This window comes from Novosphingobium subterraneum (genome assembly GCF_000807925.1).
GTDB lineage: Bacteria > Pseudomonadota > Alphaproteobacteria > Sphingomonadales > Sphingomonadaceae > Novosphingobium > Novosphingobium subterraneum.
In genome coordinates this window covers 1-57,671 of sequence record NZ_JRVC01000024.1, presented here as the reverse complement: position 1 = coordinate 57,671, position 57,671 = coordinate 1, and the positions used below count along the sequence as shown (strand labels likewise).

50 protein-coding genes and 3 pseudogenes (1 of these 53 running past the window's edge) are annotated in these 57,671 nt (G+C 60.7%); 29 read left to right on the top strand and 24 right to left on the bottom strand.

All coding sequences use genetic code 11. From position 1 onward, the window contains the following. The 11 genes and pseudogenes from puuE to NJ75_RS19615 form a co-directional block, all read right to left on the bottom strand. Positions 1–876, bottom strand: partial view of an allantoinase PuuE gene (puuE, locus tag NJ75_RS19660; protein WP_039337589.1) — the 5' portion only. Its footprint begins 27 nt before the window's first position; the window shows 876 of its 903 coding nt (coding positions 1–876); its start codon is at positions 874–876; its stop codon lies beyond the left edge, outside the window. After that, a complete protein-coding gene (locus tag NJ75_RS19655; RefSeq protein WP_039337588.1) occupies positions 873–2,114 on the bottom strand; it encodes a pyridoxal-phosphate-dependent aminotransferase family protein in 1,242 nt (413 codons plus the stop codon). The genes puuE and NJ75_RS19655 overlap by 4 nt, the downstream gene beginning before the upstream one ends. After that, positions 2,101–3,351, bottom strand: a complete 1,251-nt coding sequence (locus NJ75_RS19650) for an allantoate amidohydrolase (protein WP_039337587.1) — start codon at positions 3,349–3,351, stop codon at positions 2,101–2,103. The genes NJ75_RS19655 and NJ75_RS19650 overlap by 14 nt, the downstream gene beginning before the upstream one ends. Beyond that, positions 3,345–4,955 (bottom strand): gamma-glutamyltransferase family protein, encoded by a 1,611-nt coding sequence (locus NJ75_RS19645; RefSeq protein ID WP_211257960.1) that lies wholly within the window; start codon positions 4,953–4,955, stop codon positions 3,345–3,347. Before NJ75_RS19645 ends, NJ75_RS19650 begins: the two co-directional genes overlap by 7 nt. Before the next feature lie 164 nt (positions 4,956–5,119). After that, entirely contained in the window at positions 5,120–5,755 is a 636-nt protein-coding gene (locus NJ75_RS25205; RefSeq protein ID WP_236727205.1) for a hypothetical protein, read from the bottom strand. An 84-nt stretch (positions 5,756–5,839) separates the two neighbouring features. Beyond that, positions 5,840–6,187, bottom strand: a pseudogene (locus tag NJ75_RS25200) (Rieske 2Fe-2S domain-containing protein); the annotation flags it as partial. 2 nt (positions 6,188–6,189) lie between these two features. Continuing rightward, the gene (locus NJ75_RS19635; protein WP_039337584.1) at positions 6,190–6,576 is read right to left on the bottom strand and encodes a VOC family protein; all 387 of its coding nucleotides are present in this window, start codon (positions 6,574–6,576) and stop codon (positions 6,190–6,192) included. A gap of 12 nt (positions 6,577–6,588) precedes the next feature. After that, the gene (locus NJ75_RS19630) at positions 6,589–7,575 is read right to left on the bottom strand and encodes an isopenicillin N synthase family dioxygenase (RefSeq protein WP_236727201.1); all 987 of its coding nucleotides are present in this window, start codon (positions 7,573–7,575) and stop codon (positions 6,589–6,591) included. A gap of 14 nt (positions 7,576–7,589) precedes the next feature. Further along, on the bottom strand, positions 7,590–8,618 hold the full coding sequence (locus NJ75_RS19625) for an isopenicillin N synthase family dioxygenase (RefSeq protein ID WP_052242671.1): 1,029 nt from the start codon (positions 8,616–8,618) through the stop codon (positions 7,590–7,592). Between the two features lie 28 nt (positions 8,619–8,646). Further along, positions 8,647–10,008, bottom strand: coding sequence for a nucleobase:cation symporter-2 family protein (locus NJ75_RS19620; protein ID WP_052242670.1), 1,362 nt, complete (start codon positions 10,006–10,008; stop codon positions 8,647–8,649). Continuing rightward, positions 9,998–12,280 (bottom strand): TonB-dependent receptor, encoded by a 2,283-nt coding sequence (locus NJ75_RS19615; protein WP_082013484.1) that lies wholly within the window; start codon positions 12,278–12,280, stop codon positions 9,998–10,000. Before NJ75_RS19615 ends, NJ75_RS19620 begins: the two co-directional genes overlap by 11 nt. Before the next feature lie 158 nt (positions 12,281–12,438). Between NJ75_RS19615 and NJ75_RS19610 the strand changes: the two genes are divergently transcribed. Then, positions 12,439–13,350: a LysR family transcriptional regulator gene (locus NJ75_RS19610; RefSeq protein WP_039337583.1), complete on the top strand. Its 912-nt coding sequence runs from the start codon at positions 12,439–12,441 to the stop codon at positions 13,348–13,350. Positions 13,351–13,379: 29 nt separating this feature from the next. Further along, positions 13,380–14,282, top strand: a complete 903-nt coding sequence (locus NJ75_RS19605) for a LysR family transcriptional regulator (RefSeq protein ID WP_052242668.1) — start codon at positions 13,380–13,382, stop codon at positions 14,280–14,282. On the opposite strand, the gene NJ75_RS19600 is transcribed toward NJ75_RS19605, so the two are convergent. The 3 genes from NJ75_RS19600 to NJ75_RS19590 form a co-directional block, all read right to left on the bottom strand. Next, entirely contained in the window at positions 14,275–14,844 is a 570-nt protein-coding gene (locus tag NJ75_RS19600; protein ID WP_052242667.1) for a phosphoribosyltransferase, read from the bottom strand. The two genes, NJ75_RS19605 and NJ75_RS19600, sit on opposite strands and share 8 nt — an antisense overlap. A gap of 95 nt (positions 14,845–14,939) precedes the next feature. Continuing rightward, the gene (locus NJ75_RS19595) at positions 14,940–15,182 is read right to left on the bottom strand and encodes an AlpA family transcriptional regulator (RefSeq protein ID WP_039337581.1); all 243 of its coding nucleotides are present in this window, start codon (positions 15,180–15,182) and stop codon (positions 14,940–14,942) included. A gap of 45 nt (positions 15,183–15,227) precedes the next feature. Then, the gene (locus NJ75_RS19590) at positions 15,228–15,689 is read right to left on the bottom strand and encodes a hypothetical protein (RefSeq protein WP_039337579.1); all 462 of its coding nucleotides are present in this window, start codon (positions 15,687–15,689) and stop codon (positions 15,228–15,230) included. A gap of 350 nt (positions 15,690–16,039) precedes the next feature. Between NJ75_RS19590 and NJ75_RS19585 the strand changes: the two genes are divergently transcribed. Genes NJ75_RS19585 through NJ75_RS19500 form a run of 18 tightly spaced genes read left to right on the top strand, consistent with a single transcriptional unit; the run spans position 16,040 to position 34,132 of the window. Further along, entirely contained in the window at positions 16,040–16,369 is a 330-nt protein-coding gene (locus NJ75_RS19585; protein ID WP_011445803.1) for a hypothetical protein, read from the top strand. A 26-nt stretch (positions 16,370–16,395) separates the two neighbouring features. Next, a complete protein-coding gene (gene traL, locus NJ75_RS19580; protein WP_020819170.1) occupies positions 16,396–16,683 on the top strand; it encodes a type IV conjugative transfer system protein TraL in 288 nt (95 codons plus the stop codon). Between the two features lie 11 nt (positions 16,684–16,694). Then, positions 16,695–17,267 carry a type IV conjugative transfer system protein TraE gene (locus NJ75_RS19575; protein ID WP_039337575.1) on the top strand — a complete coding sequence of 191 codons (573 nt, stop codon included), beginning with the start codon at positions 16,695–16,697 and terminating at the stop codon, positions 17,265–17,267. Next, entirely contained in the window at positions 17,267–18,022 is a 756-nt protein-coding gene (locus NJ75_RS19570; protein WP_039337573.1) for a type-F conjugative transfer system secretin TraK, read from the top strand. The genes NJ75_RS19575 and NJ75_RS19570 overlap by 1 nt, the downstream gene beginning before the upstream one ends. Next, entirely contained in the window at positions 18,015–19,355 is a 1,341-nt protein-coding gene (locus tag NJ75_RS19565) for a TraB/TrbI/VirB10 family type IV secretion system protein (protein ID WP_039337571.1), read from the top strand. Before NJ75_RS19570 ends, NJ75_RS19565 begins: the two co-directional genes overlap by 8 nt. Continuing rightward, complete coding sequence (locus tag NJ75_RS19560; RefSeq protein ID WP_039337569.1) at positions 19,352–20,266, top strand: DsbC family protein; 915 nt, start codon at positions 19,352–19,354, stop codon at positions 20,264–20,266. Before NJ75_RS19565 ends, NJ75_RS19560 begins: the two co-directional genes overlap by 4 nt. A gap of 4 nt (positions 20,267–20,270) precedes the next feature. Then, positions 20,271–21,080, top strand: coding sequence for a conjugal transfer protein TraV (locus NJ75_RS19555; protein WP_039337568.1), 810 nt, complete (start codon positions 20,271–20,273; stop codon positions 21,078–21,080). After that, positions 21,080–23,623 carry a type IV secretion system protein TraC gene (traC, locus tag NJ75_RS19550; protein ID WP_039337567.1) on the top strand — a complete coding sequence of 848 codons (2,544 nt, stop codon included), beginning with the start codon at positions 21,080–21,082 and terminating at the stop codon, positions 23,621–23,623. The genes NJ75_RS19555 and traC overlap by 1 nt, the downstream gene beginning before the upstream one ends. 29 nt (positions 23,624–23,652) lie before the next feature. Further along, entirely contained in the window at positions 23,653–24,045 is a 393-nt protein-coding gene (locus NJ75_RS19545; RefSeq protein ID WP_039337565.1) for a hypothetical protein, read from the top strand. Next, positions 24,042–24,449 carry a type-F conjugative transfer system protein TrbI gene (locus NJ75_RS19540; protein WP_039337564.1) on the top strand — a complete coding sequence of 136 codons (408 nt, stop codon included), beginning with the start codon at positions 24,042–24,044 and terminating at the stop codon, positions 24,447–24,449. Before NJ75_RS19545 ends, NJ75_RS19540 begins: the two co-directional genes overlap by 4 nt. Further along, complete coding sequence (locus tag NJ75_RS19535; protein WP_039337562.1) at positions 24,436–24,972, top strand: S26 family signal peptidase; 537 nt, start codon at positions 24,436–24,438, stop codon at positions 24,970–24,972. Before NJ75_RS19540 ends, NJ75_RS19535 begins: the two co-directional genes overlap by 14 nt. After that, entirely contained in the window at positions 24,969–25,616 is a 648-nt protein-coding gene (traW, locus tag NJ75_RS19530) for a type-F conjugative transfer system protein TraW (RefSeq protein ID WP_082013482.1), read from the top strand. Before NJ75_RS19535 ends, traW begins: the two co-directional genes overlap by 4 nt. After that, positions 25,613–26,641: a conjugal transfer pilus assembly protein TraU gene (gene traU, locus NJ75_RS19525; protein WP_052242666.1), complete on the top strand. Its 1,029-nt coding sequence runs from the start codon at positions 25,613–25,615 to the stop codon at positions 26,639–26,641. The genes traW and traU overlap by 4 nt, the downstream gene beginning before the upstream one ends. Then, on the top strand, positions 26,638–27,402 hold the full coding sequence (gene trbC, locus NJ75_RS19520; protein ID WP_039337561.1) for a type-F conjugative transfer system pilin assembly protein TrbC: 765 nt from the start codon (positions 26,638–26,640) through the stop codon (positions 27,400–27,402). The genes traU and trbC overlap by 4 nt, the downstream gene beginning before the upstream one ends. Beyond that, positions 27,399–29,126 (top strand): conjugal transfer protein TraN, encoded by a 1,728-nt coding sequence (locus NJ75_RS19515; protein WP_039337560.1) that lies wholly within the window; start codon positions 27,399–27,401, stop codon positions 29,124–29,126. Before trbC ends, NJ75_RS19515 begins: the two co-directional genes overlap by 4 nt. Beyond that, on the top strand, positions 29,107–29,958 hold the full coding sequence (locus NJ75_RS19510; protein ID WP_039337559.1) for a conjugal transfer protein TraF: 852 nt from the start codon (positions 29,107–29,109) through the stop codon (positions 29,956–29,958). Before NJ75_RS19515 ends, NJ75_RS19510 begins: the two co-directional genes overlap by 20 nt. 1 nt (position 29,959) lies before the next feature. After that, a complete protein-coding gene (locus NJ75_RS19505; protein ID WP_039337558.1) occupies positions 29,960–31,396 on the top strand; it encodes a conjugal transfer protein TraH in 1,437 nt (478 codons plus the stop codon). 33 nt (positions 31,397–31,429) lie between these two features. Continuing rightward, positions 31,430–34,132, top strand: coding sequence for a conjugal transfer protein TraG N-terminal domain-containing protein (locus tag NJ75_RS19500; RefSeq protein ID WP_039337556.1), 2,703 nt, complete (start codon positions 31,430–31,432; stop codon positions 34,130–34,132). A 9-nt stretch (positions 34,133–34,141) separates the two neighbouring features. Here the strand turns inward: NJ75_RS19500 and NJ75_RS19495 are convergent, their stop codons facing one another. Then, the gene (locus NJ75_RS19495) at positions 34,142–34,360 is read right to left on the bottom strand and encodes a hypothetical protein (RefSeq protein ID WP_039337553.1); all 219 of its coding nucleotides are present in this window, start codon (positions 34,358–34,360) and stop codon (positions 34,142–34,144) included. 336 nt (positions 34,361–34,696) lie between these two features. Here NJ75_RS19495 and NJ75_RS19490 point away from each other — a divergent pair, with 336 nt between their 5' ends. From NJ75_RS19490 to NJ75_RS19480, 3 genes are all read left to right on the top strand, one after another. After that, positions 34,697–35,644: a nucleotidyltransferase and HEPN domain-containing protein gene (locus tag NJ75_RS19490; RefSeq protein WP_039337552.1), complete on the top strand. Its 948-nt coding sequence runs from the start codon at positions 34,697–34,699 to the stop codon at positions 35,642–35,644. 503 nt (positions 35,645–36,147) lie between these two features. Further along, complete coding sequence (locus NJ75_RS19485) at positions 36,148–38,808, top strand: TonB-dependent receptor (protein ID WP_052242665.1); 2,661 nt, start codon at positions 36,148–36,150, stop codon at positions 38,806–38,808. A gap of 23 nt (positions 38,809–38,831) precedes the next feature. Continuing rightward, positions 38,832–39,905: a tyrosine-protein phosphatase gene (locus NJ75_RS19480; RefSeq protein ID WP_156135874.1), complete on the top strand. Its 1,074-nt coding sequence runs from the start codon at positions 38,832–38,834 to the stop codon at positions 39,903–39,905. A gap of 465 nt (positions 39,906–40,370) precedes the next feature. Here the strand turns inward: NJ75_RS19480 and NJ75_RS19475 are convergent, their stop codons facing one another. Next, the gene (locus tag NJ75_RS19475; protein WP_039337550.1) at positions 40,371–41,063 is read right to left on the bottom strand and encodes a response regulator transcription factor; all 693 of its coding nucleotides are present in this window, start codon (positions 41,061–41,063) and stop codon (positions 40,371–40,373) included. Beyond that, positions 41,060–42,568, bottom strand: coding sequence for a sensor histidine kinase (locus NJ75_RS19470; RefSeq protein WP_039337548.1), 1,509 nt, complete (start codon positions 42,566–42,568; stop codon positions 41,060–41,062). Before NJ75_RS19470 ends, NJ75_RS19475 begins: the two co-directional genes overlap by 4 nt. Before the next feature lie 116 nt (positions 42,569–42,684). Here NJ75_RS19470 and pal point away from each other — a divergent pair, with 116 nt between their 5' ends. Both pal and NJ75_RS19460 read left to right on the top strand, forming a co-directional pair. After that, positions 42,685–43,209 (top strand): peptidoglycan-associated lipoprotein Pal, encoded by a 525-nt coding sequence (gene pal, locus NJ75_RS19465; RefSeq protein WP_039337546.1) that lies wholly within the window; start codon positions 42,685–42,687, stop codon positions 43,207–43,209. Positions 43,210–43,225: 16 nt separating this feature from the next. Further along, entirely contained in the window at positions 43,226–43,513 is a 288-nt protein-coding gene (locus NJ75_RS19460) for a hypothetical protein (protein WP_039337545.1), read from the top strand. Between the two features lie 110 nt (positions 43,514–43,623). On the opposite strand, the gene NJ75_RS19455 is transcribed toward NJ75_RS19460, so the two are convergent. From NJ75_RS19455 to NJ75_RS19445, 3 genes are read right to left on the bottom strand one after another with little or no spacing between them, the layout of a single operon-like run. Then, complete coding sequence (locus NJ75_RS19455) at positions 43,624–45,213, bottom strand: MBL fold metallo-hydrolase RNA specificity domain-containing protein (RefSeq protein WP_039337543.1); 1,590 nt, start codon at positions 45,211–45,213, stop codon at positions 43,624–43,626. Further along, complete coding sequence (locus tag NJ75_RS19450; RefSeq protein WP_039337541.1) at positions 45,210–46,133, bottom strand: ribose-phosphate diphosphokinase; 924 nt, start codon at positions 46,131–46,133, stop codon at positions 45,210–45,212. Before NJ75_RS19450 ends, NJ75_RS19455 begins: the two co-directional genes overlap by 4 nt. Next, positions 46,130–47,614, bottom strand: coding sequence for a thymidine phosphorylase family protein (locus NJ75_RS19445; RefSeq protein WP_039337539.1), 1,485 nt, complete (start codon positions 47,612–47,614; stop codon positions 46,130–46,132). Before NJ75_RS19445 ends, NJ75_RS19450 begins: the two co-directional genes overlap by 4 nt. 395 nt (positions 47,615–48,009) lie before the next feature. Here NJ75_RS19445 and NJ75_RS19440 point away from each other — a divergent pair, with 395 nt between their 5' ends. The 3 genes from NJ75_RS19440 to NJ75_RS19430 are packed head-to-tail and all read left to right on the top strand — an operon-like array spanning position 48,010 to position 52,576. Beyond that, on the top strand, positions 48,010–48,729 hold the full coding sequence (locus tag NJ75_RS19440; protein ID WP_236727204.1) for a universal stress protein: 720 nt from the start codon (positions 48,010–48,012) through the stop codon (positions 48,727–48,729). Between the two features lie 15 nt (positions 48,730–48,744). Next, positions 48,745–51,486 carry a cation-transporting P-type ATPase gene (locus NJ75_RS19435; protein ID WP_156135872.1) on the top strand — a complete coding sequence of 914 codons (2,742 nt, stop codon included), beginning with the start codon at positions 48,745–48,747 and terminating at the stop codon, positions 51,484–51,486. A gap of 25 nt (positions 51,487–51,511) precedes the next feature. Beyond that, complete coding sequence (locus NJ75_RS19430) at positions 51,512–52,576, top strand: NAD(P)-dependent alcohol dehydrogenase (protein ID WP_236727200.1); 1,065 nt, start codon at positions 51,512–51,514, stop codon at positions 52,574–52,576. Between the two features lie 81 nt (positions 52,577–52,657). Here the strand turns inward: NJ75_RS19430 and NJ75_RS19425 are convergent, their stop codons facing one another. The 4 genes and pseudogenes from NJ75_RS19425 to NJ75_RS19410 form a co-directional block, all read right to left on the bottom strand. Continuing rightward, entirely contained in the window at positions 52,658–53,497 is an 840-nt protein-coding gene (locus NJ75_RS19425; protein ID WP_236727199.1) for a universal stress protein, read from the bottom strand. A gap of 49 nt (positions 53,498–53,546) precedes the next feature. After that, positions 53,547–55,277, bottom strand: coding sequence for a cation:proton antiporter domain-containing protein (locus NJ75_RS19420; protein ID WP_039337528.1), 1,731 nt, complete (start codon positions 55,275–55,277; stop codon positions 53,547–53,549). A 441-nt stretch (positions 55,278–55,718) separates the two neighbouring features. Beyond that, on the bottom strand, positions 55,719–56,594 hold the full coding sequence (locus NJ75_RS19415) for an IS110 family RNA-guided transposase (RefSeq protein ID WP_330217062.1): 876 nt from the start codon (positions 56,592–56,594) through the stop codon (positions 55,719–55,721). A gap of 222 nt (positions 56,595–56,816) precedes the next feature. Further along, positions 56,817–57,241, bottom strand: a pseudogene (locus NJ75_RS19410) (IS5 family transposase); the annotation flags it as partial. A gap of 77 nt (positions 57,242–57,318) precedes the next feature. Between NJ75_RS19410 and NJ75_RS23910 the strand changes: the two are divergent. Next, positions 57,319–57,570 (top strand): annotated as a pseudogene (locus NJ75_RS23910) (IS110 family transposase); the annotation flags it as partial. Positions 57,571–57,671: the final 101 nt, after the last annotated feature.

Sequence of the window (57,671 nt, the reverse complement as noted above, 5' to 3'; positions counted from 1 at the left end):
CCGGTCGATCCAATGCCGCGCGACGTCGATCCGGCGTGCGATCCAGGCATCGCCGCTGGCCATCACGTGATCAACGAAGCGCGCGACGGCGCGCGCGCGCGCGGGGCGACCGGCGATGCGGCCGTGGAGCCCGATGGACATCATCCGCCCACCTTCCGCGCGCAGCTGCTCGAACGTGTCGCGTAAGTAGCGGAAGAACTGTTCCCCTTCGGTGAAGCCGTTAAGCGCGACCATTTTCATGTCGTTGGCGTCGAGCGAATAGGGCACGATCAGCTGCGGCTTGCCGTGGCGCGTATCCCAGTAAGGCACGTCATCTGCGTAGCTGTCGGCATCGTAGAGGAAGCCGCCTTCCTCTACGACGAGGCGGGCGGTCTGCGGCGATGTGCGCCCCTGATACCAGCCGAGCGGACGGCTTCCCGTGACCTGGCTGTGCACTTCGATAGCGCTGGCGATATGTTCGCGCTCGATGTCTTCGGGCACGTACTGGTAGTCGATCCAGCGATAGCCGTGGCTGGCGATCTCCCAATCGGCTGCAAGCATCGCGTCGACCGCGGCGGGGTTCATCTCCAATGCTGCAGCCACACCGAATACCGTCACCGGCACGCGGCGTTCGGCGAACAGGCGATGCAGGCGCCAGAAGCCGGCGCGGCTGCCATATTCGTAGAGACTCTCCATCGCCATCGCGCGCGCCGGGTGAGAGCCTGCACCGACCATGTCTGACAGGAACGCTTCGGAGCCTTTGTCACCGTTAAGCACGGAGTTTTCCGCGCCTTCTTCGTAGTTGATCACGAACTGCACGGCCACCCGCGCGTCGCCGGGCCATGCTGCCTCGGGCGGCGTCGGGCCATAGCCGACGAGATCACGCAGGGCCGTCATTCCGCCTCCCACGTCGCCAGCGCCGCAGGGACCGCTTCACCGAGCGGCAGCATGAAGCCTTGCGCTTTCAAGCAGGCTTCGAGCGCGCCCAATGTCAGCAGCACCTTGTGCTTCATTGCGTTGTAGCCCATCGCGCCTAGCCGCCAGATCTTGCCCTGCAGCGGTCCAAAGGCGGTGCCGATCTCGATCTCGAAGTGTTCACGCATTGTCGTGCGCACCGCTTCGCCATCGATCCCTTCTGGGATGTACACGCCGGTGACGTTGGTCATGCGGTGTGCATCATCGCCGAACACGCGAAGACCCATTGCACGCAAGCCTGCGGTCATCGCCGCGCCTGCCTTGCGGTGCCGGGCGAAACGCGCATCCAGCCCCTCGCCTAACGCCACCCGCGCGCATTCTCGCGCGGCATATAGCATCGATGTCGCCTCGGTATGATGGTTCAGTCGCTTGTCGGACCAGTAGTCAATGATCATCGCCAGATCGAAGTAGTTCGACGCGATCCGTGGGCCTGCCCCGTCGACGATGTCCGCGCGGCGGATGCCCTGTTCGACGTGCCGCCTTGCGAAAATGCGCTCTGCCGCACGGTCTGAAATCGTGATCGGTGCCGATCCCGACGGGCCGCCGAGGCACTTCTGCAGGCCACCCGTCACCACATCGACGCCCCAGCGATCCGCCGCGATTTCCATACCGCCGAGCGTAGCCGTTGCATCGACATATACAGTGGCCCCCGCCGCCTGGCACAGCGAGCCTAGCCCTTCGAGCGGCTGAGCCATGGTGGTGGAGGTATCGCCATGCACCGTCGCCACCACCTTGGGGCCAACCCGTTCGATCGCATCGGCAATCGCCTCGAGCGGCACGACTTGGCCCCACGGCGCGCTTATCGTCTCGATCTTGGCGCCGAGGCGCGTGAGGATTTCGGTAAGGAGCAGGCCGAAGCGTCCGAAATTGACCACGAGCACGGTGTCGCCAGGCTCGACGAGGCTGACCAGCGATGCCTCGATCGCTGCGCGGGCGGTGCCGTCGATCAGCATGGTCCACTGGTTCTGCGTCCCGAACACCGGGCGGTAGAGCGCCATGACCTGGTTCATGAACTCGGTCATTTCGGGATCGAACTGGCCGAGCAGGTCAGCCGACATGGCGCGCAGAACGCGCGGGTGAGCGTTCACTGGGCCCGGCCCCATGAGCAGGCGCTGCGGCGGGTCAATCTCGCCAAAAAGAAGGGCATCAAGCTCTGTCATGGTTCGCTCCCAAGCGTTCGACAAAGCCGAGCATCGCCACCAACGCTGCTTCGGCATCCGCAGGGTCGACATGTTCGGCAGGGTTGTGACTGACGCCGCCTCTGCAGCGTATGAACAACATTACAGTGGGGCAGATGGCAGCCATCACCATTGCGTCGTGGCCGGCACCGGATACGAGCCGGAATGGCGCGCATCCTGCTGCCGCGCTGGCCTCGTCCATCAATCTCATCAAATGAGGATCACACGGGCTCGCGGGGAGATCATGGACCAGTTCAATCTCGATTTCGAGATTGCGGCCAGCAGCAAGGTCGCTGAGTTGCCCCAGGATCAACCGGGCGGCTTCATCTCTGCGATCTTGATCGCCGCTGCGAATGTCCAGGGAAAACGAGACTTCACCGCAGATCACATTGGGCGCGCCCGGGCGCGCTTCGATCCGACCGACTGTCGCCACCAGCGCGGATGCGGCTGCGGAGGCAGTCTGTTCGACCGCAAGGATCATCGCCGCGGCGCCGGCCAAGGCATCTTTGCGCAGGCCCATCGCGGTGGTCCCGGCATGGCCCGCAGTACCCCGAACCTTGACGGCATAACGTAACTGAGCTGCGATACCAGTTACCGTGCCGATTGCGATGTCATTTGCTTCGAGGACCGGGCCTTGTTCAATGTGGGCCTCCAGGTAGGCAAGCACAGTCCCGGGCCGTTTGGCAGCGTCCAAATAGGCCGACAGTTCTACGCCGGCATCTAGCAACCGGACTCCTTCGGCATCAGCAACGTCGAGTTGGGCTGGCTGGAGCGTACCTGCAACTGCCCGGCTGGTCAGCATGGCAGCGGGGAATCGGGAGCCCTCTTCGTCACCGAATGCGTAGACCTCGATCGGAAACGGCATCCTGCGACCCGCGGCAGAAAGCGCCGCGACAACCTCGACACCAAGCATGATGCCCAATGGTCCATCAAAACAACCTGCGTCACGCACGCTGTCGAGGTGGCTACCGATTATCAAGCATGGCGCTTCGGGATCGCTTCCCTCATATCGGCCCACGAGATTGGCAGCAGGGTCGACATGAACTGTCATGCCCGCCTCTTCCATCCATTCACGCACCCGCGTTTGTGACGCCCAGTAGGCTGGCGTGAGGTATCCGCGGTACAGCGCATCCTCGAGGTCCGAATAAGGCGCACGTCCGAGAAGGATGCAGCGACCAACGGCACGCGCCCCGCCTCCGCCAGTAGATGGGTTCAACATGCTGCAGCCATTCCATCGCATCGGGGGTCACTCGCCCCTTCAAGGTTTCCATGTGCCTCGCGCATGATCGCACCGGCATGGCCCATCATCGAATTCGCCGAAGCGACGACCTCAACGTCGTGTCCAGCCGCAGCGAGGTCCTGGTAGAGTTCGGGCGGAAATCCTTCTTCAAGCTTGAGTGTGGTGCTGTTCTCACCCCAGGTTCGTCCCAGCAACCAGCGCGGCCGCGCCACGGCTTCACCCAGCGGCACGTTGTAACGCGCCACACGCGACCAAATGGCTGCTTGTGTCTGCGGCTGGCCTTCGCCGCCCATGGTTCCGTACACCATGGTGCGGCCGTCATCGAAACGGCACACTGCAGGGTTCAGCGTGTGAAAGGGCTTCCGGCCAGGCTTGAGAGCATTCCAACCCGACGCGGCCAACCGAAAGCTGGCGCCTCGATTTTGCCAAGTTATTCCCGTTCGCGGCAGTACCAAGCCGGAGCCGAACTCAAAATAGGTCGATTGGATGCACGAGACCATGCAGCCATCCCTATCGGCGACCCCAAACCAGACCGTGTCGCCTTCTTGCGACGGATAAGGCCACGGTAGCGCGCGGTTGGGGTCGATACGTGACGCCATTGCGTCAAGTCGGTCAGAACTGGACAGAAGCTCCTGAGGACTTGCGTCCATCCATTCAGGATCACCGCAATGCTCATCGCGCCATAGAAACGCCTGTTTTGTCGCTTCGACCAGTCCGTGGACATGTGCGAAGCTTTCTGCGGACCCGGTCCCAAGGCGATCAGAGAGAGCCAGTATCAGAAGTGAGGCGATGCCCTGCGTAGGCGGACGGTGGTTGTACAGGGTGGCTCCGGCAACTCGTGTCGAGAGTGGAGCACACTGTTCGGCATGGTGCGAAGCGAGGTCAGTTGCGCTTACGGGGCTGCCCAAAGCTGCCAGGTCATGGGCGATATCATCGGCAAGCGCTCCCCGATAGAAGCTGTCCAGACCTTCAGCGGATAACCGGCGCAACGTGTTGGCCAGGGCTGGTTGCCTCAGGATTTCACCTTCCTGCAGCGGCCGACCCTGCGGCTCATAGATTTCCGCATAACTGCCGGGCTGGATGCGCAGCTCATCGCTTTTGGTTCGAGCATTTGCGGCGCCGCCCGAGGTGATCCTAACCCCGGACTCTGCATGGTGGATTGCCGCAGAAAGCAGATTTGAGAGCGGCATATTGCCAGCAGCGCAAGTAAGCGCAGCGCCCCAACCCGAGATGGCCCCCGCGACAGTGTTTGCAGCAAGTGGCCCCCGCCAAGGAACCTGCTCAAGTCCCCGATATAAATCGAGTGTCGCTTGCTGCGCGGATCGACCGCAAGCATCGATCGCGACCACCCTCCCGTCAGGATGCGCGATCAGCCAAAAGCCGTCTCCCCCAATCGAATTCATGTGCGGGTATACAACTGCAATTGTTGCCGCGACAGCGACAGCTGCCTCGATTGCGTTGCCCCCATCCCGCAGCACCGCCCTTCCCGCCTCAGCAGCGAGAAAATGAGGAGCCACAACCATGCCGTCGCGCGAAGTCGCGACCAAGCTCCGTTCGGCGAAGGTACATTGCGTTCGATACATGGAGGTCGCCTTTCCCGCTTAATTTGCCGCACAGTAGCGAGCGCAAAAAGAACCGATTGACGGACACCCTGATGCCAATTTGAGGACAGCAGACCCTAGGCAAAAAGGAGGCGGCACCGATCTGGTGCCGCCAAAGGGTGGAATTTCGATCTTGTGCGTTGCTCTCAGCCTGTAAGACCAAGTTCTCGAAGCGCTCTACGGTATGCAACAGACGACCGATCCGCCGCAAAATGCGCCTCCTGCTCGGTGTCGAGAGGAAGGTCCTCTGGACATTGAGCCTCAACTATTGCCTGGTCCTCCGCGAAGATCTGCGCGTTGAAGGCGTAAACATCCTCCAGGGACCCCGTCGTGTCGAAATTCCGTACGAGCGGCACATACAGGACAGTTTCGCGTGCTGAAGCGGGGCTCGCAACATTCATGATCCGCAACTTGCCATCTTCTGGAAAATGGACCGTGAGAATGGCCATGAAAGGCGGGTATACGTCGAACACGCGTCGCCATGTGAATCCTTCAGGCTCTCGGTGACGAAGTGCCTTGGGCAAATTGCTGACGTTGCTTATGTACTCACTTTGGAAACCGTACTCCGTGGTACGCGTGCTGTAGAGAGGAACAACGCTGTTGTCGCGATCAGCGAAAGCTTTGTCGTGCACCCATGCAAAGTGGGCGACATCGATGAAACCTTCTATCTGTCTTCCTGGCGCAGCTTGCATCGGAACCGGAGGGCAGGTTATCTGCTGAAAACCTGCGTCGTCCCACTCGGGGAATGCCGTAATCTTCGGCAAGCCATCGACCGAGTCCAAGCAAGTCCAGACAAGGCCGTATCGCTCTACGGAAGGAAGGACCGACGCACGAAACCGATCCGAGGGCACCACACTGGGTTGTGCTGGGATCCGAGTGCACTTGCCATCCGATGCAAATCTCAACCCGTGATAGGGACAGACGATTTCATCGTGCTCTACCCAGCCCATGCTCAGTGGAACCCCGCGATGAGGGCACAGGTCACGCGCTACAACGATCCGGTCACTCGTGCGGTAGACAACCAGTTTAACGTCCAGCAGCTTCGTCTGGACCGGTTGCTCACCCAAGTCTTCCGATCTCGCGACCGGGAACCAGTGAGCCGCAAGAATTTCCCAGTCGCCCTCGGGATAACTACATTCCCTCGGTCGCGAGAGCCGAGCCCAATAGGGCGTGTCGCTGCTTGCGCGAGGCGCCAAAGCGGTAACCTGTCCCATCGTCATTCTCCGCGAAAGTTGATGCGGAAAGCATTGCCATCAGGGTCGCGAAGCACGGACTGGAACCAACCATAGTAGGTCGCAAACGGCTCCTTTATGGAGGTGGCCCCGAGTTCGAGTGCTTTTTCGGTCAACGCACGAACCTCGTCCTGGCTCTCGACGTCGAAGGTTTGCAGCACGCGATCGCCCGGCACCGTCTGAGCGTTCAGGCCCAGCAGAGGGTATGCGCCGGGACCGCTGAACCCCAATGACGTTCCACCCGCGACAAAACCGCGAAAGATGGGCGAGCGGCTTTCCTCGATCTCGTCTAGGCTGAACAGATGACTGTAGAAGTCCGCCAGCCGATCGATGTCATCGGTAAAAATGTTGGTGTAGCTAAGGGTTGCCATATGCGAGCTCCGTCAGGCGGCCAGGCCATAAGTTTTACGATACATGTCGGCGATGTGACCGCCGACGGTTGTCGGCGGAAAATCAGGTTTGCCGTTCTCAGGCATCAGGCTAGGCACGCACTTGACTTCGTAAAAGTAATTGGGATCGAAGAAGGTAGGGACCGAATACCGATCAACGCCGCTATGATTATTCAGAACGCGGTGCATATTGGAACGGTACAATCCATTGGTCAGCACTCGAACCATTTCGCCTAGATTGACGACGAATGTTCCGGGAATAGGCGGAGCAGCAATCCAATCGCCGTCCGCATTTTCAACCTCGAGGCCTCCTACACTATCCTGGAGGAGAATGGTGATCATACCCCAGTCGGTGTGGGCACCCGCCCCTATCTGGTTGAAGGCGGCGTTTTCGGGTTGAGGCGCATATTTCAGCAGCCGTCCGTTGAACAGCGGCTCCACGAGGCCTTCGTCGAAGTAATCTTCCGGCATGTCGAGAGAAAGAGCGAGCAGGCGGTGTATGTGGCGACCTACGCGGAACATCTCTTCGATGTATGCTTCATATGTTGCACGGAAACCCTCCGGCTTGTCCGGCCACTGATTGGAACCACAATTTGGTACCCCAGCGACAACATAGGGGTGGTCTGACGCCAGGTCGTTTCCGATCAGAAACCCTTCCTTGAGATCGGGCGGAGAGCCATCATCAAGTGTTTGCAATCCCGGGGCTTCGTACCCACGAGTGCAGTTGGATTTTGCGACGTCGACTTTGTGCTTCTCGGCGAGCGGAAGATCGAAAAAGGCTTTTGCAAGAGCCAGCTGGCCGTCCAGCATCTCCTGCGGCACGCCATGGTTTTCGATGTAGAAAAAACCTGTGTCCACGGCCGCCTTGTGCAATTCCCAGGCTACGCCCTTGCGAGCCTGCAGGTCGCCGGAAAAGCTCGGCCCTAGATCAATCAACGGGATGGATTCGGCCGCTTTCGGAGGAGTATAAATAATCATCATGCCTTCTCCCGATTTCAGGCTGCCTCGATTTGGGTGAACTTTGGCGTATCGTTCATCTGGTTCATCTTCATGTCCAGGTGATCAATCGAAGTTGTCGGAGCATATTTAGGCGCACTGCGAGTTGCGCAGGTCGGAATACATTCGATGGGCGCGTCATAATTCGGCTGGTGGAAAAAGACCAAGCTTTGACGCCGACTGCCTACTCCCAGCTCGCGGGAAGGATTTACAACGCGGTGCATGGTCGAGACCCACTCGTCATTGGTCCACTGCGCCATGAGGTCGCCGAGATTGACGATGTACGCTCCGGGGACGATTGGCACCGGCACCCATCGACCGTCCTTGGTTTGCACCTCAAGGCCACCGGGCTTGTCCTCAGTCTTCAGGAGCGTCAGGCCTCCGTAATCAGTATGCGCACCTGCCCGGAGCTGGCCCAGCTCGAGTTCTTCGGGTTGATCGGGATAATTGGTTACAACCATGTTGGTTATGTGCTTGTCGTACTTGTCGACAAACCAATCCGGCGAGAGTTCAAGGGCGCGTGCGCAAAGCTCCATGAGGAGGTTCCCAAGGCGCTCCATTTCCTTGTAATAGGCCATCAAAGCCGGCTTAAACTCAGGAACATCCGCCTCAGGCCAGATATTTTCTTTGAATATCCGATGCGCTGTTTCCGTCTGATAGTACGGATCGCCGGAATTTATTTCGAAGCGGCCGAAGTTGAAGTACTCTCGGTGATCCGGCTTGGCCTGTTTGTCGCCGATGGTGGCTGCGAGATTTCCCGTTTCCATGCCAAAGTAGCCCCGATAGATCTCGGGATCACCGGACCGATAAGCAGCTTTGCGCTCTGGTGGCAGATCAAAAAACCGGCGCGACGCAGCAGAAGCCGCCTCGATGACCGCCTCGGAAACGCCATGACCTGAGATGACCAGGAACCCGATGCTGCGAGCGGCGGCGCCAACCTTGTCGGCAACTGCCTGCTTTCCCGATTCTGAGCCGCTCACCGCAGCAGAGATGTCGATCACCGGGACGGGATTACCATCAAACTTCATTTCAACTCTCCGTGGACTGGCCGATCAATCATGCCAGAATGGTTTCAGGGGTTGCTGGCGGTGCCACAGCTGCAGCACCTGGAATTTCCTGGCGTCTAAGGAAAAAACTGAGGGCGACCGCAGTGAGGATACCCAGCAGCACGCCACTGTGTGTGAATGGAGCCAGAGCGTCTGGAACATGCGCGAAAAAACGTTGCGACATGCTCGGTATGAGGCCGATGGCGAGACTGGTTGCGACAATCAACATCTGATCGCGCGATTTGTCGAGACCAGCGGCGGCCAACGATCGGATGCCGGAGACCGCAACCATGCCAAAGAGAATAAGCGCCGCTCCTCCCAAGACACTGGGCGGGATGGCCGCGACCAAGGTCGAGAGCTTCGGCAGAAGCGCCAGCGCCATCATGATGACGGCCGCACCGACGCATACAAATCGGCTGCGGACGCCAGTGAGGCTGACCAGAGCTATGTTCTGTGCGTATGAAGTGTAAGGAAAGCTGTTGAATAGGCCGCCGACAACCGCACCGATGCAATCCGCGCGCAGCCCGGATGCAAGACGTTTATCGTTCATTGGCCGGTCGACAATCTCGCCGAGCATGGTCAGCATACCGCTCGATTCCACCATCGTAACCATCAGCACGATGATCATCGAAATCACCGCGACAGGGTCGAACACGGGCACACCAAAGTGAAAAGGAGTGACAAGGCGGACGACTGGCTCGCTGGCGATGTTTTCAAGATTGACCATGCCAGCCAGCCACCCCACCAGGTACCCTGCGGACATCCCAATCAGAATGGCACAGTTAGCGCCAAAACCTCGCAGAAGGCGCGAGCAGACCAGAATGGTGACAACGGTCAACGCCGCAATCGCCAGGTTACGCGGAGCGCCATAATCAGACGCTTCCGCACCCCCGGCAGCCCAGTCCACCGCGACACTCATCAAAGATAGGCCAATAAGCAGCATGGCTGTGCCGGTGACGGCAGGCGTGAACAAGTTGCGAAACCTGCCAACCATGCCGGCAAGCGGCATGACCAGCAGACCAGCCATAATCGAAGCGCCAAAAACTCCCGGCAAGCCGAGGCCGGGTTGTTGTGCAATTGCAATGGCCGGCATGACACCGACGAACGTCACTCCCATGACGACGGGAACCCTTGCGCCGAAGGACCCTATCCCGAGGCTCTGGATGAGCGTGACGATACCACATGCGAACAAATCTGCGCTCACGAGGTAGGCCGCGTCCTGCTGACTGAGCCGCAAAGCAGACGCAATCAGCAGGGGAACGGTGACGGCTCCGGCATACATGGTCAGCACATGCTGCATAGATAGGGCCGCCAACTGGCCGGGCGCCGGAATGACGTCGACCGGGTCCAGTTGGCAGACCTCAGAATGCATACTTCACCGATCCGATGACCTGACGCGGCGGCACGTACATGTCACTGGTTGTAAAGCTCCCGAAGGGGTTTGAGTACCGCGACGCGATGGCGGCTTTGTCAAACAAGTTCGTGACGGTAAGGCCGAGCGTCCAGCGCGTATCGGAAGGTTGATACGTGAAGTTGGCGTTCACGAGTGTGTAAGCTGGAACTACGTCACGAGCGCCGTCGTTGAATATGCGATACTGAAACTTCCCACGGTAGAGAAGTTCGACGTGCGACTTTAGGGTGCTCGCGCCCCCAAGCTCGAGCGTGTGGGTCAACCCTATGCCGCCTTGCCACGACGGAATCTTCGGGGGCTTATTCCCGTTGGTGTTGCGGACCTGCTGAGCGCGCAGGTTGATCGTGTAAGCGTCGAACGGACCGTATCCCAATGCGGCTGCACTGAGCGTCGCCTGATGTGCACGTGACGGATCGAGGGCAATATAGTCGCCGACAAGCTCGCCGTTAAGATAGGTCACATTGCCATCGAGCTTCAATGATGGGGTAATTTCGACTGCGCCTTCGACCTCGGCACCCCAGATGCGCGCCTTGGGCACGTTGGAAACCCCGCCCTGGAAGGGAATGGGATCTTCCTGCTGGTATTGCAGATTGCTGTAGTCGTAGATGAAGCCTGCTGCGTTCAACGTCACCCGGCCATTCACAAAGCGGTTCTTGGACCCCAATTCGTATGCCCAGACATGCTCGGGCTTATAGGTCAGTGGCACAAGCAGCGGCGTACTATTGTTGCTGACTCCCCCCGGCTTGTATCCACGCGAGATACTCACGTAGAGAAGGTTATCCGGCGCCACCTGGTAATCGATTTCGCCCTTCCCGGTCAGCGCGTTTTCTGAAGTTCGCGCGACGACAGTCGGCCCAAAGATGTTGAAGAGCGTCGAGTTACTGCTCTTGAACAAATCATGGTTGTACCTCAGCCCCAGAGTCGCGCTGACAGAGTCGGTAATCGTGTACTTAGCTTGCGCGAAACCAGCGTAGCTGTAGCGCTTCTGACGCGAGTTGAGCGCATAATCCAGGTTGTAAGGATAATTCGCAAAGGTCAGAGGCAGCGTAAGATTGTAGGTGGGGTTCGCGTCAGTGCCTTTGAACTCCAGGATGTCTTGCCCCAGCTTCTGATAAAGGAAGTAGGCACCTGCGATGAAGCTGATGGGACCGTTCCCGTTTGAGGTAAGATTTAGCTCCTGACTGAACGCATCAACGGAGTTGTCCCAGTAGGGCTGTACGTCGTATAGACCGATGGTCGCCAAGTTGGACCGATCGACATCGATCTGGTTGTGGTTGCGCGTGCTCTGATATGAAGTCAAAGATTTGAGAGTCACCGGACCGAAGTCATACGACAAATCAGCGTATGCCAGAAAGTATTCCATCTTATATTTGTTAGGATAATCCTGATTCAGGATCCGCGGGTCAGGACTAAGATCAAAGACATTTTTCTGAGCAGCGCCGTTCTCATCTGCATTAAAATATTGTGCTGACAGGGTTGCTGAGAAACGATCGGTTGGCTGCCAGAGAACCGCCACCTTTGCCGAGTACCGATCCGCGTCATCGAGACCGGTTGGCACCCCCAGCCCGATCTGCTTTGCAAAACCATCGTGCTTGTAACGCTGGAAGGTCGCGCGAACAGCAAGGGTGTCCGAAACCGGCAGATTGACCGTACCGGTGGCGCGCACAAGATTGTAATTGCCGAGTTCAACCTGCCCATAACCTTCAAGCCGTCCAAGTTTGGGCTTGGCCGTGATCGCATTTATGATGCCACCAGTCGCATTCTGGCCGAACACGGTGCCTTGCGGACCACGCAACACCTCTACGCGCTGAAGGTCGAGAAAATCCTGCTGGAGAGCATAAGGGCTGGCAACGTAGACCCCGTCGATATGGAAAGCCGTACCGGGTTGGGCGCTCAGATTGTCAGTAGCTTCGTAACCCACGCCGCGGATCGAGACGACCCGGACAAAGCTGCCACTATTGGCGACAGTCAGCCCCGGGACAAAACCGTTCAAATCGATCAACTGGTTGATGTTCGATTGCTTCAGAGCATCAGCCGTGATGGCAGTCAAAGCCAGCGGAGCTTTTTGGAGGGTCGTTTGCTGCTTCTCGCCAGTAACAACAATATCCGTCGATGACTCGCTTTCATTATCTGCAGCGGTGCCGTCTTCCGCGCGGGCGCTGACTGATATGCAAAGAATCATCGAGGCGGCGATGCCGCTCAAAAGCTTGGCTTTAACCTGTCCATTACGCATGTTTCATCCCCGATTTGGCACGAGTGGGCTCGCACCAGATTGTTGCCCTCCTCTCATGTTTTTGATCGTTGGCAGCTATGTGCCATTGCAGCGCAACCTTATCCATAGCATAATACCGCGGTCTCCGTTCGCAAAAACAGGACGCTTTGGAGGACGCTATGTTGCTCGGTCGTGCTGCGATTTATTTTGATGAAGTTGCGCGGCGTGGCGCGCTGCGCAGGGCTGCCGATGTTTTGCATATCGCTCCATCGGCCGTAGACCGACAGATCATCCAGTTAGAGGAGGAACTAGGAACCCAGCTGTTCGAGCGAACTCCATCCGGGATGAGAATGACCGCCGCCGGCGAATTGCTTGTTGATTGCGTTCGGCGATGGCGTCGGGACCTGCAACGGGTCCGCTCCGAGATAGACAATCTTGTCGGGCTGCGCCGGGGGAGCGTGTCGATTGGCCTGGTCGAGGGCGCTACCGAGTTCGTCGCAGCAGCTGCGGTATCGTTCAAGCAGCGTTACCCGGCCATCCAGTTCAAAATGCACGTTTATGGAGCTCAAGGCGTGGTCGATCAGGTGCTGGCCGGAGAAATTGACGTCGGATTGACTTTCAACCCGCCCGACAATCCTACCATCCGTCTCGACAGAACGATGATCTATCGTTTGGGGATCATAGTTCCAACCGACCATATTCTTGCGTCCCGAAACGAGATTTCGCTAGGCGAATGCTCCGAATTTGACCTGGTGATTCCAAGTGAGACACTGTCATTGCGCCGCGTCCTTGATAACGCATGGTCTAAAAACGCAGGCGGTCCCATTCACCCGGCACTCGAGGTCAACAGCATCGGCTTGATAAAATCTTTGGTTATCCACGGTGCTGGAGTTGGCTTCACAACTGCCTTCGACGCATTAAGCGAGATTGCGAAAGGACAGCTTGTCTTCATTCCTGTAACGGGCGGCAAAATTGACCTTTCAACGTTGTCTATCGTCAGCGCATCGGGCCGCAACCTGTCGGTTCCAGCCTCGCTACTGATACAACACTTAGCCCAGACCATGGAACTTGAGGGTGTGCCGACGATATGACAGCCCGGGCCCATCGCCTTCATGCGCCGATGATCGTTTACTTCGACGCGATCCGCCGGGCTGGTTCTGTCAGGGAAGCCGCGCGGCGCCTGAACGTAGCATCCTCGGCCGTGAACCGACAATTGTTGAAGCTTGAAGCCGAACTGGGAACACCTCTGTTCGAACGCCTTCCCGCAGGACTGAAACTAACGCACGCCGGCGCGGCATTCGCACGCCATGCCTTAGAGGTGCTTCAGGACGCCGAGCGCGTTCGCTCTGAACTCGAAGCGCTACAGGGCCTTCGCACCGGTCACATAGAAATCGGGGCGGTTGAGGCACTGGTGTCGGAACTCTTACCGGACTTGCTCGCCGAGTTCCGCTTGCACTACCCACGCATTACCGTTGGGGTCAATGTGATGGGTTCTTCAGCCATACCTGGGGCGCTGACCGGGGGAGAGGTAGACCTTGGGATAGCTTTCGGACTCGACCGCTCTACTGAACTTCAACAGCTCGGCGTGGCAACGTTCGCACTAGGGGTCGTCATGCGTCCGGACCACCCCCTCGCGCAACAAGCGGAGTTGTCGTTGTCCGCATGCCTCGCTTTTCCGCTTATCCTGCCGAAATCAGATCTCTCCATTTTCCGCATTCTAAATGGACTGGTGGGCAACATGCCCCAAGGCATCGTGCAGACCAACTCCGTTGAACTTGCCAAACAGTTGACCCTTCGAGGCTTTGGGCTGTCGTTTCAGACAAGAGTTGGGATCGAACGCGAGATCATTGCAGGGGACCTGATCCACATTCCAATTCGCCGACCAAAGCCAATCACCACGGATTTGGGGTTTTACGTCCGCACTGCGAAGAGCGCCCCGGTCGGCGTGCACGCGTTGGTGGATCTGTTCGCAGTGCAGCGTAACGGGACAACAGAGCCTCTTCTTTCAAGTCACACTACATAGGGAAAGGGACGGAATCGCCCGGCGCGCTCGCTAGACCAAGACGATCTGGATCCTCACGAGCATCGCGTTCTTGAGCCTCTCTGCTAGCAACTGCACCCCATGGAAAGATGAACCATCGTTTGTCGAGCCTTCGATCGAGAGACATCGCCACATATTCCGTAACCTCCCGGGATGAGACATTTCCTATTAGCACCGCGAAACGAAAATTCTCGCGAACCGCGCCATTATCTATCAAGATTTTACGAAACCGGGCGATCGTCTTTCCGCTGTCGTTTATATCGTCGACGAAAAGGTATCTCTCGCCAGCGGCGCAACAGCCTGCCAGATAGACCAAGAGATCATCCGAAAAGACATTTACTTTAGAGCTATGATCGATCGAAAGAAGTGGAATATTCAATTTATGTGATAAATAAGTTGCAGGAACCAGCCCTCCCCTGCCTATTCCTACGATATAGTCCGGAAGCCAACCGTCTTTGTGGACCCCGGCAGCGATAACCTCCACATACTCCAAGAATTCGCCGTAGGGCATCGCAGAGAACTGAATTTCTGATTCGGACGTCATGGGATTCCTTCAGGATCGGAGCCCGGCAGATTAAGTACATTGGTCCAGCCCTGCAACCGCGCGACGCCAGAGAAATGGTTCGATGGCGTACCGGGTCAACCTTTGCCATTGGCGGCCACTTGGGCTATCCAAGCGTTGATTTCCACCTCGACCCAGACGGCGCATTTGGGGCCGAGTGATCGTGACCTTGGGAAACGCCCTTCGCTCATCCGCTGATAGATGGCTGAACGGCGCAGCCCGACGCGGGCCATCACTTCAGGCAGTCGAAGAAGTCGGGCCGGCGACACAGTTTCCGCCGGCGGCAGGTAGGGCGTTTCATCTTGTGCGGAATGCGACATTGCTCATCTCAATCCTAAAGTTCGGTCCCCTCCGAACTCCCAGGCTTACCGTGACAGCGACATGGCGATGTCGCGATTGGCGAAATCATCGATGTGTTTGGCAAGCATTCGCGCCACAAGCTGCGAGGTGCCATTGGCCCACCGAGGCCGCAGATCTTCAATCCGTCGTCCCAGGGTCCGCTGCAGATGGACGGGCAGGCTGGTGAAGAACTCTTCGAGAAATTCGCCCATCTCGCCATGCATCCACTCGCAAGCGAGATCTTCCTGCCCGGCGAGCGCGAGAATCATTGTGGCGCGAGGGGGAGCTCCGCAGGCGGCAAGCACACGAGCTGCTTCGTCGAGCCCGATAGGCCGCTCGCCACGCGCTACGCGAAGCAGGGTCTCCCGGTGCATCCCGCATTCACTGGCAATCCTGTGGCGGGGTTTGCCGCCGGCATCGATCGCATGGGCGAGCACGCGAGCCAGACTTTGATTAGCCGGTCTGGCAACGGTGGTTGGATGGTGCATGGCTGTCTCCTTGCATCTGCACTGATGCGATTCGCAGGCATATCGCGAAGCATCCCATGTAGGAAAATGAAAAGAACATACATGGAACATCTCGTTTACAGGCGAGTCAGCTCCTCTATCCGAGTCGTCGCCAAATCCCGGCTGCCGTGACGGCGTTCACCGACACAAAAAGACTGGTTTTACGTCTCTATCGTCGATTTTATGCGTTGAGCTGGAAAAGATGCGTCCACATCCTTCCACCTCCAGACGGTATTGCCGCTGAACACTTTCCTACGAACATTTCCTAGATGCATGTGGAACACACAGCGAACGCAAGAACGCTGTGACCACCCCTCCAAGCGGAGCTTCACATGCAGTCTCTCACCCTCCCCCGGCGCGCCAGCGTCAAGGGTCTCGGCAAGACCCTCAACATTGCCATCCCGGTCGCAATCGCGGCGCTTGCGGCGAGCGCCGCCTATGCCGGCGCTGACACGACCTTCACCCCAGCCCTCACGAAGTTCACGGACTTTCTGGAAGGCTCGGGCGGCAAGATCATCACGGTTCTCAGCCTCGCTGGCGGCCTGATCGGTCTGGCATCCGGGCGTTTTTCGCTCGGCCAGGTCGCCGTTCCGGTGGGTGTCGGCATCGGTGTCGGCACGGGTGTTCCGATCGTCACCTCGGTTGTGACCGCGGTCATCTGAGCGCGGCAAGGGAAGGCGGCGTCGCCATGGCAGACCCATACATCATTCCTCGACGGCTCGATGACCCGGAGCTTATCGGCTTCTGGACCATCGACGAGTTCGCGGGAATGCTGGCCCCCTTCACCTGGGGGATCCTCACCCAGCATATCTTTATCGGCATCATAGTCGCCTTCGGCGCCTGGTTCGCATTGCGAAAGGCAAAAGCAGGACGCGCCAGCTCCTGGGTAGCCCACGCCGCATACTGGTATCTGCCTGCAGGATTTCTGGGCCTCAAGGCAACGCCGCCTTCCCACTGCCGACTACTCGCCGGTTGAGGGGCACTTCCATGTATTCCGACATATCCCACGAACGGCAGCAATCGCTGCTGCGCCAGCGGAACCTCTTTGCGCTCACCAGCGCCGGCCTTGGCCTTGCACTGGTCATCGCAGGGAGCCTTGCCGCCACCCGCGACCGCGAAGTGGTGCTGGTTCCGACTGTTCCCAAAGCGCTCACCGTGAGCAGTGCCGGGGTCGAGGCCGATTATCTCGAGCTCGTCACCCGCGATGCGGCCCTTGTTCTTCTCAATCGCAGTCCGGAAGGCCTCGATTACTGGATGAACGAAATCCTGAAGCTGGCAGATCCCGCAAGCTATGGCCGCCTCAAGGCCGAGCTCGTCCGGATCGTCGAAGAGCAGCGGGGCTCGGATGTCACCCAGGCATTCGTTATCCGGTCGATGACGGTCGATCCCAAGGGTCTGACATCGGATGTGACCGGCACGCTCAAGACCTTCGTCGGCGCGCAGGTGATTGCCAGCGACGAGCGCCGTTTCCGCTTCAGCTGGACTTACCGCGGCCTGCGCCTGGCGCTCGCCGGGTTTGCCCAGCTCCCCCCGCAGGACAAATCGAAGGAGGCCCAGTGATGGCTTACCGAAAAGGGACCCATACACGGGGTCTATTTCTGAGCGCGGCCGCTCTGCTCACCGCAGCATCCCCCGCTCATGCCGCCGACCAGTTCAAGCAAACGGCTGACGGCGCCGGAATCGAGTGCAGCGTTTCAGCGCGCGAGCTGACCCGCTTCGCATTGGTCGACGACCAGTTCGCCAGCGTCTCCAAGATCTCGACCGGCACGCCCTACAACGACTTTGCAGTGACCAGCGAGCCGGTGCGCGGCGACATCTATGTCTCGGTGCCGGAAACTTACGCGGCGCGGTCGATCAGCTTCTTCACCACCACCAAGAAGGGCTTCGTCTACAAGGTGGCGTGCCGGGTTGAGCAAATTCCGGCGACCCAGGTCTTCATCACCAACCCCGTCATCGCGAAGAACCGGGCGGCGGATTGGGAAAGCCAGACCCCGATCGAGACCAGCGCCGTCAGGCTCATCCAGGCGATGGCCAATGACCGGACGGTCGACGGTTTCGAGGTCCGCCAATCGACTGCCATACCCGCACGGGTCGGCGATCTCGAAGTCCAGCTCATCGCTGATTATCGCGGCGCCAGCCTCACTGGGAAGGTCGTCCGCATCCACAATCGCGGAACGAAACCCGTGACGCTCGCCGAACGCGATCTCGCACCGCGCGACACGCTCGCCGTCTCGATCGCCGATCCGAAGCTTGAGCCCGGGGCCAGCACAACCGCCTTTGTTGTCGGCGCAAGCGGGGAGACCGGCAATGACTGATGCACCCCATACGCCAAGCACTGCCCCTTTGCAGGCCGAGAGCGCGGCATCGTCCGAACTTTCCGGGCTCAACGCCCGCACCGCGCGCCGTCAGAAGCTGCTGCTGGGGTCGCTGGGAGCACTCGCCCTCATCGGCGGAAGCTGGTTCATCCTTGGCGGCGACGACAAGGCCAAGACCGGCGATCCCAATGCGGCGCAGACGATCGACACGGCAGGCCTGGTCAACCGCGACCTGTCCCAGCGCGAGTTCGTCGCGACCTACGGCAACAGGCTCGATGCGGTCACCCGCGAGCAGAAGGCGCTGAAGGATGGGAGCGTCCCGCGGACGGAGATCGAGGCGCAGCTGGCAGCTCTCAAAGCCGAGAACCAGGCCATGCGTGTCGATGGACAAGCTGCGATCGATGCTATCTCGGCAGAGAACGCCGAGCTCAAGACCCGGCTTGCCGCGCAGCCTGCATCACCGGCACCGGCTGTACCGCCACCGGCTTATGGGCCGCAGGCAGGCGCCTATGACGCAAGGGCCCGGTCACCTCAGACCAGTACCGGCGCCGCAGCAGGCGATCCCCAGGGCGGCATGATCTCGTCGCCTGGCGAGGTGAAGCTGATGAGCTTCAGCTCCGACAAGGCAACGACCAATGGCCTCCGTGTGGGCCGGCCCGATGCGCCACCGGTCGTCGTCGAGGATTCGCCCGATTACCTGCCGCCCAACTCCTACGCGCCGGCACGCGTAATCGTCGGCGTCGATGCCTCGGCAGGCGTCGCAAGCCAGACCGATCCGCTGCCTGTGGTGCTTCGGATCACCGGCCCTGCTCGTTCGGTCATGCAGAACGGAAAGGTTCTGACCACCCGGATCCAGGGCTGCGTTGTCAACGGCGCGGCACGCGGGGATCTCAGCAGTGAGAAGGTCTACGTGAAGCTCGCCCGCATGACCTGCGATCAGCCTGGCGGCAGGGTCGCAGTGAGCGAGGTCAAAGGCTTCATCAGCTTCGCCGGCAAGTCCGGGGTCCGCGGCCGCGTCGTCAGCCGCGAAGGCAGCCTTGTCAGCCAGGCCCTGCTGGCCGGGATCGTCGGCGGCTTCGGGCGCGGCTTCTCGGCCAATGCCAACAGCGTCTTTTCCGGCGTCACGACCAACCCCGACGGCAGTCGCTCCAAGCTCTCGGCCGGCGACATTCTCGGTGGCGGGCTTGGCCAGGGTGCCGCCGACGCTGCCGACACGGTCAGCAAATACCTGATCGAGCGCGCCGAACAGTACCAACCCGTCGTCGAGATGCCGACCGGCATCGATGTCGAGATCGTGTTCCTCGACGGCGTCTACGTGAGGAACTCCCAATGATCGAAAATACTCTCCTCGAGCAGGACAATCGTCGGCGCCGCTGGTTGCGTACCAGCGCCGGACTGGCGGCGATCATCGCCGTGTCGGCCGCGACGGGATGGGGTGTGGCAAGCCTCGCTGCCCCTGCTGCCGCTCCGGACACGGCGAAAGTTCGAGAGGCGCTCAAGCTGCGCCTGCCCAAGACGCCGATCGACGCGATCAACTGCAAGGGCCTTGGCGGCCTGTGCGAGGTCGCGTCCAAATCGACGCTCTTCTACGTCGACCGGGCTGCAAAGTATCTGGTAATCGGCCGGGTCTACGACATGGAAGCCCGTCAGGATCTGACGGCCGCCCGATTGCTTGCCCTCAATCCCGACCTGTTGGCATCGGGAGCAGCTCGGCGCAGCAATCCCGAGACGCAAGCGGAAGGCGGCCCGAGCGCAGCCGCAGCTTCAGATCGAAACGCGGCACCGCGACATGTCCCGCTCGGCAAGCTTCCCGCCAAAGGCGCCATCACCTGGGGACCGGCCGATGGTCCACGTGTCGTCGTCTTTTCAGACTTCCACTGCGGCTATTGCAAGAAGCTCGAGGCCGAATTGAAGGCGATCGGGGCGCGGGTTGAAGAGCGGCCAATCTCGATCTTCGGGGCGGAAAGCCGGCGCGATGCCGAACGGGTGCTGTGCTCGCCGCAGCCTGAGCTGGCGCTACATATGGCCTATTCGGGTCTGGCGCTCGCCAATCCCAAACCCTGCGACACAAGCGGTCTCGATGCCAACGAGGCCTTCGCGCGGGCCCACGGTTTTGGCGGCACCCCTGTGATCGTGCGCCCCGCCGATGGCGCCGTTCTCGAAGGCTTCCGGCCTGCCGCTGTGCTCCGGGACTTCCTGCGCGCTGGCCCATCCCTGGCGCCCACCCCTGCTCCCAAAGGATAGACCCATGCTTTTTCCGACACGTCTCCTTGCCTGCGCCTGTCTGGCCGGTCTTGCCAGTGGCTGCGCCACGTTCGGCACCAACGTCGAGGGCGATTTCACCTGCCGCGCGCCGAAGGGCGACTGCGCACCGGCTCACATCATCGATGCCAAGGCGACTGACAATCTGTCGAACGGCGCGCTGCTCCATGCTGACGCGCGGCAGAGGTCAGGCGTCGTGGATGCCGACACCAGCCGCACAGCGGAACGCACCTTGCGCGTCGTCTTCCCCGCTCATGTCGATGAAGCTGGAACGCTGCATGACGAAGCGGTCGCCTGGACCGTCGTCGAAAATCCGCGCTGGGCCACCGAGCTGCGCCGCAAGGCGGGCGAGGGCCAGGGCGGATCCCTGATGCGCCAGGTCCGTCGGCAGCTGAAAGCCGCTCAGAGAGCCCCAGCACCGGACGGTGCGGAAGGAGACCCGAACGTAGCTGACGAGGCGTCGCCCTTCTCGTCTGCACGCGACGACGCGGGTCAGGCTGGCGGCATCTGGGGCGCCGATGCCCCCAGTCCCTTCAACGAAACTTCAGATGCCTCGCCGCTGGCCCTCCCCTCCACGGCGCGCGAGGCCGTTGCCGGTGCCAAGGCACCGGCGGTCGAGGGGTTCGACACGTCGCCTCCCCCGCGTGATCGAGCCCCTCGGCCTGAGGCGGGGCAGAGCACTCCGGTGTTCCCGAGCGCAGCGGCGATTGAAGCCGCAAAGGCCGCAATCCGCCCGTCAGTCAGAACCGGCGAACAGCCGATCGTCAGCACCTCGCAGCCCAAGGAACCCAAGTGATGGCCGAACAACTCAAGACCGTCGTCGATCGGCTGCTCAGCGGATTGCTGGGTGATGCCGAACACGCCGACAAAGCCCGTCCGCAGCTCATGGTCGATATGCTCTCCGACTGGCTCCCCTACCGGGTCTATGATCCGGCAACCCGGCTCTACTTCAACGCGCGCTCGAAAGGCTTCGTCCTCTCGGTCACGCCGCTGATCGGTGCTGACGAGCGCACCGGGGAAATCCTGGGACAGTTCTTCTCGGAAGGCCTGCCAGCAGGCGCCTGCCTTCAGGTTCTCCACCTTGCCAGTCCGCGTATCAGCAGGATCGTCGGCCCGTGGTTCGCGCCGCGGTACATGCAAGGCGGCGTGTACGAGGCAATTGCCCGGCACCGAGCCCGGCGGCTCTATTCGCTCGTTTGGGAATCCGGCTCGCCGGACGCGCCGTTCCACGCCCGTCACCACCAGGTCATCGTCTCGGTCGGGGTGCCGACCTCCAAGTCGGTCAGCAACGAGGATCTCAAGCAGACCCGCGATGGGCTGGTGGCGATGCTCAAGTCGCTCAATCTCGGCGTGGTCGAAGTCGGGCCGGAAGCGCTCATCGCTGTCATCGATGATCTGACTTCGCCCACCACCGCCCCGCAGGACGATGCGGTGCCCTACAACCCGAATGATCCAATCGCCGCCCAGGCGATCCGCCACGACATCGAACTGGTGGTGGCTGAAGATCGCATGCGGCTCGTGACCGAGCGTTTCCGTCCCACTGGCAAGGTCAATGACGGCGTGCCCGAGATCGGGACCGTCTATCCCGATGCCTTCGATGTCCGGCATTTTGCCGTACGCAACATGCCATCGCGCTGGGCCCCGTGGGAATGCGCGCGGCTGATCGGCGACCTGTTCACCGACAAGCTGCGCTTCCCCTGCCCCGCCGCCACCATGCTGTGTCTCGTTTATCCGGATCAGGAGGCTGCATCGGCGAAGGCCGGATTCAAGTTCATGCGGACGACCAGCCTCGCCGGAACCCGCAGCGCGCGGTTCCTGCCTCGGATCGGCGAACAGGCCGCCGAGTGGCAGCATGTTCAGGCCGAGCTCCAGGAAGGCCGCCGTCTCGTGCGGGTTTTCTACGGTGTCACGACCTATTCACCGCTGGGCCAGGGAGATCGCCACGAACGCGCGATCAAATCGATCTACAAGGCGGCGGGCTGGGACCTTACCGACGAGCGCTATCTCCAGATCCAGGGATTGCTCGCCGCGATGCCGCTCACCCTGGCTGACGGGCTCGGCACCGACATGGAGCGGCTGAAGCGGTTCAAGACTGTGTTGTCGACCACCGCCGCCAATATCGCGCCCATGCAGGGCGAGTATCTCGGCAGCGCCCACCCCCACCTGCTGTTCGTCGGGCGGCGCGGCCAGCCCTTTTTCTGGTCGCCGTTCGAGAACGAGGCCGGCAACCACAATGTTGCGATCTGCGGCAAGTCGGGATCGGGCAAGTCGGTGCTGCTCCAGGAGATGTGCGCCGCGCTGCGCGGCGCCGGCGCCCAGGTGGTCGTGATCGACGATGGCCGCAGCTTCGAGCACTCGGTCAAGCTGCAGGGCGGCCGCTTTGTCGAGTTCACAATTGCAGCGGGCTTCTGTCTCAACCCGTTCTCGATGATCGATGCGACCCGCGCCGCCGAAGACGAGGACTACCGTCTCGACTGCTTCGGGATGATCAAGGCCATCGTCGGGCAAATGGCTCGCCACAGCGCGAAGCTGACGGATACTGAGCGCGGATTGATCGACCGGGCGGTCAACCTCGTCTGGGCGCAGCACGGCGCGGCTGCCACAGTTACGACCGTCGGCGAGATGCTGGCCAGTCTCGGCCATGACACTGCCGCTGATATCGCAACCGCGCTTGCCCCCTACATGGCGGGCGGAACTTACGGCGCCTTCTTCGAAGGCCAGGCAAGCCTCGACCTCGATGCGGACTTCACGGTCTTCGAGATGTCCGACCTTGCGAGCCGGGAGGATCTGCGCAGCGTCGTCCTCTCAGCCATCATGTTCATGACCAGCCAGGCGATGACGCGAAGCCCGAGGTCGCTGCGCAAGCTCCTGCTGATCGATGAAGCCTGGTCGATGCTCAAGGGCGGCTCGATGGGTGAATTCGTCGAAACCTACGCCCGCACCTGCCGCAAGTATGGCGGCGCGCTGGCGACCGCTACCCAGTCGCTCAACGACTACTACAAGTCCGACGGGGCAACGGCGGCGCTCGAGAACAGCGACTGGATGCTGATCCTCCAGCAGAAGCCGGAGACGATCGCCGATTTCAAGGCGAGCAAGCGCCTCGATATGGACGATCGCACCGAGACGCTGATCCGCAGTCTCAAGCGCTCCGGGAGCGACTATTCCGAGGTGTTCATCAAGGGGCCGGAGACCGAGGCGATCGGGCGGCTCGTGCTAGATGACTATTCGGCAACGCTCTTCTCGAGTTCGCCCCAAACCTTCGCCGCCATCGATGCCGAGATCGCGCGCGGGCACCAGCTCGCCGATGCCATCGAGCGCATCGCTCATCCCAACCGCTGACACCCCATCACCAAAGGATCCCTATCTCCATGCCTCTCCACCTCGTCACCCCGTTCGACCGGACCGACCCGTCCGAAGACGAACAGCCCGTCAGCCCGCAGGTGCAGACCTTGCGCTCGCGCATGGCCGATGGCTGCTACATCCTGCTTCGCGGCTGCCTGTTTCTCGGCTCATCCTACCTGATGGCGCTGGGCCTGCCGCTGCTGTTCTTCCTGCTGTTGTCAGGCGGCAGTCCCGATGCCTTCTTCGCCCATGTCGCCAATCTCGGTGACCGCTTCCTGGCGGCCGACCTCGCACGGCGCGTGACATTCCTCGGCCAGTGCAAGTTCGTTTTGATCGGTCTCGCGACGCTCGTCGTCGTGTGGCGCATGCCGCGCTTCATCCGCGATCTCGACCGCGAACTTTCGGGAGAAAAGCGGTGAAGAACATTCTGGCAACATCGAGCCTGCGGGGGCGGCTTTCAGCGATCAATCTCACCGCTGTCGTGGTCGGCGCTGGCATGGTCGGTCAGGTGCTGTGGGGTGTCTGGGCGACGGACAAGCTGCTCACCCTGGAAAAACGCGAGGTCGTCACGGTCCAGCTGAGCCGGATCATGGGCGACTTCATCGAAGCCGAAGCACGTGCCGGTCGGCCGCCTGAAGAAACCAGACTGCGCGTCCAGGCCTACCTCAAGGCCGTGGAAGCCTCGGTACAGAAGCTCGGACGCGAAGGCCGGACAGTTCTGGTTGCCGAAGCAGTGGTCGCCGGGAGCACGCCGGACCTGACGCAATCTGTGCGCGCCGATGTTGTGCGCCGGATGGGAGCCCTTCCCGATGCAGCCCGCTGATCTCTTAATCCGCTCAGCGTCGGCGCCCAATTTCGTACAACGCCTCGTGCTTTGGGGCGGGCTCGGCGCCGGGGCACTGGCGCTCTCCTCGCTTGCCGCATTCGCGCAGGGCCATGCGCTTATGATCAATGTGAGCCCCAGCCTGCCCTACTGGGCCATCTGGGTCACGCGGGGGGCACCCGTGCATCGCGGGGACATCATCCTGTTCGACCCACCCACCTCGCCTTTGTTGGTCAAGCATTTCGGGGCGAAGCCCAAGCCGTTCGGCAAGTGGGTGAGCGGTGTTCCGGGCGACATCATCACCGAGCAAAACCGCATCTACTTCGTCAACGGTGACGCCGTGGCCAAGGCCAAGCTTGAGAGCCGCCTCGGCGAACCGCTGGCGCTTGGACCTACGGGGCGCGTGCCGAAAGGCTGCTACTTCGTCACCAGCGAACACAAGGATGGCTTCGACAGTCGCTATGCCGCGATCGGTTGGATCTGTGGACCGCGCATACTCGGGGTCGGGAGGCCAATCCTGTGAGGCTCCTCACTCTGCGGGTTTGCACCACTGCGCTGGCGCTGGCCATCGCACCACAGGCAATGGCTCGCGATTACGGCCAGCACGGCGCGGTATGGCCGGTCATCGAACCGGACCTGCTTCAGCAGATCCATGCCAGGCTCACCCAGCTTGAGAAGACCGGCGAAACGGCCCGTCTCAACGAAGAGCTGAAGCGGCGGACAATCGCCCGGGTCAACCGGCCAGAGCCTGTCGCTGGCGTCACCCTCGCCTCTGCGCTGCGCAGCTGGCGCTTCGATCCGACGATCACCGTCCCGCGCGATGTTGCCGACGACAAGGGCCGGCTCATCATTGCCGCAGGCACGCGGGTCAATCCTCTGGATACCGTGCCGCTGCGCGCACCCCTCGTCTTTCTCGACGGGGACGACCCGGCGCAGCTCGCCTGGGCCACCCGCCGCTTTGCCAGCACCAAGGCGAAGCTCATCCTCGTGAGGGGTGCGCCGCTCGAACTCATGAAAGCCCGTCAGCGGCGCTTCTACTTCGATCAGGGCGGCACGCTGGTGAAACACTTCGGCATTCGCGCGGTGCCCGCAACCGTCGAGCAGCAGGGCCGCGCGCTCATCATCACCGAACAGCCCGTGCCTCTCAAGGAGCGTGCGCCGTCATGAGCAAGAAAAAACGCCTTCTGTCATGGCTTTGCGGGGCACTTCTGCTCACGAGCCTGAGCGTCGTGTCCAGTGCTCCTGCCGAGGCTGCGGCCGGCCCCGGGCGCTGCACTGGCAAGTTCGTCAATCCGATCACGGACATCTGCTGGTCGTGCCTGTTTCCGATCTCGATCGGTGGCCTGAAGATCTGGCCGTCGAGCCGTCCCGATACGAGCAACCCGGCTCTCCCCGTTTGCCTCTGCGGTTTGCGGCCCGGCATCGCCATGGGGTTCTGGGAGCCGGTCCGGCTTGCCGACGTCAGCATGAAGCCATGGTGCTTCGTCAATCTCGGCGGGATGAAGCTCGATCCTGGGTTCGACATCGGCTTCAAGTCGATGGCGGGGCCATCGGCGATCGGCGGCGCCACGCAGTACAACTCGCAGTGGCATGTCCACTGGTATGCCTATCCGCTGATCTACTGGATGGAGATCGTCGCCGATTTCCTGTGCCTCGAGTCCGGCTCGATCGACATCCTCTACATCACCGAGATCGATCCGCTCTGGCAGGACAGCGAGCTCACCGCGATCATCAATCCCGAGGCTGTCCTCTTCGCCAATCCTTTGGCGCTTGCCGCCTGTGCAGCGGACTGCGTGGCGGCAACGGCCAAGCTGCCGACCGATGAGCTGTTCTGGTGCGCGGGCTGCCAGGGCACGATGTATCCGCTCAACGGCAATGTCTCGGCAACGATCGGCCATGTGCAGGCATCGCGGCTCGCGCTCGCCCGCTTCTCCTACAAGCTCCACCGCGAGCTCGTCGCCTGGGGGACGATGGGCAGCAAAGGGCTTTGCGGCAAGTACCTGATGCCGGTGATGCGCAAGCAGCAATACCGCTTCCAGGCCACCAATCCCAATCCGCAGACCAAGGGCCGCTACGCCTGCGCGCCCATTGGCGCCTCTACCACCTTCATGTCGGGGACCCAAGTCTATCCCGCCATAGGCGAGGACATGGGCTACCTGGTCTGGCGCAAGCGGAATTGCTGTGCTCTATGAACAAACTTCCTCATCTTCTTGTCGTCGCATCGCTTTCCAGCCTTGCTGCTTTGGCTGGCGCCTCGGCGCAGACGGCCGAACCGGACCTCGATCTGGCCGCTATCCGGGCGCGGGCCAGTGCTGGTGCCCCCGATGCCGACGCGCTGTCTGCCAATGCCCGCGCCAGAGCCGAAGCCCTGGCGCGGGAGGCGAGGACCAGCTCCGACGAGGCCGATGCGCACGCTCGCCGCTACACGCGTGAGGCCGCCGCAAACACGAAGCCTGGTGAGGCCAGCACATTCGATTTTGACCGAATGGTGGCCGACGCCGGCGCCATGACCAGCGAAGGCATGGGCGAGGCGCCGAAGTTCATCGCCTTTGCTTCGCTTTCGATGCCGCCGGCAGCGCTGCGGGTGATGATCGATGACGTGACCAAAGCTGGCGGTATCGTCGCCTTGCGCGGTCTGCCTGGCAACAGCGCCAAGGCTCTCACGGCGGCATTGGCCAAAGTTGCCAAGCCCGGCGAGCAGCTGGACGGCGTCGGCATCGACCCGCGGCTGTTCCGGGCCTTCGGGGTCGAGGCGGTGCCCACATACGTCGTTTCCAGCAGCGACTTCGATCTGTGCGACGGGTTCGACTGCCGGACGCAAGTTCCGCCGCACGACCGGATGAGCGGCAATGTCAGCGCAGCTTACGCGCTCGAGACTTTCGCGCGCGGCGGCGGCCCCGGCGCTTTGCTCGCCGCCCAGCACCTCGCCCGTCTTGAAAGGCAGGTTCCATGAAACGACCAGTCCTCTCTCTCGCTGGCGTGGGCGCGCTTCTTCTCGCCCTCGTCGGCCCGCTCAACGCCCAGACCACAACCGATGCTGCCAAGGCCGACGGCAAGGCTTTCGGGCGGGACAAGGCAGCCTCGGCGCAAAGCGCGGCAACGACGAACCCGGATGCAAGCCGCATTCCCAATTTCGGCGGCACGCCGAGCCAGTCGGGTTACTTCGACGATCCTGACCGGATGAGCCGCGAAGCGGCGAGCCAGGCGACGACCAACACAGGCTACAAGGCCATGCGGGATTCGATGGACCGGCGCGCCCGGTTTGCGCCACAGGATCTCGACGCAACGATCGCGCGCAGCAATGTGATCAGCGGCGACCCGCTCGCCTATACGAGCGGAATGGCCATTGGCGGCTCACAGGGGCGCTGCGTGCCCTTGCCGCCGGCCAGCGGAACCGCGGCGCGCTACATGGCGACCTGCAACGTCGGTTATACGGCGACACAGGAAACGCGGACCTGCCCCGTGACATTAACCGCGCGTGTCGAGCAGCGGCAGGTCTACGGCTACTATTGCGTAGGCGGCAGCGGGGTCGATCCGGCTTCGGCCTACAATTGCAACCACTACCCCGCTCCGCAATGCACGGTCACGCAGTCCTATCCGATCAACCTGTGCGATCCCTATTTCGGGATCTACTGGAGCTGTAACTCGGGCGATCTGAGGGTCGATCTCGTCAGTTGCACGGCGCCGGTCGATGGCGCCACGCCCTACACGGTGACAGGCGAGAACGTCGTCACAACGGCGCGCGATGAAAGCCAGTGTGCTCGTCTTGCGGCTGATACCTCGTGCCAGCAGGACACCGAGACGTGCACGGACAGCGATCCGGTGACCCGCATCGTCGATGGCATCGCCGTGACGCAGCCGTGCTGGGCGTGGAGCCGCAGTTACAGCTGTGCGCAGTTCACAGAGGCACAGGACTGCCAGACACTTGAAGCCACTCCGGGCTGCAAGCTGGTGCGCGAAGACTGCCTCGCGGGGGAGCCCTGCCGCACCTGGGAGCGGGTCTATGATTGCCCGGTTCCAGACCAGCCTGCGAACACCGGCCAGTTCATCTGCGACGGCGATGTCTACTGCATCGATGGCTCATGCGAGACCATCCAGCGCGAGGCCAACGACGAGTTCAAGGACGCGGCCGTCGCCTTGAATGCGATGAACCAGGCGCGCCGCGAATTCGATCCGGACAATCTCACCCTGTTCAAGGGGACCCGAGAAAGCTGCTCGTCCAAGGTCTTCGGCGTACTCAACTGCTGCAAGGGCAAGGGCTTCCCGCTTATCCCGGGCATCCAGCTACTCGTGGCGTTGGGCTGCAGCCGCGAGGAGATGCTGCTGCATCAGAAGGATGCGCAGGGTCTGTGCGCCTACGTCGGCACCTATTGCTCGTCCTCGTTCCTTGGCGTGTGCCTGACCAAGCGCAAGGTCTACTGCTGCTTTGAATCCAAGCTTTCGCGGATCCTTCAGGAGCAGGGCCGCCAGCAGCTGAACAAGCCCTGGGGCAAGCCGAAGACCGAGCAATGCCAGGGCTTCACCATCGACGAGTTTGCCCGGCTCGACCTCTCGAAAATGGACTTCAGCGAGGTCTACGCCGAGTTCACCGACGCTGCTCGCCTGCCTGACGAGCTGCATGCCACCCAGGACATCCAACAGAAGATCGAGGACTACTATGCCCGCGCCCGCCAGTAAGGCCGCGTGGTGGCTGCTTGCCGCCTGCGCGATTGCCAATTCCGTTTGCCAGTTGTCTCCGGCGACCGCCCAGTCCGCCGCAACCCGGACCGATGCGCCGCCCCACGCGCAGTCGGCCGGGCGCCAGGACAGCTTCTATTGCGAGGAACGGCGGCTCGGATACTGGTTTTACTGCGAGCGGCCCAAGACGCCGGACCAGAATTCGCCCTCGCCAGCACCTACGTCCAGCGCGACCAGCCAACTTGACGCGATCACGGCGACGTTGCGCGAACTGAAGGCCAAGGCGATCCTCGAGCCGACGCCAGCAAATGTGACGGCCTATATTCGGTTCCAGCGCGCCCAGCTCGACCGGGCATCGCTCTTCAGCGACGTCTGGCAGCGGGCGATCTGGCAGGATCCCGAGCTCGACTACACGCTGCAGCGCCCGGTCTCGACGCTTGGAAAACGCCAGTGGCAGGATTCGCGAAGCGCGGAACGGAACGCTGCGATGGCCCAGCTTTCCGAGCGCTATGGGCTGTTCTACTTCTTCGCCCAGAGCTGCGGCGCCTGCGAAGTCATGTCGCCGATCGTGCAGAGCGTTGCCTCGACCTGGCATATCGCTGTGCGCGCGATTTCGACCGACGGCGGCCCGTCGCGGCATTTCCCGAACTACACGGTCGAGACCAACCAGCGCAGCCGCATGGGGCTCGAGCCCAAGATCACGCCAGCGGTCGTGCTCTGGGACGCGCAGACCGGCCGCCCCATCCCGATCGGCTACGGCGTCATGAGCGCCGACGAGCTTCAGGACCGGATTTACCTCCTAACATCGAAGGAAGCTGGACGTGACTACTAGGATGAAAAGAGCCGTCGCTGCGCTCCTTGCAGCCGCCCTCCCCCTCACCCTCCCGCTGTCGGGCGCATCGGCTGATGTTGGCAGTTCGATGGACTCGTTCCTGAACGACGTCGGCGGCGCTGCCAACGTCAACGGACCAACCGCGTTCCAGGGGCAGTCTGCCGGCTATTACAGCCTCGGCAATGTCTGGACGCGGTTCCCGCAGAAGACGACCAACATCGCCAATCTGCAGTTGCCGCGCGCGCGCGCCGGTTGCGGCGGCATCGACATCTTTGCGGGGTCGTTCAGCTTCATCAACGCGAGCGAGATCGTTGCGATGCTGAAGGCAGTCGCGAACAATGCAGTCGGCTTCGCCTTCAGCCTGGCGATCGACACGGTCTGCCCGGAATGCTCGAAGATCATGCAGGAGTTCAGCCAGAAGGCTCAACTCATGAACAACCTCAACATCAACTCCTGCGAGATGGCGCAGGGTCTGGTGGGCGGGATCTGGCCGAAGGGCGACCTTGCCGACAAGGCGATCTGCGAAGCGATCGGCAACTCCGAAGGGATCTTCACCGACTATGCCGCGGCCAAGCATGGGTGCGGCACCAGGGGGCAGCGCTCGAGCACGACCGCGCAAGGCTCGGGCAAGTATGACGACGTCAATCCCGGTGTGCCGCGAAACTACACCTGGACGATCCTCAAGAAGTCGGCGTTCTTCTCGCCTGGCGGCCGCTTCGACGAGGAGCTCGCCGAATATGCGATGACGCTGCTGGGCACGATCATCTACGTGCCCCCCAAAGACGACGAGCCGGGCAAGTTCGTGCCGATCGTCGGTGAGGCATCGTCCACCCTCGTGACTTCGCTGCTGGATGGCACGACGAATGGCAACGTCCTCATCTTTGACTGCGACGAGCCGGAGAAGTGCCTCAACCCGGGCTTCAAGTCGCTGAGCCTGCCGACATCGAAAGCGCTGCGGCCGCGGGTGGCTGCGCTCATCGGCGGCATGGTTCAGGCCATCCGCGACGACACCGCGATCAGCGAAGAGCAGAAGGAACTGCTGCAAGTCGCGTCCATCCCGCTCTACAAGATCCTGACTGTCCAGGCGGCCTACGGCCGCGGCATGCCGACCGACGACCGGGAGACCCTGGCCGAGATCGCCAGTGTCGACCTGCTGTTTGCTGTGCTCGACCGGATCGTGAGCGAGGCGGGCCGCTCGATGTCGAGCTTCATCGGGGCCGACGAAGCCAAGATCGCGATGTGGCAGAATCAGGTCAATGTCGTGCGTCAGGCACTCGCTGACCGGCAGGCCAACACGCATCTCAAGGTCAATGCGGTGCTGCAGATCATCGAGAAGACGGCGTTCATCGAGAACGTGCTGGCCGCCTCGATGTCGCCCGGAATGGCCGCATCGCTGGACTGGTCACGCGGCGTCCAGAGCCGCGCCCTTACCCACTGACCGGGCCAACCACATCAAGGCGGGACAACAGACATGGTCGAGATTTTCACGGTCGGCGGCGGGGACTATCTGGTCAACGTCTTCCAGGCGGTCGCCGCCTGGACCGGCAACGGCGGTTACAAGAGCCTGCTCCAGGTGGTGATGGTAATGGGGCTGGGCTTGTCTGCCCTCACCCTTGCGTTCAATCAGGACTGGCGCGCCTGGATCAACTGGTTCCTCGGCGCAACGCTCATCTACTCCTGCCTCATGGTGCCGCGGCTCGATGTCCATGTGACCGACCGGCTCAATCCGAGCCTTGCCCCGGCCAATGTCAGCAACTTGCCGCTGGGCCTGGCCTTGATGGCGAGCTTTACAAGCCAGGTCGGCGACTATCTGACGGGCTCGGCTGAAGTGGTGTTTGGCCTGCCCGGTGATCTCAACTATTCGAAAAACGGGATGATCTACGGCGCGCGGCTCTACGATGCGACCCGGTCCTTGCGGATTTCCGATCCGGAGTTTGCTGCCAATCTCGACGAGCATTTCCGGCAATGCGTGTTCTACGACGTCCTGCTCGGCCGCTACTCGATGAAGGAGCTGGCGGAAACCGGCGACATCTGGGCGACGATCGCGCCGGGCAGTCAGGCGCGCGCGCAGCGGTTCCTGTCCCGGGACGCCACTTCAGGCCAGGTGAGCTCGGCCATCGTGACCTGCCGCGAGGCCTACGACACGCTCAATGCGCAGTGGGCAGGCCTCGTCGATGCGATGGGATCGGTGTTTGGCCGTCAACTTTACCCCAACCAGACGGCCGCGCTCGCCAAGGCAAAGCTCTTTGCCGACCTGCCGGTGGCCTATCAGTACCTGACTGGCGTCTCGGCCAGCGCGACCGAGATCTTCAAGCAAACGCTGACCATCAACGCGATGAGCCAGGCCATGCATTCGATGTCCGGCACCAGCGGCGCCGGCAATGTCGACGTCTACGCCCAGACCCGCGCCGACATTCAGACAGAACGGACCTATGGCTCGATTGCGAGCAACGCGATGAAGTGGGTCCCACTCCTGAACGTCGTGCTGACCGTGCTGTTCTACGCCCTCTTCCCGGTCCTATTTCCCCTGTTCCTGCTTCCCAAGACCGGGCCTGTCGCACTTAAGGGCTACGTGACGGGCTTCTTCTATCTCGCGGCCTGGGGGCCGCTGTTCGTGATCCTCCACATGATGCTGATGTACAAGGGCGCGGCCGACATAAGCGCAGTCACGGGCAGCAACGGCCTCAGCCTGGCGAGCTTTACCGGAATGGCCGACGTCAACAGCGATATCGGTCTGCTGGCAGGCTATCTCATCGCATCGGTGCCGTTCTTGGCAGGGGGTGTGGCCAAGGGCGCGATGGCGATCTCGCACCACGCGACGAGCTACCTCAACCCGAGCCAGAACGCGGCCGAGGAAGCGGCTCGGGAGGCGAGTACCGGCAATGTATCGCTTGGCAACACGAGCTTCGAAAACTCGAGCGTTCTCACTCGTCAGTTTGCGCAAGGAACGATTGCGCCGAGCTTTACCTATGGCGCTCCGCAGACGCGGACATTCAGCGACACCGGGGCAATGACCACGAGCTTCCCGGACGGCAGCTATGATCAGATCCCGACATCCAGCTATCCTTTCACGCCGACGCTGGGCCAGGAGTTCACGGCGCGCCTTTCGACGATGGCATCGCAGGCCCGCGCCAACAGCGAGACCTATGCCAATGTCGCCACGGAATCGACGACTAGCGCGGTCACGAAGTTCCGCGAGCTCAGGGACCAGTTCAGCCGCGGCGCATCCTTCGAGAGCGCGACCGGCACCTCGAATTCCGACAGCATCCAGACCGCGTTCAGCGAGGTCGATCAGGCATCGACGAGCCTGCAGCGACAATTCGGGCTGTCGCGCAGAGCGGCCGACGACATATCTACGGCGTGGTTCCTCGGTGGCGAGGCCGGGGCAAAAGCGGGGATTTCTAATGGCGTGCTCTCGGGAAACGTAGGAGCGAAGGGCGGTGGGACACGCACATGGACCGACAGTGACATCGGCATCGCGTCCGAAGACCGTTCTCGGATCTTTGGGAGCCTGTCCCAGATGTCTGACAGCCGCAATTGGTCGAGCACCCGAGATGGGTTCGTCCGCTCGGTCAGCACCTCATCGCGCTCGTCGATTTCGAGCACGGCGAGCGGCATGAACGCATCTCTGACGGAAGCCCAGAGCTTCACAATCGAGGCTCGTCGGGCCGAGGAGCTTGCCAATCGTCTCGAGAGCCAGGCGTCCTTCTTCGAAGGAAACAGCGCTGCAGGCAGTCTGAATCTGTCCCAGGCCTACCGCGAATGGGGTCTAGCCGAGATCGAGAGAAACCGCGATTTCTATGGCACTGCGCGGTTCGACGACGTCACTTTCCAGCTCAGTCCGCAAGGCCAGGCATTGCAGACAAAGTTCATCGAAAGCTATGCCGAGCAGCTTCGCGACGGGATCGACGATCGCCTCGCACTCTTCCCCGGACAGCCCGTATCCCGACCAGCAGTCTCTGGCGCAGGATCAGTGCGCGGTCGAGTACAGACCGGCAGCGGGGATTCCGGTTCAGTACCACCGGTGGGGGGCGGCGATCTCCGTGAAGAGGTGCAAAGGGCTCACGCGGCCGGTCGCCAGAAGATTACCGGCTCTAGGGGGCGTCTGGACGCGATCACCAAGGGAGCTCAAGGTGCCAGTGCAGATGCAGCGGATGATGTGAAGGAGTGGTGACTGCAACGGTCACCACAGGCCGAAGGACGCTCCAGCCAGAAAAGCGAAAACTGTGCCAATGACGATAAGGCCGAGTATCGTCAGCTTGCGCCCCCAAGGGTCGGCCCACGACTTCTTGATCCGATACTGCATAAGGCGATTGTCGCGGATTGCCTTATCGATCTCAGACAGCCCTTCCCACTTGGGCGATACTGGCGTCGAAGGACTTTCAGGATCAAAATTCATCATGACGGAATTTACCTTGCTCAGAATGAGAACATACTGAAAACAGTATCGACGGTCTACGAGATTCGACCTGCCCTTCTGATCCCCCTCTAATCAGCAGGACCTCCACTCGTTGGCGCGCCTGCAAAAACACCACCCTAGATGGAAAATGCCAATCTTCATTTCAGTCGGCGCTGTCCGCCGCGTCGACAAGTGTCGGGACCGCCGCCAATAACAGTTCGGCCGGATGCAGAGATATAGATCTAACGATGTCATTCCATTCCGGGGCGTAAGGCTGTCCCTAATTGCGGCAACATGCAGACTTGCATTTCATCAGTCCGGCCGACAGGGTAGCCGTCCATGCGGAGCAACCTTGACCATCTCCCGGCCTCGAAGCAGCGCGAACTCGAGCGTGTCCGTCAGCTGATCTTCGAGGAATTTGAAGACGTTACTGCATTGGCAAGCGCGGGCAGGAAGAGAGCTGGTCGCATTCTCAAAGTCATTCTTTATGGCAGTTACGCACGTGGAGGATGGGTCGACGAACCCCACACCGCCAAAGGGTACAAGTCGGATTTTGACCTCCTGATCATCGTCAACCACAAGGACCTGACCGATCGAGTCAAGTACTGGTCCCGGCTCGATGAACGCTTGATGCGGGAGTACGGGATCACCGGGACGCTCAAGACCCCAGTGAACTTCATCGTTCATACGCTGGGCGAGGTGAACGATGGACTGGCGCATGGGCGCTACTTTTTCATGGACGTAGCGCGCGATGGCATCGCGATTTACGAAGCGGACGATAGCGAACTGCATACGCCAAAGCCTAAGACGCCGGAGCAGGCGCTGGCGATGGCAAAGGAGTATTTGGAGGAGTGGTATCCTGCAGCTCTTCGCGCGCACGTAAATTTCAGAGATGATCTGGGCCGTGGTTGGAATAACGATGCGGCCTTTATGCTCCATCAAGCGACGGAGAGGTTCTACCATTGCGCACTTCTCGTACTAACCTTCTATACTCCCCACGTACACAATCTCGCGTTTCTTCGGACCCAGGCTGAACGCATCGACCGCCGGCTCGCTTACATCTGGCCGTCTGAGAACCGCAAACAACGCGCGATGTTCGAAAAGCTCAAGGAAGCATACGTTAAAGCACGCTATTCGAAGCACTATCGCATTTCCGGCGAGGAATTGGCTTGGCTCGGTGAGCAAATCGAGGAGCTGGGCCGCGTGGTGCATATAATCTGCATTGAGCGCATTGCTGCACTGGAGGATCAGGCAGGAACCCGAGCCGCAACACGCGCCGGGCAATGACGGAGAGCGGGGACTGACCGGAACGGCGGCTTCAAAGCGGCGGTAACGGGATAGCTGTCATTGACTCTGCCAACCCCAACGGTCGCTGCCGCTCAGTTTTCGACATACGCGCTCTTTCCGCGAAAATATCACTATTTCCAATGGTGGTCATCGAGTGACCAGGCCGTCTGGCGCGATCTGACCGAGGAGCGCTTTTCCCTGCTTGGGATGAGAAGGCAAAGGTGACTCGCTTGAGTGGCGGTGCGTAAACTGGGTCGCACTGGTTGGCGGGTCCAAGCTGCGAAAAACTCGGTGTCTGCTTCTCTGAACGCCATAGTTTGTCGCCGGACCAGGATGGAGATGCTATGTCCATCACAGAGGTGCCAATGAAGGGCAGAGTTCATAATGCTGTCACCGTCCTGACGCACTTTTCACCAATCTGCCGCCAAAGTGACCCACCTTCGTAGCCTTGGCTCTCTAGCGCGCCCCCAACGACCAAATCAGTCGGTCATTTGGGGGCCATCATGTTCTATCGTCTTCTTTCCGGATGTGCGCGTGCAGCCATCGCGCTTGCAACAGTGACGACTTGCACTGCTGTCGCTCACGCACAGACCAATGTTGCGGCCGATTCTGAAGCTGCCATCGAAGCTGCGGGGGATGCCATCGTCGTGACAGGCGCCATCGCCCAGTCGCAGGCCGCTTCCATTCAGGAAAAGCGGATCGCGCTTAACCTCGTCGATGTAGCCGCCGCCGATGCCGTTGGCCGTTTCCCGGACCAGAACAGCGCCGCTGCGCTTTCGCGCCTGCCCGCTGTGGCGGTGCAGCGGGACCAAGGGCAAGAACGCTATATCCAGATCCGCGGCGCACCCAATCGCTGGACCTCGGTAATGATCGATGGCGTGCCGATGATCGGTGTCGACGAAGGCGGCGACACGCGGGCCTTCCGCTTCGACGCTGTACCTGCGGTGCTGCTGTCATCCATGGTCATAAACAAGTCGCTGACACCTGAATTTCCGGCTGATGCTATTGTTGCCAATGTCGATTTGCGCACGTGGTCGCCAATGGAGCGTCGCGGTCTGCATGTGACGGGCGATCTTGGCTATGGCTTCATGGATCTGGGCAAGGGCGAGCAGCGTCAGGCTTCACTGCGCGTCACCTGGTCCAACGACAGCTTTGGTGTCGTGGTGGGCGGATCGCATTACCGGCGCAAGCAGTTGACCGACAATCGTGAGGTAGGGGCCTACGACTCGCCGTCGAGCCCGACGGACACCACATTTGGGCCGACAGAAATCGACATCCGGCAATACGAGATCGAGCGCTGGAACAACGGCTTGTTCGGCGGGGTCGAATATGAGCCAGTGGCTGGCCAGAAAATCTGGGCCAAGGCGATCTTCACCGAATTCAATGATGACGAGCAGCGCAACCAGTATGAGCTGCGCCTCGACCGTGCGGCAAGCGGCACGCGCAATCTGGACAATGGCAATCTGGTGGGCGTGCCGATGCGCGGCACGTTCAACTACGGTGAATACCGCAATCGTAACTACATCGGCGCGATCGGCGGCGACTACGCCGGGGATGATGGATTTACCGCAAACGTCCGTCTGAACTATACCCGCACGGATAACACATCCTATCTACCGCTGGTTCAGGCGAGTACCTCGGGCATCAATTCCCCGTCACTGACTTATGACCGTTCGAACCCTCTGTTCCCGGTTGTCACGCTGTACAATACCGTCAGCAACGCAGGCGTACTGGCGCGCGGCACCAACGTCATGACAGCGTTCAACCAGACGTCGCTCAACAATGCCGGTGCAATCTATATTGCGGCTCGCCAGCGCACGGTTTCGGACAGCTATACGATCAAGGTCGACCTTGCGAAGAAGTTCGAAAACCTGACCCTTTCTGCAGGTGGTTTCTATGCCGACCGCACCATCGCCGGAAACAACTTCTCCACCGCGAATGTCGCGGCGATCGGTGCTCTTGGTGCAACGGTCGGCCAGCCCTTCGACGTCAACAATTTCGTGACTAACCGGCCGTGGGAAACCGGTTTTCCGCTGGGCTTCACACTGAATTACGTCGACAATCGCGCAATGCGGGCCGCAATCGACACGTTGCTGCCCAAGCTGGCTGCTGCCGGACGGTTCAATCCTGCCAACGATGTTCCGGTAACCGATCGCTACAACCAGAGCGAGAAGACGGCCGCTGCCTACGTCATGGCCACCGCGGACCTCGGCGATCTGACCCTGGCTGGTGGCGTGCGCCTGGAGCACTACACGCTGGCGAATGCAGGTACGGTGCTGGCCGCCGGTCAGCAAGTGCCGCTTACGGTAGAGGGCAGCGCCACCGATCTCTTCCCGAGCCTCAATGCGCGCTATTCGATTGGGGATACGTTCATCGTCCGCCTGGCGGGCCAGCGTGGCGTCTCTCGCCCGGCCTACGGCGCGATCCGCGTCGGTGCCTCGATCAATGACACCAATTCGCCCGGCACGATCACCGGCGGCAACCCGCAGCTCGAACCGGAATACACCTGGGGTGTCGACGCCAGCCTCGAATACTACCTGCCGGGCAACGGCTTGATATCGGTCGCTGGGTTCCACCGGTGGGTGGACAACGTCTTCTATGCCAATTCGCAGGTCGTCTCGGGTGGCATCTACAACTTTGGCGGCGTCAATCGAAATGGCTACCTGCTCACATCCACGTTCAACGGCAAGAACGGACGGCTTTACGGCTTGGAGTTGAGCTACCAGCAGCAGTTCGGCTTCCTGCCTTCGCCGCTTGACGGGTTGGGCTTCCAGGGCAACCTCACTCTGCTGGACGGAAAGTTCGACACGCAGGTGGTGAATGGCACACAGCAAAAGGGCATCGCGTTCCAAGGTCTGTCGGACACGATTTACAACGCCTCTCTGTATTACGAGAAGTATGGGCTTTCGGCGCGTGTCAGCTACCAGTGGCGTTCGGACTGGCTCGACAGTCTGGGCGGATTTGGCAGCGGGGAATCGCGCAAGTCCTATGGCAACCTCGACGTTTCGCTGAGGTATCAGATCAACGATACGTTGACGCTGTTCGCCGATGCGGCAAACCTCACCAACGAAAAGTATGTGGCCTATCAGGACACGTTGGAGCAGCCGACCGAAGTAGAACAGATCGGCGCGCGCTATCTTTTCGGCGTGCGCTTCAACTTCTGAAGGTAAGGTACAGGGAGAAAATCATGTCCGGAATTCGTTCGCAGCGCCTCTTGTCGGGCATGATTGTCGCCGCGGTGGCCGGGGCTGCATCACCGGCCCTTGCCATCGATGATGCGGTAGTGACCCGCATCGACAGCGGGCACGTGGCCGTGGAATGGAAGGATGCCGACCCGGTCAGTGTCTTTGTTTCCGCCGTTCCGCAGGCAGACCGGAAGGGCGCTCGCGCGGTAGCCAAGGCAGACCGTTCCGGTAGCGTGGTGGTGGCCTCGCAAGTGAACGAGCGCCGCTACTTCCTTTTGCGCGATCATGGCGACAGGTCTGTCCTGCGCGTGGCTGAGCGCGTGTTGCCGCTCGAACAGGGCTCCAATTTCCGGGACATCGGCGGCTACAAGGGCGCCGATGGCAAGCATGTGGCATGGGGCAAGGTCTTCCGTTCGGGCGCGATGCCGCTCCTGACGGAAGCCGACTACGGCATGCTCGAGCAACTCAAGATCTCGACCATTGTCGACCTGCGGTCGACCGACGAACGCATGATTGCGCCCAACATGCTCGACGACCGCACCGGCGCGATCTTCATCAGCAATGACTATTCCCTGAAGGGCCTCATGGCCAATTACGGCAAGGGTGACGGAGAATATGCCTATCGCGGCATGGACACCTTCCTCAAGCCGCAATTGAAGCAGGTATTCGCATCGCTGCTGCGCAATGAAGGTGCCGTGATGTATCACTGCTCGGCCGGGCAGGACCGCACAGGTATCACCACGGCTCTGATCTACAGCGCACTTGGCGTGGACCGAGCAACAATCCTCAAGGATTACCACCTGTCCACCGAGCTTCGCCGTCCGCAGTTCGAGATGCCGCCGCTTGATCCCGCGGATTGGCCCGGCAACCCGATCGTGCCGTACTATGTGGCATCCATGAAGAAGCCGGGCGGGCCAAAGGCGGAACCGCTGTTCACGTCAAAAGGCAATTCGCACCTCGCCCAGTTCCTGGAAATGGTCGAGAAGGACTACGGCAGTGTTACAGCGTATCTCGACAAGGAGCTTGGGGTGGATGCAGATGACATAAAGCGCTTGAAAGCGCTCTATCTGGAATGAGCAGGGCCCGGTTAGTTTGCGCGGCAGGCATTCGCCGGACAACTACTCACCTTACGCGTAGCGTAAGCATTGACCGTCCTGACGAGCGTACCGTGTAACGCCGAGTCCCCGCGCCCTTGGCGTCAGATGTATTGCCTTGTGGCAGGACGAAACGAAGGGCTCGCCCCTCGGACGTGGACAAGGGCGTGGATTTTTGGGCTCCAACTTCGTGCGGCAAGTATAGTCTTGGTGAAGAAAAATTCGATGGTCGGTCGGGGGGATTTTGAAGGGATCGTTCTTGCCGGGCCGACCATCGAATAAAGTCTCTGCCGCCCCGGCAGGGAAGCGGCAGGCTCCGTCATTTTTTGCAAGGAGCCACTTAGACTTAACCTGCAGCGTATGGTCCGGCACCTAAAAAGACCATAGTAACGCCAATGCGGCAGGCACGGGATATGCAAAGCGCAGCGGGTCTCGCGGCAGCACTGATTACCCTACGTCACTGACAATCAGTCTGTAGCCGACGCCCGGTTCGGTGATGATCAGCTCCGGCTCGGAGGGGTTCTCCTCCAGCTTCTGGCGCAGCAATCCCATGTAGACGCGGAGATACTGCAAGTCTGCGGTCGAGTTGTTCCACCCCGCGGCGAGCAAGCGCTTGTGTGTGACGACCTGGCCCGCATTTCGGGCAAGCGCATGAAGCAGCATGTACTCCTTGGGCGATAGCTTGACGGGTTCCCCCATCAGCTCGACCTCGCGCCTTGCAAAATCTATCTTGAGCGGCCCGCCTCGGAAAACGGCGGCGTTGGCAGGTTGCGCCGCGTATCGCCGGACCGCCACCCGCATTCGGGCCATAAGCTCGCCGATTTCGAAGGGCTTGTTCACATAGTCGTCCGCCCCTTCGTCGAGAGCGGCGATCTTCTCCGCCTCCTGATGCCGAGCCGACACCACGATGATGGGCACCTGGCTCGACTTGCGGATTACACGGATGACTTCCTTCCCGTCCATGTCTGGCAAGCCGAGATCGAGCAAGACCAGATCGGGGTCGTGCGCGATCACACCGCTAATCGCAGAATGACCGTCTCCGGCAATCTTCACGGTGTATCCCGCAGCCTTGAGCACGGGCTGAAGTACGCTTATCAGAGCCGGCTCATCATCAACCAGCAATACGTGCCCTTGCGTCATCCTTGCGCCTCGGCAAGAATCGGCAGGTCGATCGTCACAGTGGTACCTCTCCCGTTTTCAGACGGCGATGTCAGACGGATTTTTCCTGCGAAAGCTTCGACAAAACCTTTTGCGATCGCAAGCCCAAGCCCGCTGCCCTGAGGCGAACTTTCACCACGCTTGACCCGGTAGAAGCGCTCGAAGACGCGTTCCTTATCCGCTTGCGGAATGCCAAGCCCCTGATCGGTAACTGTCAGAATGCAGCGTCGGTCCTGCCTCGTGTTCCTTATTACCACGGCAGAGTCCGGAGGACTGTAGATCAACGCATTCTGCACCACGTTGGCCAGCGCCAGTTCGAACAACGCGCTATCTGCATGGACGAGGATCTCCGGGTCTCTTGAATCCACCATGATCTCGCGTCCCGGAAAGCGTGGCCGCAATCGCTGGATCGCCGAACGTATCACGTCGTTTACACAGAGAGCCTGACCTGTGATGGCGGGGCCGTCGGCTTGAAGTCGGCTGAGTTCGAGAAGGTTGGCCGTAAAGCGGTTGAGCCGATCGCATTCCTCGACAATGCCTTGCAACAAGGCTGTCGAGGTTTCGAAATCCAGTTGGGTGCCAAACTCGATCAAGCTCGATGCCGAAGCGCTTATTGCCGTGAGCGGTGTGCGCAAGTCGTGGCTCACCGACGAGAGCAGAGCAGATTTCAATTCTTCAGTGCGTTGATTGGCTTCTGCCTCGGCGACGATGGAGGCAAATCGGGCACGTTCCAGAGCAAGGCCGACCAAACTGGCCAACGCTTCAAGGAATGCCCGGTCCACTTGTGCGACGCCCGCATTCTCGATGACAAGGGCACCGACACATGATCGGCTGCCGTCCAGACGGAACGCCAGGTAATCACCCTGTTGAAGCATACCCTCGCTGTGGATGGCACGCTGCGCCATCTGCAATGTACTCTTGCTGCAATCCGATGCGGGAAGTGCCTGGATGACACCATCGAGCAAAACGTAGAGTGAAAGCCTGAACCCGAGGCGTCCCGGCACGGTTGCGACGAGCGCCGCCTCTATCGCCGGAACGTCTGCCGCGGCCTGAAGCATCCTGCTGGTTTCTAGCAGGCTTTCCAGTTGAAGATTGGTCTGGCCGAGTTGATGGGTCTTGTCCTTGAGACGTCCTGCAAGAAGTCCGGAGACGACGGCGCACGCGGTAAAAATGATCGGCGGGGCCAGGTCCTCGCCGTGCGACATCCGGAATGTCAGCACAGGGTCTGCGAGGAAGAAATTGAAGATGGCCGACGCGAGAATGGCAGAGGCCAGGGCAGGCATGAGGCCGGCCCGCGCGCCCACTAGCGTGATGCCCAGCATGAACAGCATGCCGGAAGACACCTCGCCGTCGAGAATCGGCTTCAGGACGACGACAAGCACAGCCGTGACGACAAAAATGACTGCTGTGGCGCGCCAGGGGCTTCCTTTTGCGATCAGTGATCGCCGAAATTCGTCTTGTAGAGTGGTTTCGGCAAAAAGCTCCATGGCTTCACCCTTTGTCTGCACTCGCCAAATGCGTCCATGCATAAAAAACCTATAATACCGGTGACGCCGCAACCTGGGCTAGGCCTTCCGAGAAGTAACGGACAGGAGAACTTGCCATGAATCGCACGCGTGCCATCGGTCTTTTGGTAGCCAGTGCATTAGCACTCTCGGCATGTGGCCAGAAGCGGAGCGCCGCCGTACTGCCACCGGCACCGGGCGAGGACGTACAGAGCGTTGCAAACAACGGCGACTATGACGCCAACGGCAACTACATCGGGCCCGGCAGCCAGGCCGATCTGCGCCGTTCTGCGGGCAGCGACCGCGTCTTTTTCGACCTCGATTCCTTCGGTCTCGACGACGCCGACCGCTCGACACTGCAGCGGCAGGCCTCTTGGCTGGCCCAGTATCCGAACATCAACGTGACAATCGAAGGCCACTGTGACGAGCGTGGCACCCGCGAATACAACCTCGCACTCGGCGAGCGTCGTGCGAATGCAGCAAAGAACTACCTCGTGTCCCTTGGTGTGTCGCCTGCACGGATCTCGGTGGTTTCCTACGGAAAGGAACGGCCCGAAGCGCTCGGATCGGACGAACAGTCATGGGCGCAGAACCGTCGCGCTGTCACGATGGTAATCCGGTGACATTCCCGGGCTGTGCATGGCTTTGGCGATGAACGGCACCGGTGAGCGCGCCTTTCTCGAAGCGCGGGATATCCTGCGCAAGGGAGGCGCGCTCACCCGAGAGGAATGCCAAAAGCTCGAACACCTGTTCGACGAGGTCAGCGGCACGCAGTTCATCGCCCTCACACAGGACCCGGCACATTACCGGGCCCTCAGGGACTTCGACCGTCATCTCAGGCGGCCGGCACTGCCAGTCATCGTCATCATGGCATTCCTGCTGGCGCTGAGTGTAGCTGTGGGCATCTTCATCCGCCTGCAGCATTGAGGAGCCTCGCCCCAGCAGGTCGGCATAGAATCGAGGCTGAGCAACCGCCTGATCGAGCGACCCGTTCCGGCGGTACTGACGCAAGCCACGCGGGCAGCAGTAACCCGACCTCAGCGAATATTCGAGCGAGGCTCCGTTTTCGTGTAGCTGTCCAAGATGCGGCGCATCTCTTCGATGGCCTTCTGGCGCTTGTGCGGGTTGGGAATCTGGTTGAGACGGTCCTTCAAACTGGTCGCAAGACTGGCGTAATCATTCTGCCAGTCTCGTCCGATGACTTCTCGAATGTCGGCCCGTCCTGTTTTTGTCCGACGGGCGGGACCTCCGACCGGGAGTTCGTACCTCTCGCCGATCGCAGGTGTAACCACTTGCGACGCCAGACCCTCTGATTGCGCAAGCCGGCGCAGCGCTTCTATCGCCGCGGGTTCTCCGTGATCGAGAAACAGGCTGCCTGCAATAGGACCACGGTTCTTGATCCAAGCCAGAAGTTCGGATTGATCAGCGTGGGCGGAATAGCTTTCTATCCGGCGGATCTGCGCCTTCACCCGCACGTCACGCCCGGAGATGCGCACCCGCGTTGCACCTTCCAGAATCACCCTGCCTAACGAACCTGCGGCTTGGAAGCCGACGAAGAGTATGGTCGAATCCCGGCGTGGCAGATTGTAATAGAGGTGGTGCCGGATTCTTCCGGCTTCGCACATGCCTGAAGCGGCCAGAATTATCGCGCCGGATACCGAGTTCAGGCGCATCGATTCCGCCACATCATTGACGTAGTGAATCGAAGGATGGCCAAACACGTCACGCCCACCTGTGTCCTCAAGAATGGACGCATACTTTCGGAAGACGCCCGTCGCACGGTTTGCGAGCGGTGAATCAACGAAGACCATGGCATTGCCAATGCGGCCACTTGCAGAGAGTGTCGCGATGTCGAGCAAAAGTTCCTGCGTTCGCTCCAACGCGAATACCGGAATTACCAGATTACCGCCGCGGACGCGTGCAGCCGCAATCTCGGCTTCCAACAGCGCGCGGCGCTCGGAAATTGAAACCTTCTCGCGCTCGCGATCGCCGTAAGTGGATTCGCAAATGATGTGATCAAACCCGGCCGGAGAGTGGGGGGCGGGATGGAACGACTTGTTCTCGGGGCCCAGGTCCCCCGAGCACAATACGCGTGTCCCCCCTGCCTCCAGCTCGACAGAAGCGGATCCAAGGATGTGGCCGGCGTTCCAAAGCCGCGACCGGAATCCGGCAGCTGGTTCGAACCATTCCCCGATCGCAACGGGCTGCGTCTGGCGCCAGGCGGCCAATGCATCCTGTTCAGTGTAGATCGGCTCGAATGGTTTGTCTCCGGCGCGGTCACGTCGACGATTCCGCCTTTCTGCCTCATTCTCCTGGATACGTCCCGCATCGGCGAGCATGAACTCGAGAAGATCAGCCGTTTCCCGTGTACACCACACTGGTCCCGTGAAGCCCTGCGCCACCAAACGAGGTAGGAGGCCGCTGTGATCAATATGCGCGTGGGTGAGTATGACGGCGTCGATCGCGGAAGCGTCGAAGTCAAAAGGTTCGTGGTTCAATGCTTCGAGCGAGCGCGAACCCTGGAACAAGCCGCAATCCACCAATACGCGTGATCCGCGGAAGTGAAACTCGTGGCATGATCCAGTGACAGTCTGTGCCGCGCCGTGGACTGTGAGTGAAAGCGTCATGCCGGGCCTCCTTCTGTAGAGGTTGCCTTCAACCAACCCTGGGCCGCAATGCCGTTTGCCAGGATGCCCGAGAGTGACACGACACCCAGCGCATGGTTGGTCGAGTTCGTAGCGAAGATCCTGCTTATGCCCGCTGTCTTCATTTCTGCAATGTCCTCCGGCTGAGCGAGGCAATGCGTCGCGTATGCTTCAATTATCCGCGCGCCGGATCTGGCAAGCATGGCCGCGCAGGATGCTAGCGTTGTGCCGGAGGAGATAAGGTCGTCGACGATGATCACCCGCCGCCCTTTCACTTCGGCGATCTCAGGTATCTCCAGAATGACCTCCCGATCCCCCTTTCTGGTCTTCTGCCCGACAAGGGTCCTGAAACCAAAAGGCCGCGCTACCGCTTCGACCCAAGGCCGGGACTCGCTGTCTGGTCCGACAAGAATAGTGTCCGGCGTCGGGTGGTCAGCGGCAATGGCTGAGGCCAGAACCGGAGCGGCAGAGAGAGTGATTGCCGCAATGCCCGGCATCACTTCACTGAGGCTTCCGGTGCGATGAAGATGGGGATCGACCGTCACCACGCCATCGAAGTTTGACGCGAGGACACGCCCGATCACCTTCTGGCTCACAGCTTCCCCGGCATGGAACGCGGTGTCCTGACGCATGTAGGAAAGGTAAGGTGAGACGAGGACGACCTTCGTTGCACCGCCATCGCGGAGCGCCGAACAGGCCAGCAGTATCTCCACGAGTTTGCCATTGGGATCATCCAGTGACCGATAGAGGAAGGCCGTGTCGGCTCGACCCTTTACCGTCACGAGGCTCTCCCCGTCCGGGAAGCGACGGCTTTCGATAGGGTAGAGAGGAATCCCGCAAGCGCGCGCCAGATCGGAGGCCGCCGTGCCGCCATCGCTGAAGGCAAAGACAGCCGGGTTCATGACTGCACCACATAACCCGAAGATGCGCCCGCGAGATCGCGGGCATAGGCCAGCCCCGTCTCGGAATGTGCATGGATTCGGTATAGAACTTCACCACGCCGCACCGGATCACCCACCTTGTGCATCAGATCGATCCCAGCCCCCTTGTCCATCGGAGCCCCGGCAAGACGGGCGATGCGTGCGATCGTGTGGCAATCAATGGCAATCACTTTCCCTTCGAAGAGGGAACAGACATCGTGATGGTACCCGCCGACCTGCGGCAAGCTATGGCGCCGCCCTTGCGCATCGATCAAGCGTTCCATCGCTTTCAGTGCCGCGCCAGAGCCCAACAGTTCCATGGCGCGCGCATAGCCCCGCCCGCCGACGATGGCCGGATCGAATTCCAGCACGCGTCCTGCCAGCATCAGGGCCCGGTCCCGAAGATCGATGGGCGCATCCGCGTCGTTGCGCAAAACCGCCATTACGTCGCGCGCTTCGAGGACGGGGCCAATTCCCCGGCCGACCGGCTGTGACCCGTCGGTGAAGACAACATCCAGCACCAGGCCGAGCTTTCCAGCCAGGTACTCAAACAGCTTGCGCAGCCGAATGGCCTCCCGCTTCGACCGAACCTTGGCCGTCGGGCCGACCGGTATGTCGATCAGAAGGTGCGTTGAACCGGCAGCTACCTTCTTCGACAAGATCGAGGCGGCCATCTGCTCGAAGGTGTCGATCCGCAGCGGTCTCTCGACGCTGATCAATACGTCATCGGCTGGCGAGAGATTCACCCGGCCACCCCAGGCAAGGACAGCATTCTCCTTTCGCACCACCTCTGCCAGTCGATCCTCGGCCAGATCCACGGTGGCCAACACCTCCATCGTGTCCGCGGTGCCCGAAGGCGAAGTGATGGCGCGCGAGGACGTTTTCGGCATCGTCAGGCCATGCGCTGCGACGATAGGCACGACGATCATCGAAGTACGATTGCCGGGAATCCCTCCGATGCAATGCTTGTCGACAACTATATCCGCATCCCATCTCATCACGCGCCCGACGTCGGCCATGGCACGGGTTAGCGCGAGCGTTTCCTGGGTTGTCATGAAGCCGGCGCAGGCGACCAGGAATGCACCAATCTCCATCGGCGAATAGCGATATCCTGCGATATCCTTGATGATTTCTGCAATTTCGGTGTCATCGAGCGTGTCGCCATCAATCTTGCGGCGCACATATTCGAGGCTGTGCGGTACAGGTGCCTGGCGGAACGTGACTTCGGTGCCTTCTGGCAGACCCAAGCGCCGGAATGCCTGCTCGCCAAGGCCTATGGTTCCCGGGTCCAGGAGGCAGGTGTCGTCGACGATCGCCAGTGTAGCGAGGATCGTTGCTTCTCCGTTGCCGATCTCGATCTTGCGAAGCGCCTGGAATTGCTCGGGCGAATAGCCATTGCCCTCGCGGAGCAGGAAGGCAGTATTCTCGGGGTGCGTATCAATCGCTACTGCCTTGATCTTCATCTCCCAATTCTCCCGGGTTCAGCCAGCTTGATTGCTTGCCTTGTCGGATCGATCTTCGCGTCAATTGCCGGGGTGGTCGTTGATCTGAGTCATCAAGAAGGGCCTCATTGTGACTGGCTCAATGACTCGATGTAATGAAGTGTTTCCTGGACCGCTTTTCCCTATTCTCGGAAAGCTTGTTGATTTCCCTCAATAATATGCGACGTTGAACTGCCATGGTGGCGTTTCACTGATCAGCCTGAACACCCCTGGAGAAAGCGATGACATCCCTCGATGCAAGCCGAGTTGTGCGGTCCGTCATTGTCTATGCAACAGTCGATACGTTTGCCGACGATCGGGGCGCCATTGCGCTGGCTCTAGCGTTCTGCAGATCGACGCGAGCCTGTTTGACCGGCATGCTTCTCAACATCGAAGCGAACGAGCCGCCAAGGTACGAAACGCTCAAGCTGGATGACCTGCGCCAGAAGTCAGAGCAACGCGAAGCGCGCAACGCCCACAATGCAGAAGTCCTGCGCGCGATGGCCTGCAAGGCAGGGATCGCGGTCCAGACCCTGACCGCGGTTGATCATTCGCGGGGTGTCATCGGTTTTCTTGCCGACCACGCACGACTGCATGATCTGCTGGTTATCGGCACGGATGGAAGCGGCCCTCTTTCGGACAGGGTGATTGCCGAGAACGTGCTTTTCGAAACGGGACGACCCACGCTCGTCGCGCCGCTCTCCTGGACTGGAGAATTATCGTGCAGGCGCGTCGCAGTGGCATGGGACAACAGTCGTGGCGCGGCCCGTGCGCTTGGCGATGCGCTGGCGTTGTTCCCACAGATCGAGGAGATCGCGATGGTGACAGTCGGCGATGACAAGGCATTGGCCAGCAGCCTCGAGGCAAACGAAGTCATGCAGATTGTTCGTCGGCGCGGCGTCTCGGCAAAGTTCGAGCATATTGCCGGACGCGGACGCCCGATCGCAGACGTGCTGCAGGATTACGCCGCGGATAGCGACGCCGACATGCTTGTCATGGGTGCCTACGCACATTCGAGGCTGCGCGATTTCATACTCGGCGGCGCTACTCTTTCAGTTCTGGCAGCCCCGCGGCTTCCAGTCCTGATGTCGTATTGAAGGTGCATGACAGCCATGGAAGCACCTGCGTCCTCCTGTCATGCCCGATCGCCGCAAGAGGTTCTGCAGGCTCTTGAAACGACGCCTGCCGGGCTGGACGAAATCGAAGTCGAACGGCGCAGGTTGCAGTTTGGCGCAAACCGTATCCCCGAGGGGAGGAAGCGCAGCCTGGTGCTCAGGTTCCTGGCGCACTTTCACAACATCCTGATCTATGTCCTGCTGGCTTCTGCGTCGATTACGGCTCTGCTTGGACACTGGATAGACACTGGTGTCATTCTCGCGGTGGTGATTGCCAACGCGGTGATCGGCTTCGTTCAGGAAGGTCGCGCGGAGAACGCCTTGGCGGCGATCCGTGGCATTCTCGCGCCACGGACGGTCGTCGTGCGTGACGATGTCCGTCGAACCATCGACGCAACGGAGCTGGTGCCCGGGGACATCGTGCTGCTGGAGGCAGGAGACCGCGTACCCGCAGATGCGCGCCTGATAGAGGGGCGCGCACTTCGGATCGACGAGGCGGTATTGACCGGTGAATCGATCCCGGTCGACAAGGATGCGTCACCCGTTTTAATCGGAGCAACTCTCGCCGAGCGGCGATCGATGGCGTTCAGCGGCACACTGGTGGTGGCAGGGACCGCCAAGGCAGTGGTAGTGACCACCGGGGCGCGAACCGAGATCGGTCAGATCAGTGGAATGCTTGCCAGCGTCGAAACACTGAAGACCCCGCTGGTCCAGCAGATGGACGTCTTCTCGCGCTGGCTGACGGTCTTCATTCTGTCCGTTGCAGCCGGCCTCTTGGCTTTCGGCGTGTTTGTACGGCAGATGCCGTTCGCCGATATATTCATGATCGTCGTAGGTCTTTCCGTCGCAGCGATCCCAGAGGGCCTGCCAGCAGTGCTGACGATTACGTTGGCTGTGGGTGTCCAGGCCATGGCAAAGCGCAACGCAATCGTTCGGCGTTTGCCCGCGATTGAGACGCTGGGCTCCGTGTCGGTCATCTGCACCGACAAGACGGGCACCCTTACCCGAAACGAGATGGTAGTGGCCACGCTGGCGGCGTCTGGCGGGGAGTTCCTGGTGCAGGGCGTCGGCTACGAACCGGAAGGCGCAGTGCTTCACGAGGGCGTATTGACCGACGCAGCACAGAGTCCGGTTCTGGACGAATTCTCCCTTTGCGCGAAGTTGTGCAATGATGCGGCTCTGGTGCGCAAAGGCGATGCCTGGTGCGTCGAGGGAGACCCGATGGAAGGTGCATTGCTTGCGCTTTCGGGGAAGCTGCCGACCAATCAACCATCGGTGGCGAGGACGTTTACCCGGACCGACGCGATCCCGTTCGATGCTGCGTGGCGGTACATGGCCGTGCTCAGCCACGATCACGCCAATCATGCTTTCATCCACGCCAAAGGTGCCCCGGAAGCAATTCTGGCGATGTGCGCGGACCAGTACACTGCGGCAGGCGAGACTGCCCCGCTTGAAGAGGTTCTCTGGCAGGAGATGATGGAGAACATGGCAGCAAAGGGCCAGAGGGTCATCGCTCTGGCCACCCGCCGCGTGGATCCCGCTCAAACAACGCTCGCAGTGGAAGACCTGGATCGCAAACTGACCTTGATCGGGCTTGTCGGCTTCATCGATCCGCCGCGGAGCGAAGCAGTCCAAGCGGTAGCCGAGTGTCACCGAGCCGGAATCATGGTGAAGATGATTACCGGTGACCATGGCACCACGGCCCGAGCAATCGGTGGAATGATAGGTTTGCGCAACTCCCGCGACGTACTGACGGGGGCTGATCTCGCAACCATGTCTGACGCTGATCTGGCAGAGACGGCAATGCACGTTGATGTGTTTGCGCGCACGTCACCTGCCGACAAGCTGCGTCTGGTTTCCGCCTTGCAGTCACGTGGACTGGTGGTTGCCATGACCGGCGATGGCGTGAACGATGCGCCCGCACTGAAGCGTGCCGACGCTGGAACGGCCATGGGCATCAAGGGAAGCGAAGCCGCCAAGGAGGCTTCCGAACTCGTCCTCGCCGACGACAATTTCGCGTCGATCGCCGCAGCGGTTCGCGAAGGGCGCACAGTTTACGACAATATCAAGAAAGTGATCAGTTGGACTTTGCCCACCAACGCGGGTGAGGCACTGACGGTCATCGCCGCTTTGCTCGCAGGAATGACCCTGCCGGTGAGTCCGGTGCAGATACTCTGGATCAATCTGGTGACAGCGACAACGCTCGGCATTGCGCTGGCATTTGAACCAACCGAAAACGGCTCGATGCTAAGGCCGCCACGGCCGCGCAATGCCCCGCTGCTGGACGGTGAGCTTTTATGGCACATCATCCTTGTTTCGATCCTGTTCGTGTCCTTCGTATTCGGGATGTTCGCCTATGCGCGGGCAGTCGGTCACCCGGTCGAACTTGCGCAGACGATGGCGGTCAATCTGCTGGTGGTGCTGGAGATATTCCATCTGTTCTTCATTCGAAACATCCACGGGACTTCGCTGAACTGGAAGGCGGTGCGCGGTACGCCGGCGGTCTGGATGGCTGTCGCCGCAGTAACAATTGCGCAGTTAGCCATGACATACCTCCCACCGCTGCAAAGGGTTTTCGGGACGACGTCCGTACCCCTTTTCGAAGGTGTGCTGATCGTGTTGGCCGGCACTGCATTCTTCGCGCTCCTGGAAACCGAAAAGCAGATGCGTCTCACCTTTCGGGGGCGGCTCAATGTCGGCTCAACGCTGTCCCCCGCGGGACTATCTACCGACAGATGAAAATCAGGAGGCTCGCATGGCAAAGATGAAGGCGGCAATCTTCGTGGAACCGGGCCGGATCGTGCTCGACGAAAAGCCGATACCCGAGGTCGGCCCCCTCGACGCATTGGTGCGGATCACGACCACGACAATCTGCGGGACCGATGTCCATATCCTCAAGGGTGAATATCCAGTATCCCGAGGCTTGACGATCGGCCATGAACCTGTCGGCATCATTGAGAAGCTTGGCTCCGGGGTCGAGGGACTGATCGAGGGGCAGCGGGTCATTGCCGGGGCAATCTGCACGTCAGGACACAGCAATGCCGCGCTGTGTGGCTGCCACGCGCAGGATGGTCCTGGAACGCCTCACGGGTGGAAGCCGCTCGGTGGATGGAAGTTCGGCAACACGATTGACGGATCGCAGGCGGAGTACATCCTGGTACCGGATGCGATGGCCAACCTCGCGGTGGTGCCTGACGGCCTGAACGACGAACAGGTCCTGATGTGCCCCGACATTATGTCCACGGGTTTTTCGGGTGCGGAAAGTGGCGGAATTCGCATAGGCGACACAGTAGCCGTGTTTGCGCAAGGACCGATTGGTCTGTGTGCTACTGCCGGGGCCCGTTTGATGGGAGCCACTTCTGTCATCGCAATCGACAGCGTGCCTGAGCGAATGGCCCGGGCAAGAGAGATGGGTGCCGATCATGTGATCGACTTCCGGACCACTGATCCGGTAACGGAAATCATGCGCATGACGAGCGGTCGGGGCGTCGATGTCGCTATCGAGGCCCTCGGGCAGCAATCGACATTCCAGAATGCCCTGCGGGTCCTTCGTCCAGGAGGAACATTGTCATCGCTCGGTGTCTACTCGCAAGATCTAACGATCCCGATGGACGGGTTCCTGGCTGGCCTCGGGGATCATACCATTCGCACGACGTTATGTCCTGGCGGAAAGGAGCGGATGCGCCGACTCATGGACGTCATCGCTTCAGGCAGGATCGACACACGCCCACTGGTTACCCATCGTTTCAAGCTGGACCAGATCGAAGAAGCCTACGAGCTCTTCTCGAGCCAACGTGAGGGCGTCCTTAAAGTGGCCATCACGCCCTGATATTTGCCCATACGACGGCAGGTGATTTGCATCGACCGGGAGGTACCGGGCCCGCCTGGGCCAAGTACCTTCTTGAGGCGATCAAGTTTGCCTGACGAGCATTGTGTCACCGGGCAAGCACCTGAGCAGCTCCTCGGCTCGGCTGCCCACCATCGATCTGATAAAGCCGCCACGCCCGTGCGTGCCCATCACCACGAGATCTACGCCGAGGCGGTCGGTTGCTTCGAGCAGAACCTTATGCACCTCTCCGTACTCCAGGTGCAGCTGCGTTCTGGCCCGGACATCCTCCGGAACTTCCGGAGCCGCCAACATTGCTTTCAGTTCGGCGCGCGCAACTCCCGTGAAATCGTCGCGGGTGTCGTCCGAACGCAACCACCCCTCGTAAGGAACATGGAATGCATGGATGACATGGATTGAAGCCGCGGGAAACATTCTTGCCGCGGTGAGCAGTGCCGCTTGCGAACAAGGTGAGCAATCTACAGCGACAGCGATGGTCCGATATGCCCGGTGTGGACGCCGCTTCACGACGAGTACCGGACACGGGGCACTGCGGATCACGTGATCCACGGCCGTCCCGATAAAGTAATCGCCGAGGTGGTTCATGCGTGCCACCCCCATCACGACCAGTGCGCAGTTCCCATTTTCTGCGGCAGCAACGAGGGCAGCCGGAGCAGGTCCGATGGCAGGCAGAACGTCGACGTCTGCCTCAGGATCGGGAAGCACATCCCGGATTGCCTTGTCTGCCCGCGTCTGGTCGCGCTTGAGAAGGCTATAGGGTTCGATCGCATGAAGGACCATAAGACGGGCACCAAACTCCTTCGACAGAAGAAGCGCGCGATCGATTGCCCTGTCCGAGCGGGCGCTGAGGTCTGTACCAACCAATACGGTTTCTTGTTCGGCATCACGTCTCGACATACCCATGACGTCCCTCCTTTTGTTGTCGCTGCTCAAGTATCACCAGCTTAGTCCGTCAGGCTTCCGCTTCCCGCATGCGCTGGTCCGAGATATGCCTCATTGCGTCCTGGCTTTCGACACCGACCCCGTCCAACAGCTGGGCTGCCAGTTGAAGGCTGGCTTCAGTAGCCTCGGGCGTCGAATAGGCCGCGCCCAGTTCCCTGAGCTTGTTCGAGTGCTCCTTGTCCCTCGCTCTGGCGTGAACCGGGATTTCAGGCCACCGCCGATGTATCTCACGCACGATCTTGGATACGGCAGCAGGATCATTCATTGTTACAGCTACGGCTGCAGCGCGATCTATGCCCGCTTTCGCGAGGATCTCGACGCGAGACGCATCCCCGAAAAAGATATGTCCTCGCTCGTCCTTTTCCCGCGCAATGAGTGCCGCGTCGGCATCGAGGGCAACAAAGTCGATGCCTGCATTTGCCAGCACGCGTGACACAGTCTGCCCAACGCGTCCGAAGCCGGCAATGATGACATGTCCCGAGCATCCGCTGTAATCGGGCAATTCGTGGTGCGTTTCCTGCGTAGCCCGCATTTTCTCGATTGCGGCACCCACGTGTTTCGCTGCCTGCGCCACGAGGGGTGTCAGCATCATGGATAGGCTCGCGAGGAGCAGAATCTGCTGTTCGAGGATTCCGGTGATCAACCCTGACGACCCGGCCGCCGCCAGTATCACAAACGCAAACTCCCCACCCTGTCCGAGCATCAAGCCAGCCTCAAGCGCTACGGGAAGCGAGCGTCTGAAGATGAGCGCCAACATCACCACGATGGCCGACTTGAGAAGCCACAGGGCCGCAATCCCGCCAAACAGGAAAAAGGGATCCTTCAAGACCATCTGCCAATCGATACCCATGCCGACCGACATGAAGAACAGGCCGAGGAGAATTCCTTTGAAAGGCTCGATGTCCACCTCGATCTGGTGACGATATTCGGTCTCGGCCAGAACAAGGCCGGCCAGCATCGCGCCGAGAGCCATTGAGAGTCCGAATTGCGCGGTAAGCGCGGAAACTCCGACTATCGTGAGCAGGACTGCCGCCGTGAACATCTCGGCGCTGCGCGCGCCGGCGACCTGTCGCAAGGCTGGACGCAGGACAAGTCGTCCGGCACCGTAAATGAGGATAATCGCTATTCCTGCCTTGCCGAGCGCGCCCGTCAGCCCAGCTGCGAGCCCGCTCTCGCCACGCTCCCCGATAACGCCGACCATGAAGAGAATCGGCACGACTGCGAGATCCTGCATCAACAAGATCGCGAAGGCGGTTCTGCCGGCCCTGGATGCTTGCCGCTTGGCATCTATGAAAAGCTGCATGACAATCGCGGTCGATGACAGGGATAGCGCTGCACCAACCACCAAAGCCTCGTCCGGATCAAGGCCGAGCCATGAGCATGTCCAAGCAACCAGCGCCCCGGTCAGCACGATCTGCAGACCGCCCATTCCGAAGACAAGCCTGCGCGATGACCACAAGCGGTCAAGGGACAGTTCGAGGCCGATCATGAACATCAGAAATATGACGCCGATTTCGGCCAGTCGTCGCACGCCATCGACATCTGCGACCACAAAATCCGCCAGCATCGGGAAGTGCGCCGCGAGACGGCCAAGTCCGAACGGGCCGACCAGTGAACCGATCAAGAGGTAGCCGAGAACCGGGCTGACCTTGAGTCTGCTGATCAATGGTACGATCAGTCCGGCTGCAGCAAGGAAGATCAGAACTTCCCGCATGAAGGGCAAGGTTGCGTGCCCTTCCATCAGAAGCGCCAACTGGCGTTGCAGGGGCAGGCCGAAATAGGCGCTTGCCCGGCAGGCTGCCTGCTAACCGCTACGCTCTTCCCGACCGACCGAGTCTGCTCCGCTTCAACAGCAATCATGTTTCAAGGGTAGGACCCCACCAGCATAACTGCACCTAAAAAGTGCATACAAATCTCTGCCCCTTAGGCTGAGGATCTGTAATTGCAGGACGCTGGCGGTGCCGATCCCTTGAGGGTTTCATGGATCTGTCCGCACTGGCCGAGCCGAAGCCTGGTCGTGCTGTATCGGGTTTCACAGAGGCGAACGTTGCATTGACTCGATGCGGGCTTGTGAACCCATCCGGTAACCTTCGCAGAACGTTCGTCCCTGCGTTCCCCCGCGGGACACCGCCCTCGGATCAGCTTCGACGCTTCACCGCTGGCAAACAGGTTCTACCCTACCTCACGCCTGGAACAAAGTCCCGTCGCGCAGCATGGCATGCATGATGACCGCGAGGCGGCGGGCCAAGGCGACGCGAGCCTTCTTGAGACCTCGGCGCTTGGCGATCTTCATGGCCCATGTCTTGAGCGCGAAGGTTTCCCGGCTTCGGGTGAGGATCGAGTTGGCATCTTCGTACAGCAGCTTGCGCACGGTCCCATCTCCCTGTTTGGTGATCCTGCCTGTCCAGTCGAGCTCGCCCGACTGATGGCGTCGGGGCACAAGGCCGAAGTAGGCCCCGGCATTGCGGGATCGTCGGAAGCGTCCCGCTTCATCGACTGCGGCGGCGAAGGCAGCAGATGTTTGCACGCCCACGCCCGGTATGGTCATCAAGATCTCGCAGGCTTGTGACTGGCTTGCGATGACACGCAGACGGCGGTCCATCTCCTTGATCTGCTCGACGAGCGTCGCGCGTACCGTCAGCAGCGCGGCGATAGCTTCGCCCAGACCCGGGATGTGTGCCGCTTGCATCATCCTTTCGAGGAATGCCTTCCCTTGCCCAGCCCCGGGGCGATAGCCGAAGGTTGTGCAAAGACCGCGAATTGTGTTGTCGAGCCGGACACGCGCTTCCACCAGATGGCTCCGCGCGGTGATCACGCTGCGCACCCCATGCGCTGCCGGAGATTTGACGTGTACCTCCTTGTAGAAGCCGGTGCGGGCCAACTGAACGAGCCCGGCGGCATCGTGAGGATCGGTCTTGTTCGCCTTCATTGCCTTGAGGCTCTGGTGCGCCTGGCGGGCATCGATGCACACCACCGCGACACCCAGTTCACGCAGACCAAGCCAGATCGCCGAGTTCTGCGGCCCGTTTCGATCACTGCCCGCTCGATTGGACGGTATCGTCCGAGCATCGCGGCCAAAGCCTCCGGAGTGCTCTCGACCTTTTCCGACACGAGCTTCTGGCCATTTTCGTCAACGATGCAGACCTGTGCTTTCCATCGATAGGTCCAATCCGGCATAATGCTTCATGGCTGCTTCCTTCCTTCAGGATTCGACAACCAGAAGTGTGCGCCTCTACCGAGGTCCGAGGGAAGCAGCCCCAATTACACGATGACTCGTTGATCACCGCCAGAAGAGCACGGTGGCCGCGAGAGCGAGGGCGGAGAAGAAGACGGTTGGGCAGCGGTCGTAGCGGGTTGCCACGCGACGCCAATCTTTCAGGCGGCCGAACATGATTCCGATGCGATTGCGTCGCTTGTAGCGGCGCTTGTCGTCTTGGACGGGATGAGAACGGGATTTTCGGCCTGGAATGCAAGGCGTGATGCCCTTTTGCTCGAGCGCGTCCCTGAACTATTCGGCGTCATAGCCCCGGTCAGCCAGCATCCACTGCGCCTTGGGCAGATCATCGAGCAGGGCTGCCGCGCCGGTCTAATCGCTGATTTGTCCCGCCGTGATAAAGAAGCTCAAAGGTCGGCCGTTGGCATCGGTGACGGCGTGAAGCTTGGTATTTCGCCCTTGGTCCGCCCTATCAGGCGGCCGAGTCCCCCTTAATGGATGGCCCGCCCTTAAGCTGATCCGTTATTGTCTCGCGACAGGGGTTGGGTTTGCGGAAGGAGTGAAGGTCGTGGACGTATCGGTTCTTGGAATTGATCTCGGCAAGAACAGCTGCAGCTTGGTCGGTCTGGACGCGGCAGGTAAGGTCGTCGTACGACGGCGAATGCGGCGCGAGACAGTAATCGCATACGCAGACGCTCTGCCGCCATGTATCGTGGCAAAGGAGGCCTGCTGCGGTTCGCATCACATGGGCCGCGCACTTGAGCGGCAAGGTCATACGATCCGGCTGATGTCGCCCGAGTATGTCCGCCCCTATGTGAAGTTATGCTCACCTCGCCATAACTTTACTAATCACGAGGTCCCCATAATGCGGAGGAACGCGGCCTGATTGGCGGATTTTCGCCTTTCTTGGATCGACTTGCT

Bases quoted from the DNA above. Each gene is read 5' to 3' on its own strand.
- NJ75_RS19595 (WP_039337581.1), bottom strand. From the start codon at position 15,182: ATGTCGCATTCCGCACAAGATGAAACGCCCTACCTGCCGCCGGCGGAA.
- NJ75_RS19590 (WP_039337579.1), bottom strand. From the start codon at position 15,689: ATGCACCATCCAACCACCGTTGCCAGACCGGCTAATCAAAGTCTGGCT.
- NJ75_RS19655 (WP_039337588.1), bottom strand. From the start codon at position 2,114: ATGACAGAGCTTGATGCCCTTCTTTTTGGCGAGATTGACCCGCCGCAG.
- NJ75_RS19490 (WP_039337552.1), top strand. From the start codon at position 34,697: ATGCGGAGCAACCTTGACCATCTCCCGGCCTCGAAGCAGCGCGAACTC.
- NJ75_RS19480 (WP_156135874.1), top strand. From the start codon at position 38,832: ATGTCCGGAATTCGTTCGCAGCGCCTCTTGTCGGGCATGATTGTCGCC.
- NJ75_RS19485 (WP_052242665.1), top strand. From the start codon at position 36,148: ATGTTCTATCGTCTTCTTTCCGGATGTGCGCGTGCAGCCATCGCGCTT.
- NJ75_RS19650 (WP_039337587.1), bottom strand. From the start codon at position 3,351: ATGTTGAACCCATCTACTGGCGGAGGCGGGGCGCGTGCCGTTGGTCGC.
- traU (WP_052242666.1), top strand. From the start codon at position 25,613: ATGAGCAAGAAAAAACGCCTTCTGTCATGGCTTTGCGGGGCACTTCTG.
- NJ75_RS19630 (WP_236727201.1), bottom strand. From the start codon at position 7,575: ATGATGATTATTTATACTCCTCCGAAAGCGGCCGAATCCATCCCGTTG.
- NJ75_RS19585 (WP_011445803.1), top strand. From the start codon at position 16,040: ATGCAGTCTCTCACCCTCCCCCGGCGCGCCAGCGTCAAGGGTCTCGGC.
- NJ75_RS19500 (WP_039337556.1), top strand. From the start codon at position 31,430: ATGGTCGAGATTTTCACGGTCGGCGGCGGGGACTATCTGGTCAACGTC.
- traC (WP_039337567.1), top strand. From the start codon at position 21,080: ATGGCCGAACAACTCAAGACCGTCGTCGATCGGCTGCTCAGCGGATTG.
- NJ75_RS19460 (WP_039337545.1), top strand. From the start codon at position 43,226: ATGGCTTTGGCGATGAACGGCACCGGTGAGCGCGCCTTTCTCGAAGCG.
- NJ75_RS19545 (WP_039337565.1), top strand. From the start codon at position 23,653: ATGCCTCTCCACCTCGTCACCCCGTTCGACCGGACCGACCCGTCCGAA.
- NJ75_RS19420 (WP_039337528.1), bottom strand. From the start codon at position 55,277: ATGGAAGGGCACGCAACCTTGCCCTTCATGCGGGAAGTTCTGATCTTC.
- pal (WP_039337546.1), top strand. From the start codon at position 42,685: ATGAATCGCACGCGTGCCATCGGTCTTTTGGTAGCCAGTGCATTAGCA.
- NJ75_RS19440 (WP_236727204.1), top strand. From the start codon at position 48,010: ATGCTTCTCAACATCGAAGCGAACGAGCCGCCAAGGTACGAAACGCTC.
- NJ75_RS19605 (WP_052242668.1), top strand. From the start codon at position 13,380: ATGATCGTTTACTTCGACGCGATCCGCCGGGCTGGTTCTGTCAGGGAA.
- NJ75_RS19635 (WP_039337584.1), bottom strand. From the start codon at position 6,576: ATGGCAACCCTTAGCTACACCAACATTTTTACCGATGACATCGATCGG.
- NJ75_RS19510 (WP_039337559.1), top strand. From the start codon at position 29,107: ATGCCCGCGCCCGCCAGTAAGGCCGCGTGGTGGCTGCTTGCCGCCTGC.
- NJ75_RS19560 (WP_039337569.1), top strand. From the start codon at position 19,352: ATGATCGAAAATACTCTCCTCGAGCAGGACAATCGTCGGCGCCGCTGG.
- NJ75_RS19495 (WP_039337553.1), bottom strand. From the start codon at position 34,360: ATGATGAATTTTGATCCTGAAAGTCCTTCGACGCCAGTATCGCCCAAG.
- NJ75_RS19600 (WP_052242667.1), bottom strand. From the start codon at position 14,844: ATGACGTCCGAATCAGAAATTCAGTTCTCTGCGATGCCCTACGGCGAA.
- NJ75_RS19535 (WP_039337562.1), top strand. From the start codon at position 24,436: ATGCAGCCCGCTGATCTCTTAATCCGCTCAGCGTCGGCGCCCAATTTC.
- NJ75_RS19505 (WP_039337558.1), top strand. From the start codon at position 29,960: ATGAAAAGAGCCGTCGCTGCGCTCCTTGCAGCCGCCCTCCCCCTCACC.
- NJ75_RS19475 (WP_039337550.1), bottom strand. From the start codon at position 41,063: ATGACGCAAGGGCACGTATTGCTGGTTGATGATGAGCCGGCTCTGATA.
- NJ75_RS19565 (WP_039337571.1), top strand. From the start codon at position 18,015: ATGACTGATGCACCCCATACGCCAAGCACTGCCCCTTTGCAGGCCGAG.
- NJ75_RS19430 (WP_236727200.1), top strand. From the start codon at position 51,512: ATGAAGGCGGCAATCTTCGTGGAACCGGGCCGGATCGTGCTCGACGAA.
- NJ75_RS19435 (WP_156135872.1), top strand. From the start codon at position 48,745: ATGGAAGCACCTGCGTCCTCCTGTCATGCCCGATCGCCGCAAGAGGTT.
- NJ75_RS19575 (WP_039337575.1), top strand. From the start codon at position 16,695: ATGTATTCCGACATATCCCACGAACGGCAGCAATCGCTGCTGCGCCAG.
- NJ75_RS19615 (WP_082013484.1), bottom strand. From the start codon at position 12,280: ATGCGTAATGGACAGGTTAAAGCCAAGCTTTTGAGCGGCATCGCCGCC.
- NJ75_RS19555 (WP_039337568.1), top strand. From the start codon at position 20,271: ATGCTTTTTCCGACACGTCTCCTTGCCTGCGCCTGTCTGGCCGGTCTT.
- trbC (WP_039337561.1), top strand. From the start codon at position 26,638: ATGAACAAACTTCCTCATCTTCTTGTCGTCGCATCGCTTTCCAGCCTT.
- NJ75_RS19570 (WP_039337573.1), top strand. From the start codon at position 17,267: ATGGCTTACCGAAAAGGGACCCATACACGGGGTCTATTTCTGAGCGCG.
- NJ75_RS19515 (WP_039337560.1), top strand. From the start codon at position 27,399: ATGAAACGACCAGTCCTCTCTCTCGCTGGCGTGGGCGCGCTTCTTCTC.
- NJ75_RS19425 (WP_236727199.1), bottom strand. From the start codon at position 53,497: ATGGGTATGTCGAGACGTGATGCCGAACAAGAAACCGTATTGGTTGGT.
- NJ75_RS19470 (WP_039337548.1), bottom strand. From the start codon at position 42,568: ATGGAGCTTTTTGCCGAAACCACTCTACAAGACGAATTTCGGCGATCA.
- NJ75_RS19610 (WP_039337583.1), top strand. From the start codon at position 12,439: ATGTTGCTCGGTCGTGCTGCGATTTATTTTGATGAAGTTGCGCGGCGT.
- NJ75_RS19645 (WP_211257960.1), bottom strand. From the start codon at position 4,955: ATGTATCGAACGCAATGTACCTTCGCCGAACGGAGCTTGGTCGCGACT.
- NJ75_RS19450 (WP_039337541.1), bottom strand. From the start codon at position 46,133: ATGAACCCGGCTGTCTTTGCCTTCAGCGATGGCGGCACGGCGGCCTCC.
- NJ75_RS19445 (WP_039337539.1), bottom strand. From the start codon at position 47,614: ATGAAGATCAAGGCAGTAGCGATTGATACGCACCCCGAGAATACTGCC.
- NJ75_RS19625 (WP_052242671.1), bottom strand. From the start codon at position 8,618: ATGAAGTTTGATGGTAATCCCGTCCCGGTGATCGACATCTCTGCTGCG.
- NJ75_RS19455 (WP_039337543.1), bottom strand. From the start codon at position 45,213: ATGACGCTTTCACTCACAGTCCACGGCGCGGCACAGACTGTCACTGGA.
- traL (WP_020819170.1), top strand. From the start codon at position 16,396: ATGGCAGACCCATACATCATTCCTCGACGGCTCGATGACCCGGAGCTT.
- NJ75_RS19620 (WP_052242670.1), bottom strand. From the start codon at position 10,008: ATGCATTCTGAGGTCTGCCAACTGGACCCGGTCGACGTCATTCCGGCG.